This window comes from Gilliamella sp. Choc4-2 (assembly GCF_001690355.1).
Lineage (GTDB): Bacteria > Pseudomonadota > Gammaproteobacteria > Enterobacterales > Orbaceae > Gilliamella > Gilliamella apicola_A.
Genome location: NZ_LZHG01000012.1, coordinates 1 through 42,955 on the forward strand (window position 1 = coordinate 1; position 42,955 = coordinate 42,955).

Consider the following 42,955-nt stretch of genomic DNA (forward strand, 5'->3'; position numbering starts at 1 on the left):
CAAAGGTTTTTTAGTTTATTAAGATTAGTAAAATTAAGATATTTAAAGTAGTTGCTGCATTCTAATTTTCAAAATTATTAAACTTTTTCATTGATTAAAATCTTAACGTCAAGTTTATTTATGATTAATTTTTAAATAGTTATAGGTAAGTTATATGTTTATATCAAATAAATATATAATATTGAGAGTTAGCTCGAAAATTTAAAAATAAAGACCTTATTATAAAGTATAACATGATAGGTTTGCTAAAGTTATTTCTATAAATTGTATTTGAAACAATGAGGCAAATTAATTCACTAGATTTACAAGCAATTATGTTATCTTTAGGTTGTTTACCATTAATGTTTTTGTCTTATTTACCTTCTGATACCCAGTGGTATTTGATTGCAGTAATACTGGTTATCATTTTATTAGTACTACCATCCAAATTTCAAAAGTGTTGGATTTGTGTTGTTATGTTTGGTTTAAGCTTTTTGTGGTCTACAGCTTATTCTAAGCAATATTTATTAAATATCGAGTCTCTTATTGATGAAACATTAGTTGTGAACGCTAAAGTTGAAAGTATCAATACCCGACAGTTTGTCACATTAGTTGAACCTTATTATGTAAAATTTTCCATTTTGAATAATACTTATCATCCTCTTTCCACAAATATGCCAATTTCAATTTATTGGGATATGTCAGAAATTCCAAAATCTGGCCAAATTTGGCAATTAAAATTGAAAACAAAAGTAGTACATAGCTATTTAAATGAGGGCTCATTTGATAGTCAACGTTTTGCAATTGTTAATCGAAATTTATTAACTGCTAAAATAATCCAAGCTAATTTATTAGATGGTAAAATCGATATTCGCCAAAGTATTGTAGATAATGTTTTACCTTATATTAATTTATTTACTTATCGCGGTATATTAATCGCGCTTGCTTTCGGTGATCGATCTCAACTTAATGATGATCATCGTAACATCATGATGAAAACAGGGGTTGCACATTTAATGGCAATATCAGGTATGCACATCTTGATTGTTTTCGGTATTAGTTATTTTTTAGTAAAAGTAAAAATGTTTTTAATACCCCAGCGTTTTATGCATTTTTATATACCAATTATGATAGGTTGGTTATGTGCGGTTTTTTATGCATGGCTTACAGGTTTAAATCCTCCTGCTTTACGTGCAATATTAGCATTAACAATTTGGATTTATCTGCGTTATAAGTATGAGCAAATAAGTAAATGGCAAAAGATTAATAGAATTATTGCATTATTGTTGCTTTTTGATCCATTAATGATTTTATCAGAAAGCTTCTGGTTATCGTGTTATGCCGTAATTAGCTTAATTTTTATTTATGAATGGATACCTTTATCTAAATGCATACAACATAAAAAACGCTGGTATATTATTAGATTATTGCATCTACAATTTAGTTTGACAATTTTGTTGTTACCTATTCAGTTTTTTTTATTTCAAGGTGTAAGTGCAGTTTCATTATTTACTAATCTAATTGCAATTCCTGTAATCTCTCTAATAACGTTTCCTGTTATTTTATTCGCATTAATAACTTGTTTTGTTAACTGTTCTAATCTTACATTCTGGCTTTGGTTGATTGCTGAAAAATCACTAGAATGGTTATTTTATTGTTTAAATTCCTTGAAGTTTTTATGGATAAATACGCCTTCAAACTTTTGTCTACTAAGTTTTGTCGGTATATTTGCAATTATAATTATACGTATTGGATTTTTGTACCGCTTTAATATCACTGTTCTAATTATATTAATGATATTAACCTCTCCGTTACTAAAAAAACAAGATTATTTATGGAGGATTGATATGTTAGATGTAGGTCATGGTTTGGCTATTGTTATTCATAATGGTAAATCAGCAGTTTTGTATGATACTGGAGCCAATTGGCAAAAAAGTTCAGCAGCAGAACGCATTATTATTCCGTTTTTACAGCAGCATGATTTAAATGTTATAGGTATTATCATAAGTCATCAACATAATGATCACATTGGCGGATTAAAAGAGCTTCAACGAATATATCCTAATTCATGGCTAATGAGTTCTTCTACACAGCTAAATAACAATTATCAATGTTTGGCTGGTAATAGCATTATCTGGAATGAAATAACATTTAAAGTGCTTTGGCCAAATAAAATGGTTGATTATGCAGAAAATGAAGATTCATGTATTGTACAAGTAACTGATGGTAAATTTTCAATATTATTAACCGGTGATTTGGAACACAATCAGGAATATCAATTAGTATCTTTATATCATAATCAACTAGAATCAACGATATTACAAATACCTCATCATGGTAGCAATACTTCATCAAGTTATGCATTTTTAAATCATGTCAAACCCAAAAGTTCATTGGCTTCCACATCACGTTATAATCCATGGAAATTGCCTTCAAAAAAGATAGCTAAACGCTATAAAGATTTACAACTAGACTACTATACTACAGCAAGAACAGGTCAGATAATTCTATTTTTTTATAAAAATAAATGGGAATTAAAAACCATGCGAGCTCACAATAGACCGAGATGGTATCATAATTGGTTTGGTTATTTGTCAGACAATTATTAAATATAAAAGACTAGATATTAGTGTAAAGTAATTTATAGTTAAAGCGTAAATTATCAATTTTAAGAAAATCTTATTGAAAAAACGTTATCAAAAAATATTATTAATTTAAAATTAAAATTGTTTTTAATAAGTGATTCTTCGTCTAATTCATTTCATATTAACAATCATTTAAATATTTTTTGATAAAAAAGTTTGATTTTTATTTAATTGATAATAGAATGTACATTTATCAAAATATACAAAAAAAAGTGATTAAATTTAATTTTTTATAAAAAATAGAAAATAGTTATATCAAAACTAAATTATAAATAATTTTCTAGTTTAGATTAAGGATGAATAAAGTGAAGTTGAATTCTGTTAAACGATCACTAAGATTAATTTTAGTGATCCTTTTTGTAATAGTTATAGCTTTTGCATATTTTTATGAAGACGTTTTAGAGGCTATTAGTCATAACGTAATAATTAATACTGCTATCGTTTCAATGCAAATTATTGGTGTGATTTATATCTCTTTTTCTACTATCTCATTAATGATAGGTGTGACTAGTTGGAATAAATTCACAAGAATGGCATCCTCGTCATCCTCAAATGATATTGAAAAACTAGATAGATTCCCTTTTCAAGGGGCTGTAAAAAGTTTAAATGGACGAATTTCTGAACTGGTTTATGAAGGACCTGAAATAAGAAACTCAATTTTAGACAAGTTAAAAGATAGTTTTTCTCATCGAGTATCTGGAGCCGATTACTTATCAGGGTTACTTGTTGGATTAGGCTTATTAGGTACGTTTATTGGTCTTATACTTACTATGGGAAGTATAAGGGAATCAATGGATGTTGTTACCTCTGGATCTTCCGATCTTTCAGCTCTATTAGGAGGAATTGCGGCTCCTTTAGGCGGTATGTCAGCTGCGTTTACGGCATCATTTCTAGGGCTGATGGGGTCATTAATAATGGGGTTATTTGCTCATTTATTAAGTTCAACTGTTGATAACATCTACTTTTCGGTGGAGGATTGGGCTAAAACGCATGCTGATGATTTTATCGGTCAAATTCCAGGAAAAAATGGTTCTGTAAGTTCAATAGTAGGAAGAGAGGCTGCAGCAGGCGTTTCTATACAGAATAATGGTCTTAATGCTGCGTTGTTAGATTTATTTAATCAGTTTCTTTCTAACCAAAAAACCTTTGAAAATAATCAATTAAAACAAATTGAAGGTACAGATAAATTAGCTGATTTTCTTGATAAACTTATTCAGAAACAAGAGCAGAGTGTGGTATCACAAAATCAATCTTTTAATTCTATGCAATCAATTTTAGGTCAGATTCAAAGTGAATTAATTGGTATTAACTCAGTATTGGGTTCTATTGAAGGTCAGCAACCAATATTGCGTAGTATTCAATTTGAATTAGAGACAGCAAATAATGCATTAAATGCAATTGATGATCACGCTGTTAAAATTTCTGAAATTCAGAACCAAACAATTAATGCTATCGATAATGTTCGCAACTCAACGGAACAAAGCCGTGTTGCTTTAATAGAAGCTATTGGGGGCATGAACGCAGATCGCTTACAGATAGTTACTTCTTTCAATGAAGTTGCTAAAACATTAGTAGAGCTACAATCTGAAATTCAAGGTGTTCGCCAACAGCTATTAACTATTGAATCTATTGCTCGTACTAAAACGAGTGATTCCGAAGCGGTTGTTAAAGCTATACGTCAACAAAATGAAGCACTGATTGAATGTGTTGGTCAAATGACATCTATAAGAGCATCTATTCAGTCTTGAGATGATATTTTATCTTAAGTTAGTTAACTCTATTTTGTGGAAATAAAGTAAAACTAAGCTGTGTTTAATCGTTATTCATTATATGGATTTTTGTTGTGAAAAGTAAAATTATCGTATTAAGTGTATTATCTTCTCTTATGATTGGCTGTGTTGTTAAACATGAACAACCTGATATGAACAAAACTTATGATGCTAATGAAAGTCTGCTATTAGCAAGCAAACAACTACCAACTGCTTTATTACATGGTATTGATATTTCATCAAGCGGTTTAAGTTTACAAGAAGCCATAGAGATTGCTCAATTCTATTCCTTACGAACTGTGTCAGCCAATTCTAAATTAACAGAAGCTGATGCACGAATTCAAGAAATTGAAGCTGGCTATTACCCAAAGGTAAACGTATTAGCGAAAACTCGTGATTACTCATTTGATCGAATGAATTCTATTTCTCGCTCAAATGATGAATACGCCCAAGCTCAAGTTTCTCTTCAATATAATTTACTTGACTTTGGGCGTACTCGTTATGGTGTAGACAGTGCAACTCAGCTTCGCGAATCAGCTAAATATATTGCTGAATATGAAGAAAATAAAGTATCTTTCAATGTGATTAAAGCTTACTTTAATATTCGCCGTTATACTCAACAAAAGAGTTATGCACAAGATTATATAAAAGAAATGTCAGATCTCGTTAAAACTATTGGTGTACGTGTAAACGGCGGTCTTTCTCCTCAATCTGAAGCAATAAGAGCTCAACTAGCGTTAACTAATGCTCAAAATGCGGCTAAATCAATTGAACTTCAGTTGAAGAAATCAACCCAAGAATTAAACACTTTGTTAGGGCGTTCTGTTCCCACTAAAAGTTTAAAATTAAAGGAGGCTTTTATTAGTAGCGAAGAGCTTCAAGAAATTTTAGAAAGTGTTTTAGTTAATAACCCTGATATTAAAGCTTCTGAATCTCAATTAAACAGTGCTCGATCAGAAGTTGAAGTTGCCAAAAGTGCGAGATACCCGACAGTTGATGCGGTAGGTTCTTATACTAAACCTTTCCAACATCCAGATGATAAAGACGGTAACTTTATAGGTGGTAAAGTTTCGCTACAAGTTAGCATGCCAATTTTAGATGGTGGAATTAATACATCTAGAATTGGTCAGGCTACTGCACGTCATACTTATAGCATGGCATCTTATAATCAACTTGTTCGTGATGTTAAAGAAATATCAAATAATTTGGTAGAAGATGCACTTAATGCTGCAGATACTTTCAGAATTCAATATAAAGCTGAACAAGATGCAAGCAAAACAAGAAAATTATATATGGATGAATTTCGTTTAGGACAGCGTAATCTAAATGATTTATTAACAGTAGAAACTGACTATTTTAGTGCTAAAGTGAGTAAATTATCTGCATTATATGATTATTATCTTTCAACATTAGGTCTATATCTTCTTGCTGATCAGTTAGAGGTTGGAATGTCTAGACTAAACTTGAATTAACAGAGAAGGTATTGTCTTATGAAATCAAATTCACATTTCTGGCCAGCATATGTAGATATGATGACAGTATTGTTACTTGTTTATCTTTTAATAACATTACTTTTTCAAATACTAATGATAATTGCTCAGCAAAATGTTGGTATTAAATTGCGTGAGCGTAATCAAGTGGCTACACAATTTTTTGTATATAATGAACCTTTTTACCGCGATGAGTTACGTCTTGAATTTCTACGTAACCAAAATTATTTAACTGCTAAAAATAAAGAGGAATTGGTAAATTGGATTAAGCTTCATAAAGATCAAATTGAGGATAAAGGAGCAGTTATATTTGCTACTTCATCAGATGATGCTCAAATGGGAGTTTCTTTATCTCTACAATATGATCGTAGTTTGTCTGTATTTAGTATATTACAGATTGAAGGGGTTTCTATTCAAAAAGTTAAGATAGAAAATTCTTCAGTCAATAAGAGTGATATTGGGTTTGTCTCAATACATATACGGGAAAATAGTACTGATATAAAAACAGAACCGACTACTCAACGTCAAGGACAATCACTAAATCAATCAAGAGTAATAGGACAGTAGTGTAAATTATAAATAACCCTCATAGGAAAATTAGAGAGTAATTGGAAGGAAAATGGAAGATAAATCTTTAGACATTCTAAAAAGGATAACTAACTATATGCCTGATGGTATAGCAGGTAGAACATTAGTTGTTTTCATTTTATTTCTAATCTGGATCTCGCTATTTAAAGTTGATGTGCTTGTAAAAGGAATAGGAGTGATTAGAGTCGAGAGCCGAAACTTGACACTTCAACACCCAGAGGGGGGAGTAATTCAACAACTTTTAGTACATGAAGGGCAACAAGTCACTGAAGGTCAGTTGATTGCTATTGTCGATAATAGTTATGTAAATGAAAGCTATGCTAAAAATGAGGTTGAACGCAAAGCATTGCTTGTAAAAGTTCAGCGATTACATGCAGAACTAAGTGGTGAAAAATTTGAACCACAATTTACTGGAGAAAAATACCTAGATGAAATCATCACTAGTGAATCGAGTTTATTTGAATCGAGATCAGTCGCTTTACAAGCACAAAAACAGGTTAATAGCGCTCAAGTTGAACAGAAAAAAGCTCAAATTTTGGAGTTGGCAACCAAGATTGATGATCTTAGCAAACAAGCAGAATTAGCAAAACAAGAGGTTCAGCTTTATAAAACTATGGTGACTAAAGGTGCAGCGGCTCAAGGAAGTTTACTACAGAAAAAACTTGAATATCAACAAATTCAAACTGCCCTTAATGAAGCTAGACTTAAAATACCAAGACTAAATAGTGAGCTTTCAGAATATGAAGCAAGATATGAACAGATTCAAGCAGATTTTATATCTGATGTACAAAAACAATTAACTCAAGTTAATACTGATTTAAGTCGTGTTGATGCATTAAAAACAGCTAGTGAAGAAAGACGAGAAAACTCTAAAATTGTAAGCCCCGTTGATGGAGTTATTCAGCGCCTTTTTGTTGCTCATAAAGGTGCAGTTATTAGGCAAGGTGGAGAGGTTGTTGAAATCGCACCATCAAAAGTTCCTTTAATTGCTGAAGTAAGAGTAAGACCAGAGGATCGTGATCGCATTTGGGAAAATATGGTCGCAAAATTACATGTAAGTGCTTTTGATGTTTCATATGCTAATACCTTAGAAGGCAAAGTTTCTGTTATCAGCGCTGATGCTTTATCTGATGAAAATATAGGGCGTTATTATCTTGTAAGTATTGAAGTTCCAGCTGAAAAATATAATGTTACAATGTATCCAGGGATGAGCGTTGATGCATACCTGCTTACTGGAAAAAGAACATTACTTGAGTACTTTTTAAAACCTTTATTGTCAAATAGTTCTCTTATTTTTTCTGAACCTTAACTTATTAAATGAATGGATGTAAATAGATGTCATATAATCAATTACCAATACCAGCATCTCCGGAAATAGCCGTCGTTCCTGCAACATATGCAGATAATTATATTCCTGTTAACTATAAAGATGTTGAGTTATTAATTAATGGTACTGACTTAATTGTTCAGTCTGGTGATAAAAAATTAATATTACCTTTAGCAGCTAAATTTGCATCGTTAGATCAAAATATTTTCACGTTCAAGTTTAAAGATGGTGTAACTATAAATTCAGATGAAATAATATCAAAAGCCAGTTTTATCAATACAGCCCCTAAATTTACTGAAAATAATGAATCTCCTATTGATACAAAATCTGAGTTAAAAGGGCAAGATGATATAGAAGTAGTAGAGTCGCTAGCAAATGAAGTTGTTGAATTTATAGAGATTGAAAATCTTGAAAGTAAATTACAACAACAGGAAGATAGTACTGAAGAACTTGAAAAAATGATATCTAAAAAATCTTCTCCATCATTTAAAGAAATTGACGTAAATGTATCAGAGAATAGTTCTTTAGTTTCAGCATCGGATACAGCTGAATCATTACCAGAAAAATTTATTGCAGAAGCGCCGCTTATGATTGAGAACAATGAAGGCCATGTTGATAAAAAACCTGATGCAGTCGAAATTCCGGCAATTAAGCTATTCCAGATTAAATCTGTTGTTGATCAAACAACAAAAACTTGGATGAGTGGAACTGGCAATGATGAAGCAGCATCTTCTGATAATTTTGCATTACAATATAAAAAGGTTCATATTGATCTATCGGAGGAAACGGAAGATTGGTCAATTTATGTAAATAATACTGATATGATTCCTATCGGGAAAATCGGTCGCATTATTGAAGTCGATGATGCTAGAATTGTTACTTCTGTAACAGGTGAACTTAGTAATATGACAATAATTACAGGTGATTCTGTTCTAGGTAAACAGTACGGTTTAAAATCAAATCAATTTCTAATTTTATATCCTGAAGGAGTAAATTTTACCTTCAACCTTTCATTCAGCTATGTTGATAATGATGGGCAAAATATAACAGAAGAAGCAAATTTCGATGTTTCCAATAATCCTAGTGTTATCGTTGATAGTAAAGGACATTTTCAACTAGCTTCATCTAAAAACCATGTTGATATTACTGCAGGTAGTGGAGACGATACCATCTTTGCTGGTTACCAGAATGGGCATTATGATGGAGGTGAGGGAACAAATACAGTAAATTATAGTCAACTAAAAGAATCATTAATTATTGATTTGAATAAAGGTGAAAGTACTTCAAAAAATACCCATCATACCTTAGAAAATATTCAAAATGTGGTTGGTAGTAATAATGGTGATACTTTAATTGGACATTTAACAAATAGTAATAAATTAGTTGGTGGTGATGGCAACGATGTAATTATTAGTAACGGTGGAAACAATATTGTTGATGGTGGAAAAGGTGAAAATACCATCAATTATGAAGCTGCGGCGAGTGGAGTTTCGGTTGATTTATCTAAAGGCATCGCACTTAATAATGGAAATGGTGGTTCAGATTCTTTGTCTAATGTACAAAATATTATAGGAAGTTTATTTAACGATGTACTGATTGGCGATGATCAAGATAATAAGATAAATGGCGGCAAAGGTGATGATGTTTTATCAGGAATGGGGGGGGACAATATTCTTGATGGCGGTGAAGGAAATAATACTGCCAGTTATGCTGACGCAAAGTCAGGAATAAACGTTGACTTAAGAAATTCTGATAAACAAGTTATTAAAAATGGTTTTGGTGGTAAAGACACACTTATCAATATTCAAAATATTCTTGGAAGTAGCCATAATGATATTTTCCATACAGGTGTAGGGACAACTATAATTGATGGTGGTGCAGGAGATGACATTTTCCATATTTCCGGTAATGATGCAAGTATTACATTTTTAAGTGGTAATAGTGGTAATAATATTTATTTTGCTGGTGTGGGATTTAATAATTATTTAGGTGGAATAGGAAACGATATCGTTAATTATTCATCGGCAATTACTGGAGTAATTTTGGATTTTGATCAGGGAGTTGCATTTGAAAATGGTTTTTATGGTATTGATATTTTAAAAAATATTAATAAGGTAGTTGGTTCTAATCATGACGATTATTTTATTTTAGGTAATGGTGATCATTCTATAGATGGTGGTTTAGGAAACAATACTTTTATTGCTGGTTATGGTAATAACGTAATTAATGGTGGAAGTAACGGTGCGGGTTTTACTAATACTGTTAATTATAGTAATGCAATTACTGGTTTAGATATAAATTTGCTAACTGGTAACGTAACGAATAATGGTTTTGGTGGTAAGGACACGTTAACTAATATTCAAAAAATTATTGCATCCGACTATGATGATGTTATTCACGGTGGTATAGACAATGTCACTATCGATGGCGGAGCAGGTGATAATACATTAAGTTATGATAATTTAACTAATGGTGTGAAAGTTAATATCGGTACTGGTGAAGTTAGTAAAAATTCAGGTGTAGATAGCTTCTTAAATTTTAACAATTTTGTTGGCTCAAGTGGTAATGATACTTTTTTTGCATCAACTGGTTTTCAAAAAATAGATGGTGGTGCAGGCCATGATACCATTGATTACAGTAACATTTCAGGAAAAGTTTTAGCATCTCTTAATAAAAAAGAGATTGATTATTGGAATAAAGATACACTATATCAACATAAAATAAATAATATTGATGAAGTGAGATTTTCAAATATTAACGGCAATGTAGGTTACACTAAAACAACTGGAGTAACCAAGTTTGTTGGAGGGGCTTCAAACGACACTTTCTATATTATGGGGGGAAGTAATTACATAATTGGTGGGGGTGGTTCCGATCTCATATCTTATATGGAATCAAAAACAGGTCAAGGTCTAGTAATTTCGCTTGATGAAACAGGGACGGGTATGGCAACACAAAATAGCTATGGTGGTGTTGATACAATCGAGAATATCAACAGAATTATAGGGACTAATTATGATGATTACATCAAAGCGAGTGGAAAAATTGAAACGTTATCTGGCAATGATACAATCGACGGTATAGGTAATGCGATAGTTGATTATTATCATGCGGAATTTGTTGATATCAATTTAACAACTGGGACAGCTATCAAAAAAGGTAATAGAGCAAAAGGAATCGATACGCTGATTAACATTAATAATGTTACCGCTAGTTCAAATCATAGTGTTATTCGTGGTAACGCAAATGATAATATCATAACAGGACGTTTTGGAAATGATATGTTTTATGGTAGCGAAGGTAACGACAAATATGACGGTAGTAATGGCAATGACACTTTAAATTATAGTGAATTAAGTAATACGAAAATTGAAGTGGATATTCAAGCTGGTACAGTTTTTAAAGGTAATAATGGTAGCAATGGTAAAGATACTTTTAAAAATATCGAAAATATTATTGGTACTAATGAAAACGATGTATTTAAAATATCTTCATCAAAAGACTTAAATAATTACAAAATAATTGATGGTGGATTAGGTCAAGACATAGTTAAAAAATCAGGCGAATCAAGCAATTTCTCTTTTGGATCGCATGCTCAAACTATTTTCAAAAACATTGAACGTTTTGAATTTAATGATAGTAAAACGGATAATATTTCTATTGATTTATCAATCCTGTTCAATAATATGGATCAGAACAAAGTAGAATTTGTCTTAGATAGTAATGATAATTTAGCCGTAATTAATTCCTCCTCTTGGAGTCATACAACAAGTGGTTCTACAGAAACGTGGACTGACGGCACAAATGAATTAGTAGTTAATCGCGTTTAAATCACAATAAAGTAAGAAATGAGATAAGTTTATGAGTAATACAAATACAGCATTGACACCGTCAGACTCAGCTTTTTCAGTGATCCCATTTACATTTAAAGATAATAATATTAACGCATCATGGGAAAAGGATAATATAGTTTTATCAATTAATGGTCCTGATTTAATTATTACAACAGGTGATGGGCGTAAATTAATCTTAACAATGGGGGCAGAATTAGCCTCTTTTCATGGTGGAGTTCTTTCTCTTGCATTTAATGATGGGAAAAAGCTAACTTCTTATGATATTTTAAGCTTAGCACATGTGGAAGAAACTTCTCCAAATATTATTGAGACAAATGTTCCCGATCATAATGTTACTAAAGATGATGAACAAAACGCACATAGCACCGAGGATAAAACTGTCGATGTCACAACTAATATGACTGATAATTTTGTGGTTATTGATAGTAGTGGTGGTGCTGACATGTCGACTGCTGATGTTGAGTCATCGCTGGATGAAATGATGAATATTGATATGGAGATAACACTTAACAAACTCAAATCGCCGAATTCTACAATAATGCTTAAGAAAAGTTCAACATCATCTTCGAGTTCCGATTCATCAAATTACGAATCTAATATCGATGGTGTAGCACCAATAGTAAAACCACAGTCAAGTGAGAATTTGGCACCAGAACCCCCAAAAGTCAAACTTTATCAATGGGAAGGGCTAATTGATGGTGCTCAACATGTTGTAAAGGTAGGTAGTGGTAATTTAGCTGCTAGAACAACCGATGGTGCTAGTGAACAATATTCAAATACTGTTGTTGATCTTTCGACAGAAAATGCTAACTGGACTATCGATGTTACAAATAGAAACTATATTCAAGAGGGTAAAATTCTTCGTATTATTTCTTTTGATGATGCGCAAACTATTGATAGCATAACTGGGCTTCCTCAGGGATATGAAATTATCAAAGGAGGTACTCCTCAAGGTGATAAGTATGGCTTATTACCAAATGAAGCTATCCTTTTATATCCTGAAAATCAGATTAATAAATTTGGTGTGAATGTTACCTATACCGATAAAAATGGTGTAACAAAAACAGAAAATTTTAATTTTTCTATTGTCGAATCTCCTTCATCGATTGTTGATATGGATGGAAACCTTCTCTTATCAAGTAAGCCTAATAATGTACATGTCATTGGTGGTGCGGGTGATGATGTAATTATTGCCAGTAATTCCAAGGATATTTATGATGGTGGTGCAGGTGTAAATACTGTTGATTACTCTAAAGTAAAAGGGGATTTAATTTTTGATTTAAATGCTAATATGGTTTCAGGTGCTGCGAATCAAGAACTCAAGAATATTCAAAATATTGTTGGTAATGATGGTAATAATACTTTCATTGGAGATTTAAATACTGATAATAAACTCATTGGCGGCGCTGGCAACGATGTTTTCATCGTTGGAGGTGGGAATGCTAATTATATTGATGGTAAAGAGGGTATTAACACCTTAAGTTATGAAACAACAGCCAAGGGTATTAATGTTGATTTAACTAAAGGATCTGTTACTGATAGTATGGGACGTAATGATACCGTTAAAAATATTAATAATATTACTGGTACGCATTTTGATGACATATTAAAAGGTGATGATAAAGATAACATTATTATTGGTAATGGTGGAAATGACACTTTAATTGGAATGGGTGGAAATAATACCTTAATTGGTGGTAATGGGGGTAATGTAACAGCAAGCTATGAATATGCAACCAATGGAATTGTCGTTAATTTAGCGAATAGTGTAGAGCAAGTCGAAGCTAATGGCTTCGGTGGAAAAGATACTCTTAAAAATATTCAAACAATTATAGGAAGTAATTACGATGATTTATTTGTAACAGCAAATGGTAGTATGACTATTTATGGCGGAGCAGGTAATGATATATTCAAAATTAATGGTGATACAACAAGCCGTGCTGTAATTCATGGCGAATCAGGAAATAATATTTATATTGCAGGTAAAGGTTATAACACTTATATAGGTGGGATGGATAATGATACCGTTGATTATAGTTTGGCAACTTCTGCAATTAATATAAATTTAAAAACACAGAGAGCTTACTCAAATGGCTTTGGTGGTACAGACCAATTGGTCGGTATTAATGGCATTATTGCTACAAATTTTGATGATCATCTTACCTTAAACGATAATACTGACTATAAGATAAGCACTGGTAATGGTAATGATTATATTATAGTGGGTAAAGGTAGTATGAATAATCATTACGATGGTGGCGTAGGTATAGATACATTAGATTATAGTAACGTTAATAGTAATATTGATGTTAGCTTACAAAATAATATCGCTAATAAAAATGGCTCAGAACAGAATGGTAAATATGGACAAGACATTATAGAAAATATCGAAAATATTGTTGGTTCAGCATTTGATGATGTTATTGAAGGTAATGCAGAAAATAACAAAATAACACTAGGTGGTGGTTTTAATAATATCATTTATGGATCATTAGGTAATGATGAGATTATTGCAAAAGCAGGTGGAACAAACACATTAGATTATAGTCGTTATTCAAATAACGTTGGCCAAGGTGATGGAATAAAAGTAGATGCTGTCAACGGTAAAGTAATCAAAGTTATAAATGGTCAACAGTATGAGGATACTTTCACCAATAATGCCTTTACAAAGTTTGTTGGTACGGCTAACAATGATATATTTTTATTGGATAAAAGTACAACTTTAATAAATGGGAATGGTGGAAAGGATACTATCATATTGTCAAATACCATGACTGGTCGTTATATGATAGATCTTGAAAACCAAATCATTACAGGCAGTAGTAAGGTAAGCATGAACAGTATTACTAACGTTATGTTAATGACAAGTGGTAGTGCAGAAATTAACGGTAATAAATCAATAGGTAATAGAATTATTGGTGGCTCTCAACATGATCATATTCGTGCAAATGGCGGCGATAATATTATTGATGGTGGTGGTGGTGATGATTGGATTTTTTATGATTCAGGTAACCAAGGTGTTATAGTTACTTTAGATGAAAATGGTAATGGTACTGCAACTAATGGTTTTGGTGGACATGATAAAATCTCTAGAATCAACCACATTAGAGGCTCACAATACGATGATGCTCTAACTGGAAAGGGACTTTTAGTTGGAGGTGCAGGAAATAATAAATTAACTGGTGTAGGTTCAGATGCTGTTGTAGATTACTCTTCGGTCAGAACAGGGCAAGGTGTCGTAGCTAACCTAGAAACAGGTAAGGTTTCTAACAATGGATATAATGGAGTAGATTCGCTTAACAATATTTATTCAATAATTGGTACTGATAACAGCGATATCATTTATGGAAGTCATTTAGATGACCAAATTTATACTCGAGATGGTAATGATATTGTTTATGGAAGTGCAGGTAATGATAAAATCGTTAATGGTCATAATGCAGCTTCTGGTACGACAACTTTGGATTATCACTTAATAAGTGAAGCTATTAAAGTTGATATGTCAGCAGGTAAAGTTCATAAAGGTAATTTGGGCGATGATCAAATTTATTTTATCGCTAATATTATAGGAACTAACCAAAATGATGATTTCCAATTCAAATCACTTTCTGATTTAACTAAATACAAATTGATTGATGGTGGCTTAGGCAATGATGCAGTATCAAAAGCAAAGGGTGTAGGTTCAGGAATCTTTGATTTTACCACATTTGATAATAGCTTATTTAGACATATAGATGTGTTCAATTTTAAAGATAATGTTAATGGTGATTTTATTATTGTTAATATTGATGATCTGTTTAAAAATATGGATAATAATAATATCCAATTTGATACAGATAGCGCTGATTCGCTTCAAATCCTTGATAGCATGGGGACATGGGTTCATACTGAAGTTGCTGCAGGAATTGATCAGTGGACTGACGGTACCCATACATTAACTTGGAATCATGTATAGGTATTAAATATCTTTATGAATAGTGAATTATCTTCAAATACTTTAAATAATTCGAGTATTTCACAATTAAAGTCGGTCTTATCTGGGGCTGCAAAAAAACTATCCTTACCTATTGGTCAATGGGAGTGGCAGGAGCAAGTCGATAAGCTAGATGAAAATATAACTCAAGAAACATTGTTTGAATTAGCTAAAAAATACCTTGGTATTGAGTTGTTTCCTTGTTCAAAAGATCATAATGCAGTTAATAAAGGTTTATATGTCGCTTTTGAAGAAAATACAGGATGGCTTTTACTTTCCGTTCGATTTAATAAAATTAAAAATGAAAAGAATGTAAAGTTAAAGCAATTGCCAGAAAATACTTGGCGTGTTTTACCAACAGAAAGGCAAAATAGGTTAACTTGGCGTTCTTTATTAGTGCTTGGCCAAAAAGAAAATAAAATTATTTCACGTCTTTTTTGGACAACATTAATTATAAATTTATTTATTATGATTATTCCTTTGTATCTAAATGCTATTTATGATCGTGTTATTCCTGGGCAGGCAGATGCATCACTTTGGACACTTTCTTTAGGTGTAATACTTGCAATTTTTGTAGAGTATTATTTCCGAATGGATCGAATAAAATTAGGTTGCGAATATTCATCGCTTGTTCAATATCGACTAGAACCAAAAATTATTTTAGAACTTATTCAAGTCATGCCTAGCGTTACAACTCAATGGGGACGTAAAGTTATTGAAGCAATGAATAGCTGGAATCAATTTAGAATGCAATTTTTGGCATTTTTTTCTAGTACAGTCTTAGACTTAGTATTTAGTATTCTATATTTTATTGTTATTGCGATAGTTGCTGGTTGGTTGATTATTGTACCTATTGTTATATTTATCTGTGCAATAGTTCGTATTACACTTTTTTATTACGAAAATAAAGCTATACAAACTATTAATGCGCAGGTTCCTTTCTCTTCAACAACTCTTGAATATTATCAATCTTCAGTTGCTTACAAAGAAGCAGCATACACATTTTTAGCTGGTAACGAAAAAGCACAACAAAATGAACAAAAAAGATTTATTATTCATAATCGTTGTAGCTCATTTTTAATGGGACTAATGAGCTTACAGACTGTGCTAGCTGTTATTGTTGCCTTTTATCTTATTCAAACAGGCAATATGTCACCAGCGGGTTTATTTGCAACAATTATCATTGGTGGGCGTTTAAGTCAACCTCTCTTCTCGTTAATGCATATGTTACCAAACCTCCAACGTATGACTAGCTCAATGAATCAAATAAATGTTCTTCTAGATAAGGAACAAAGTGAAAATGGATTATTAAGTGGATTTAATGGTCCAGAAAATGGTTGGAGTGCATCAAAAGTTAGTTTTAAATATCATCCCTCATTACCATGTTTAAATGATATTAGTTTGCAAATTAAGCAAGGCGAGCGTATTGCTATAGTTGGTGGTCCTGGGGCTGGCAAAAGTACATTACTAAAACTATTACTAGGTATTTTAGGTGCAAATGAAGGTAATATAACTTGGAATGGCTTTATGTTAACCAAATCAATTGCAGATTCGTTACGTAGTGAAACCCACTATCTATGGCAATATAGTGGTATTATCGGTGAAACAGTTTATGAATATCTTACTTTAAATAATGAGCCTAACCAAATTACGCATGAGCGAGCTCTTGAAGTATTAAAACAAGTTAATTTACACAGTTTACTCCCGTTTTTAAACAATGGGCTTGATACTCATTGGCGTCAATTGCCTGTTCCTTTAACAATATTACAGCGTCAAAAGTTAGCTTTAGCACGATTTATATTATCTCCGCATACAATATCACTCCTTGATAATCCAACAGCTGAGTTAGATCCCAATTCCGAAAAATTGCTATTAGCTCAGTTAGAATTACGTGCAAAAGAAGGACAAACAATGATTATCGCAACAGATAGAACTAATCTACTTAATTTTGTCGATCGTGTAATCATGTTAAATAGCGGTAATATCGTTTTTGATGGTAATAAACAAGATTTCCAAGCTTACTTACAAAAAGCACAATCTAAATAGATTGAAAATTCTTTAACATAATTACGAATCTATATATCATTTATCAATGATATATAGATTTTTGAATGTTGAAAAATATCATATAAAATAAATGGTTATATTTGTTTTCTCTTTTATATTATTATGTTCAAATTTTCCAAATTTATAGATTAATTATTTTGAGTTTATCATTTAGTAAACCTCAATAATTGTTTTATCAAATCACTATTGCATCAATTTCTATTAATAGAAAGAATTTTTTAAATATAATATTAAAAAATTTCAGTAAAATACTATTAAACTATTCATAAATTGATTTAGTATTTTTTTTAATTATAAGATAAGATAATTCCCTTTTAAGGCTTTACTTAAAATATCCAGTTATTAATAAGTTTTATAAAATTAATAGATTAAAAATAGAATAATGGGATATATTAAAAATATATCAACTAATTGAATTTTATTAAGAAACAAAATTAAATGGTGATTAAATAATGATTGAAAAACTGTGGTATGGTAAAAATCGTTTATTTTGGTTACTAATACCATTTTCTTTATTATATGGTTTGATTGCTCTTGTTCGTCGCTTTTTATATCGATTAGGTATTTTAAAACCTTGGCGTTCACCCGTACCTATTATTATTATTGGCAATTTATCTGTTGGTGGTAATGGCAAAACTCCACTAGTTGTTGGTTTAATTGAATCGCTAAAACAAAAAGGATTACAAGTTGGAGTAGTTTCACGAGGCTATGGTGGTAAGTCTGATTGTTATCCTCTTATTTTAAATAAAACAACAACAACCGAACAAGCAGGTGATGAACCTGTACTTATTTATCAACGTACTAATGTGCCTATTGCTGTATCTCCACACCGTTCTGACGCTGTTCAAGCACTATTAAAGCGGTATCAATTAGACGTTATTTTGACTGACGATGGTTTGCAACATTATGCGCTATCGCGTGATATTGAAGTTGTAGTTGTTGATGGAAAACGTTTATTTGGTAATGGTTGGTGGATGCCTGCAGGACCAATGCGAGAACGAGAAAGTCGATTAAAGTCGGTTGATTTAATCATTATAAATGGTGATAGTGTAAATAACCTAGCTCAAAAGTACCCTAATAAAGTCTACACAATGCAATTAGCACCACGATACGCGGTAAATTTGCTTACTCAAGAAAAAAAACCATTATCTTCATTACAAAATATTTGTGCTATTGCAGGTATTAGCCATCCTAACCGTTTTTTTGATATGTTGATTAAAATGCAAATGAATGTAATTAAAACCATTCCTTTTGCAGATCATCAACAATTTACGTTGTTATTGTTAAACGATATTGCAAATTTTGACCAAACTCTTTTAATGACTGAAAAAGATGCGGTTAAATGCAGACAATTTGCTCAAGCAAATTGGTGGTATTTACCAGTTGATGCGGTAATCCCCGTGCAAGTAATTGAGCAGATCTGTTCCTTATTAGATAAAATAAATTCCAAAAGAGAATAAAATATGAAAGAAATACTTTTAAGCGCACTTGCTTGTCCAAAATGCCATGAGCAACTACAGTATGATGCGAATAATCAACAGCTAATTTGTTTAGCTGATAATTTAGTCTATACTGTAAAAGATAATATTCCTGTTTTACTTGAATGTGAAGCAAAGTCACTTAATAAGCCATTATCTACTCAAGAATAAAAAGGCAGGATATTAGTTATGAATTTTTCAGTTATTATTCCTGCTAGATATGGCTCAAGCCGTTTACCTGCTAAGCCATTAGCGGATATTCATGGAAAACCTATGATTGTGCGTGTAATGGAACAAGCGCAAAAATCCTTAGCCAGTCGAGTGATTATTGCAACCGATCATCAACAAGTTTTTGATGTAGTCAAAACGCATGGAGGAGAAGTCATTCTGACAAGTGATAAGCATAATTCAGGTACCGAAAGGTTAGCAGAGGTCATTAATGCTTATCAATTTTCAGATGATGAAATTATTGTTAATGTACAAGGGGATGAACCTTTAATACCACCTATGATTATTAATCAAGTGGCAGAAAATTTGGTGCAATATAAAACAGGAATGGCAACGTTAGCCGTACCAATTAATTCTGTTGACGAAGCATTTAATACTGATACGGTTAAGGTTGTGACTGACAAAGAAGGCTATGCACTTTATTTTTCTCGTGCTACGATTCCTTGGGAACGAGATCGTTTTGCTAAATCGACTGATCTATTAAAACTGCCTAGCATTGGTGATTTTTATCTTCGTCATATTGGTATTTATGCCTATCGTGCAGGTTTTATTCGTCAGTATATTAATTGGGCTCCATCTTTACTTGAGCAAATTGAAATGTTAGAGCAACTCAGAGTACTTTGGTATGGTCAAAAAATTCATGTCGCTGTGGCAAAACAGCCTCCAGCAATTGGTGTTGATACTTTAGAAGATTTAGAAAAAGTAAGAGCGTTATTTAAGGAGTAAGCAATGGCAAACTTTACTGGGTTTACGCAAGATGGGCTTAATTTTTTACAAGATGCTTGGATAAATAACAGCAAACCATGGTTTGAAGAACATCGTGCTATTTATGATAACGATTTAGTTAAACCATTTAGGCTTTTGGTTGAACAATTAGCTCCGGAAATGCTTAAAATTGACGAATGGTTTGAAACTCGCCCAGCTATTGGTAAAACAATTTCACGTATACATCGAGATACCCGTTTTTCAAATGATAAATCACTTTATCGTAGCCGATTATGGTTGACATTTAAGCGCCCCAATAAAGATTGAAAAGAGGCTCCCGCTTACTTTTTTGAAATTAGTCCAAATAGTTATCAATATGGACTTGGCTATTATTGTTCATCAAAACAAACGATGGATATTTTTCGAGATGAGATTCTTAATGATACTAAGAAGTTTTTAGCTATGGCACGTTGTGTCAAAAAACCATTTGAGCTTGTTGGGGAAAGTTATAAACGTCCATTGATCAAAGAACAAGAAGAAAAAGTTGCAACCTGGTATAACCGAAAAAATCTTGCGGTTATGGTGACAAGTAATCATATTGAAGACGTGTTAAATAGTGATTTACCCAAAAAATTAGTTAAAGGGTTTAAACAACTAATTCCACTCTATGATTATTTAATGCGAGTAGAAATGATTAAAAGCATAACAACGCTTTAGTTTTATTAAGTTTATTTTTATATTAGATGTTGGTAAAATTTAATACTAATTCTTTTACACCATTGATTATAAACTGTATTCCAACACAAGCTAATAAAGAGTCCATAATTTTTGAAATAGCTTCAATGCCACTTTTTCTACACAGCGCATTATACTGCTAGCACTTCGTATACAAAGCTAAAGAATAATACATAACAATAAAAGCACTAAAATTAAAGCGGTGTAAACAACTCAAGTTGAAACATCATAGTGACCATTTTTTTCAATTGATTGACTGCAGATAAATAATTATAAATAAAAGAAATATGGGCGTACTTTGACACCCAGTTATTGCGAAAATTAAAATGGAATATCATCATCAAAATCCATTGGGGGTTCAGGGGCTTTAGTATGAGAAGTTGGTATGCTTTGTGTTGAAGAGCGCGCCGCAGTAGGTGCAGAAGAAACATTATTAGCACTTTGTCCCCATTTTTGTGATCCATCTTCAAATGCTTCATTACTATTTCGAGAACCCAAAATTTGCAATGTACCTCCAATTGGATTCACAACAACTTCAGTAGTGTAACGATCATTGCCGGTTTGATCTTGCCATTTGCGAGTTTGTAATTGTCCCTCAAGATAAACCTGAGTTCCTTTTTTAATATATTCTCCTGCAATTTCGGCTAATTTACCAAAGACGACTACTCTATGCCATTCTGTACGATCACGTGTTTCACCAGTTTGCTTATCTTTCCATGATTCTGACGTTGCAATACTAAAATTAGCGACAGCATTACCATTTGGCATATAGCGAACTTCTGGATCTTGACCTAAATTACCCACTAAAATGACTTTATTTATTCCTCGATTTGCCATTATAAACTCCTAAAAAGTGCACATATATTTAAGTGTATTATTGTAGCATGAGACAGCTGTAACATCACCGAATTTAATTCAATAATGGAATGAAATTCACAATTTCCTGTAATACAGAAAAATCAGCTTAACCATAGGAATTTATAGATAGAACGAGTATAATGCCCCACATTTGTTAATAGCGTGTTCTAAAACATTTCCCCTAAAGGAGGAGGCCTTATGATTAATGCGTTTGGACTAAAAAACAAACAATTAGTGAAGATTAATGAAGGCGACATAAATAATGCGACCTGGATTGATTTAATTGAACCAGAAGAAGTCGATCGCGAATTTGTTTTAGCAAATTTAGGACAAAACTTAGCAACAAGTATAGAATTAGATGATATTGAAGCATCAGCTCGTTTTTTTGAAGACAACGAAGGCCTGCATGTTCACTCTTTCTTTTTTTATGAAGATGCTGAAGATCGAGCTGGTAACTCGACAGTTGCCTTCACAGTTCATAACGGGCGTTTATTTACATTACGTGAGCGAGACTTACCCGCATTCCGTTTATATCGAATGCGCTCACGTTATCAAACTATGGGTGATGGAAATCCATATGAAGTTTTACTTGATTTATTTGAAGTTAAAGTTGAACAATTAGCAGATCAGATTGAAAATATTTACAGTGAGCTTGAAGAGCTAAGTTTAATTATTATGGATCGTTCTGCACAAGAACACTATGATGAAGCTATTACCTCATTAGCAGAACTTGAAGATACTGCTTGGAAAGTGCGCCTCTGTTTAATGGATAGCCAACGTGCAGTTAATTATTTAGTTCGTCGTGCTAAAATGCCAGCGGAGCAGTTAGAACAAGCTCGTGAAGTTATTCGAGATATTGAATCGCTTGTGCCGCATAATGAATCATTATTTCAAAAAGTAAACTTTTTAATGCAGGCAGCAACAAGTTTTATTAATATTGAACAAAGTCGAATCATTAAAATATTTTCAGTTGTTTCAGTAGTATTTTTACCACCTACAGTGGTTGCCTCAGCATATGGTATGAATTTTGAAAATATGCCTGAGCTTAAATGGGAATATGGATATCCGTTTTCATTACTCTTAATGTTACTAGCTGGCGTAGCACCTTATATATATTTTAAACTTAAAAAGTGGCTATAGGCTTTGGTTATTTTAAATATTTAAGACTTTATCTGCTAAACTTTATTTAGCGGGGTCCAATATAAGTAATACCAATAAAGTTAACCTAGTTAAATTGTTATAAATAATTGATGATATTACTTTCTACAACTGACAAATAAAGTAGCTTGTTATTTAAATTAAAAAATTAATTTATTATAAAAGGGAACTAAATGAGTCAATATGCACTAGTCACCGATATTGGTGGAACTAATGCCCGTTTTGCGCTATACAATTTAGCAACCAACGAGCTATCAGCCATTAAAAAAATTCTTATTTCAAAAAATGATATATTGTTAACGTTAATTAAGAATTATCTGCAAGCACAATCAGTCAATATTGAGATGGCTTGTATTGCTATTGCTTGTCCGATTGATGATGAAGATCTAGTAAATATGACCAATAATAATTTGTCATTTTCTCGTTATGAATTAATGCAAGAATTGAAACTAACAAAGCTTGAAGTAATTAATGATTTTATAGCAATATCAACGTCGATTCCCAAATTACTTAAACATGATCTAGTTAAAATAGGTGGAAATGAACCGGATTTAGATTACCCAATTGCAATTTATGGCGCCGGCACTGGGCTTGGGGTATCACACTTAATTAAAGTGAATCAAAACTGGATGAGCTTGCCAGGGGAAGGTGGGCATACTGAATTACCTATGATAAATGACGATGAGGATCGAATCTTAGCAAAATTACGCAAAAGATTTGGACGTGTATCAACAGAGCGTTTTTTATCAGGTAATGGGATTGTGAATATCTATCAAGCATTATTACAAATTAATAACCAACCAATTGAAGATGTAACACCTGAAATTATAGTTAAGAAAGCTTTAGCTAAAAGTTGCTCATTAAGCTTGCAGACACTAACCTATTTCTGCACATTTATGGGACGTTTTGGCGGTAATTTAGCATTAACGCTTAATACACAAGGTGGAGTTTATATTGCTGGTGGTATTGTGCCTCGTTTCATTGAGTTTTTTAAAGCATCCCCATTCCGAGAAGCATTCGAAAACAAAGGAAGAATGTCATACTTAGTAAAAAAAATTCCTGTTTATGTCATAATACATGATAACCCAGGGTTATTTGGTGCAGGCGTTTATTTAAAAAATAGCCTCAAAAAAAATTATTAAGGATTACCTTATGATGTGGTGTTATATCTATCGAAGTTCTAAAAAAGAAAACTGTTATCTATATATTGAAAAAGAAAATAATTTTTCCACTATCCCTGATAAAATATTGTCTATTTTTGGTAAACCAGTGTTTGTAATGAAAGTTTTACTTGATGGTAAACGACGTTTTGTGGTAGGTACTTCAGATGAGATTGAGAAAAAAATTAAAATGGATGGTTTTTTTTTACAAATGCTAAAAGAAGATGATTTTAAAGTATGATAGAGCCATTTTGGGAATCTAAAACATTAGCTCAAATGAGCGATGAAGAATGGGAACAACTTTGTGATGGTTGTGGTCAATGCTGTTTAAATAAATTAATGGACGAAGATACAAACGAAATCTTATATACTAATGTTGCTTGTAACCTGCTTGATTCTCATACTTGTCAGTGTAGACATTATCATAAACGATTTGATTATGAGCCGGATTGTATTAAGTTGACTCGTGAAAATCTTTTAACTATTGAATGGTTACCATTGACCTGTTCATATCGCTACTTTTCTAAAAATGGAAGATTACCAGAATGGCATCCGCTTATTATTGGTAATAAAAAACTTATGCATAAACTAAAAATATCAGTTAGAAACCGTATTGTTTATGAAAAAGATGTAATTTGTTGGGAAGATCATATAATCTAAAAAATAAAAAAGGAGCAGTTGCTCCATTTTTACCTAATGCTTTCATAAACCGCTTTACAGAATAATCCACAAATAACCAAAAAGATCGAATGCAAACATATTTAATAGCATAAGAATAAAAACAATGATCATAAAAGAAATGTCAATCATACCTATCGGCGGAACTATTCGGCGAATTGGGGCTATTAAAGGTTCTGTTAGTTGAGAAAGTAGATCATCAGCATCTGAATGCCCTCGACTAACCCAACTTAGGATTGCTCGAAATAGTAACAGCCAAAATAAAAGGTGTCCAACTGCATGTAATATTGCCGGAAAAGCAAATAGCAAATAACTTATATCCCAAAATGGAAAACTTATTAAACTATAGCTGCAAACAAATATTACTTTTAATAATGCAAATAGATACAAAAGTCCCCATGTTGCAGTATCTAATCGTCCAATTGATGGAATAATTTTTCGTAGTGGACCTAAAATAGGTTGAGTAATTTTAACAATAAATTGAGTAAAAGGATTGTAAAAGTTGACTCTAGTTTGCTGCATCCATAAACGCAAAATTAAAATATAAAGGCAAACGGTTAAAACTGTTTTTCCCAGAAAGAAAAGCGATGTCATTTAAAATTCCTCAAAATAAGATATTTAAGTAATATATTATAAATATTGCCTTTCGCCAAATATAGCCCTACCAATGCGAACCATCGTACTACCAGCAACAATAGCTGCTTTAATGTCATTGCTCATTCCCATTGACAAGGTATCCATAAATGGATAATTAACCTGTAATACTTTTAAAAGCTGTTTCATTTGAGTAAAAACACTTAATTGTTTCTTAAAATCATTTTCAATTTCCGGAATAGCCATTAAGCCGCGTAATTTTAGATTTGGAAGGGTAATTATTTGATTTACTAAATCAGCAGCTTCTTCAGGTGTAACTCCTGATTTGCTTGATTCTTGACTGATATTGATTTGAATCAATACATTTAATTTAGGAATATCTGGTGGGCGTTGCTCGCTTAAGCGCTGAGCGATTTTAAAACGATCAATTGTATGCATCCAATCAAAGTATTGAGCAACTAATTTACTCTTATTCGATTGTAATGGACCAATAAAATGCCAAGTTAATGGTATTTCAGGCATGTTCTGCTTAAAATGCTTAATTTTTTCAATGCCTTCTTGAACATAATTTTCACCAAATGAAACTTGCCCCGCTTTTATTGCTTCTGTAATTTGTGCTACTGATTTAGTTTTACTGACTGCAATAAGCTCAATATCCTTGGGATCTCTATCACATAGCGAGGCAATTTTTTTTATTTCATTTTTAATGGCAAGTAAATTGTCATATACGGTATTCATATTAATTTCCAAATGATGATTAATAGGTAAAATATAATGCTAAACTCATTATTAGCACTTAGTGTAACTCAAAATGCTTCAGATTTGCATCTTTCAAGTGGCGAAAAGCCATGTATTCGCATTAATGGACAATTGCACTTTTTATCTCATGAAAAATTAGTATCCTCGGTATTAAAAAATGAGTTGCTTAGTTTACTTGACGAGTCTCAAAAAAAAGGATTACAACAGCATGGGCAAATTGATATAGCTTATCAAACTAACGAAATAGGGCGGTTCAGAGCAAATATTTTTTATCAGCAGCGTGGTATTTCTGCTGTATTCCGTATTATTAATCAGCGGATACCCAGTTTATCTGAGCTTGCTGCACCTGATATTTTACCTAAATTAACAAAAACAAAAAATGGTATTATTTTGATAACAGGTGCAACAGGAAGTGGTAAATCCACTACATTGGCAGCATTAGTTCAACATATTAACGCAACCGATTCTAAACATATTATTACACTAGAAGATCCTATAGAATTTATTTATCAAAATGATAAATCACTAATTCAACAACGAGAACTTACTCATTTCAATGTTGTAATAGAAAGTATTTTAAGACAAGATCCAGATATTATATTGCTTGGTGAACTACGCAATAGACAAGCAATACATACAGCTCTAACGCTAGCAGAAACAGGCCATTTAGTTTTTGCTACCTTACATACACAATCAGCCATAAAAAGTATTAATCGTATTATTGGTGTGTTTGATAAAGACTCACGTGATTTTATTCGAGCAAGGTTATCCAATAGTTTAAAAGCGATTATCAGTCAAAAATTAGTTTTAGAGAATAGTAATCGTAAAGCATTGTTTGAAATACTAATTAATACACCTGCTGTAAGTCATCTTATTTACGAAGGAAAGATTAATCAGATATTCTCGTTGATGCAGACTGGTCAACAATATGGGATGCAAATCATGAAAGAGAATTGAGAATGACGATTAACATAATAAAGTAAAAAATTAAGACAGATAAAGAAAACAATAAAGAATTAACACCAAAATCATTAGCAAAATAACTTTTAAAGTTCTTATAAAAAATACGTTATACTATTATACAGGTACATATAAAACTTAAAGAGGCCATAAAAATGGAACAACGCATTGGGTTTATTGGATTAGGTAATATGGGAAATGCAATATTACAAGGTATTTTAGCTAGTGGTATTGTACATGGAAAACAACTTTACGTTTATGATACACATCCAGAAAAAGGGAATAACCTTAATCGCTCTTATATGATTAATAATTTAGATTCTGCTAAAAATGTAGCAAGGGAGTCCGATATTGTTATTGTTGCGGTGAAGCCGAATGTCATAATGGATGTATTAAATGATATCCAAAAAGAATTGAAAAAAAATACGATTATTATTTCTGTGGCTGCTGGCGTTAGTATTAAAGCTATCGCTAAAAGTGTTGGCTATGAACAAAAAATCATCCGAGTGATGCCAAATACACCAGCATTAGTCAATGCCGCAATGTGTTCTATTACACCTAATACTGAAGTATCAGAAGATGAATTAGCCATTGTTCAAAATTTATTTAACTGTATTGGAGAAACAGAGATCGTACCTGAATATTTAATTGACGCCATTGTAGGAGCAAGTGGGTCATCTCCAGCTTTTGTATTTATGTTTATTGAAGCGTTGGCCGATGGTGCTGTAAAGGGCGGACTGTCTAGAAAACAAGCATACAAATTTGCGGCTCAAACTGTTATGGGATCAGCAAAAATGTTACTTGAAACAAAAAAACATCCCGGTGAGCTAAAAGATATGGTATGTTCGCCTGCTGGTACAACTATTGAAGGTGTGCAAATGCTTGAAAAAAAAGGATTTCGTTCTGCTGTGATCGATGCAGTAGAAATAACTATTAATAAATCCAAATTTCTTAGTAAAGAATAAAAATTCTAAACTTTATATTGTTCTCTTACTATGGAAAATCTTATACCGGAAAATGATATAAGTTTTGCCTATTATACTGATAAAGAAAAACTATATAAACATTTCTTGCATTAACCTGCAATATATGAGTTAATAGTCAACAGCATATAACGTGCAGATTTATTTAGTAACATCTTGATATAAGCAGTTTGTAGTTTACTTTCTATTTACATTAGTAACATTAGTATTAGTTCTCTTCAGTTTCGCTTTTCAGTGTTTATAAGCAGTCCGAGTTTTATGTTTTTTTAAGTTAGCCTTAATCGGCTTAAATTTTATTTTTAATAGGAAGATTATTATGTCTAAGAAAACTGGTCAAGTAAAATGGTTCAATGAAAGTAAAGGTTATGGTTTTATTTCCCCAGCAGACGGCAGTAAAGATGTGTTTGTGCACTTTTCTGCAATCGCAGGTGAAGGATTTAAAACTTTAGGTGAAGGCCAACAAGTTGAATTCTCTATCCAAGATAGTGAACGAGGTCCATCTGCAGCAGACGTTAGAGTAATGTAATTACTTGCCCCCTCTTTTATCTTATCAGCATGTGAATATGCTGATAAGATGCCTCCTAAAATTGTTTTTGAATTGTATTATTTCCATCTTTTAATTCGTTTATTTTGCCAATATTGTTGTATTTGAAAAATTGCTATTATAATTTCAATATTTAACTAATTCTTAATATTATCAAAATAATAATCTAAATTCCTGTAATGAAAAATAACGTAAGAAAAAATTATTATTATCAGTCATTTTATTAGATTTATCTTCAGTTGCTATGGCTGAATTATCATAAGCAGTAAAGTATCTTTCGATAAAGTGGATAAAATTGCTAAAGCTATTCCAGTGAAGTGAGGCAGCTACAAAACAGAAAACAGAAAACAGAAAACAGATATGATGAAAAAGGCTTAAAAGATACAAAAAGTAACTTTCTCAAATGCCAAAAGATAATCAAGAGTTTGGTTGCAAACAAGGTTTAGATGCTCTAAAACAGCTTGAAGTAATGTCTCCTCGATTAAAAAATATATGTTATTACAACACTTAAATCAATATTAATTTAGGCTTCTAAAATTCCATGGGGCTATAGGATTTTTATCTTTCCAAAGTCCTATCTTGTTTTTTCTAGCTTTATATTCTAATTCGACCATTTTTTTGTTATTAGCAATACCTTTATATCGGTAAGCCCATGCATACCCGTTTTTAACCATTTTCATATTAATGTTAGTGCCATTATAAAAAATAGTTCCTAACGTTCTTTTATAGATATCTTTTTTATTTTCTTTAACAAAAACAGTTTTGCCAGAAATAAGCGAAGCTAGATATTTTTTCGAAATATTTCCATAAGCTTGTTGACGTTCTGGAGCGTCAATATCAAGTAATCGCACTCGAACTGTTCTTTTTTTGGGGACTAAAATCTCAATGGTATCACCATCAATAACTTTGATGACTCTACCTTTAAAATCTGCAAATGCTAAAGAAGTTAATGAGCTGACGAGAATTAAAAAAATAAGAAATTGTTTTAATAAAAACATTATTATCACATATTGGATCAATAATTAAAGAATTTAGTTATCATATTGTCTTAACTATAACTAAAAATGAAAACACAGAAATCATTAAAAATTAACACGATAAAAATAATTATAAATTGAAAGATTGTTATCAACAATAAAATTTATTTTCATAACTATTTAGAAAAGCACCTAATTTCAGTCTCACTATAAACAAATAGTAAGACTGATTATAAAACACAAAGTTAAATTAAAATTCACTCGTATCTTTGAAAAGACCAACTTTAAGATCGGTTGCTTCGTAAATCAATTTATCATCAACATAAACTTCGCCGTCACCGATCCCCATAATTAATTTACGATTAATAACACGTTTGAAATGAATTTTATAGATTACTTTTTTATTTTTTGGAAGAATTTGACCTTTTAATTTCAATTCTCCAACGCCAAGCGCACGGCCTTTACCTTTTCCACCTAACCATCCTAAATAAAACCCGACTAATTGCCACAAAGCATCAAGTCCTAGACAACCTGGCATAACAGGATCATTCTTAAAATGGCACTTAAAAAACCATAAGTCGGGGTTAATATCAAATTCTGCTTCAATATAGCCTTTGCCAAAATTACCACCTTCTTCATTCATTTCAATAATACGATCCATCATAAGCATTAAATCAGATGGCAATGGTGGACCATCATGGCCAAATAATTCACTATTTCCTGATTTAATCAAGTCTGATTTATCATATGAAGATTTACGTTCAAATATCATAAAAAAACCTTTTATCTGTTGTTATTACTACATGATTATCAAATTAATAATCATCAAGAGTCGGTAAAAACTCTAAGGCTAAATAAATTTTCCCATTAGACAATTAACAAAATACGGCTAAAGTTTATTGGGTATTAAGATTTTTTGCAATATCTTTGCCATTTACTTAGCCAACCATCCTTTTTTTTATCCTGCATTAGCATAGATTGCATACGAGCATGAATAAGTTTATACAGATTAATATTATTATCATCTTTATAAGCAATACCTGTAATTAATTGGAGAGTTTCGGCGACATGATCAACGGTATGAATTGAAAATTTATTTTGCTCAATAGCCTCAACTATTTCATCACTTAAGCATAAGTGACGTTGATTATTTGCAGGTATAATGACTCCTTGCTGCCCGTTTAAACCTTGATGTTTACAAACTGTAAAAAAACCTTCTATTTTTTCATTAACGCCACCAACCGATTGTACATTACCGAATTGATCAACTGAACCTGTAACGGCTAATTGTTGATCGATAGGCATACCAGATAATGCGCTCATAATTGCACAGAGTGCTGCAAGTGATGCGCTATCTCCATCAACCTCACCATAAGACTGCTCAAACACTAACGATATTGAAAAAGGTAATTGATGATTAATTGCAAATTCAGACATAATAAATGCTTGTATAATCATCATGCCTTTTGTATGAATATTCCCAGCAAGATCAGTTTTACGCTCAATATCAATTAATTCACCATCTCCATAATGAATCAAACAACTTAATCGATTTGGTTCACCAATTGCTATTGGATATCCAGGATATTCAATAACCGATAAGCCATTTGTTTGCCCTACTACATACCCTTTAGTTTTAATCATTATTTGATTGCTAAAGATTTCTTCATAGATTCGCTCCTTTAAATAATCCTCACGCCAAGATTTTTCTTTAACTGATTGATTAATAGAATATTCATTAATCATGTTATCTTGACCAAAATACGAGGCATTAACTAGCATTGAATGAATCCAATCGACAGAAAATGGTAAATAATATTGATCTCCCGTATGTCGTATAGCCTCTCGATAAATTTTACTAAAAGCAGATGAATCAATTATTGGTAAATTTTGTTTATTGGCGATGAATTTTACATAATCCAACCACGATTCAACTTGTGTTGATGATTTTATATGTAGTTCATTTTCAAATTCAGTATAAATTACAGAAGTATAAAACTCAGGTTCAAACTCCTGCAATTCAGCCATACTTAACCTATCGCCAACTAAAATAATACGTAAATCAAGTGGCATTGGCGGAATAGATAATGGTAACGGATGAGCTTCATCTGTTGAAACCCATTCAAACTTTTGTTTTATAACCATTTGCTTTAATTGTGACCATAGATTGGGTTGGCTAAGTAGGGAACGCATACCTAAAATTAAAACCCCGCCATTGGCTTGATGAACAAGTCCTGATTGTAATCTCATTGTGCTATTTTCAGGTTGTCTAACACAGCCAAACAGCTTTTCTACATCAGCATAAATTGCTGATAAACAGCTATCTTGGGAGGCAAAATTATCTTGCTTATTTTTAGCTTTTGACAATGTAATTTTATTGTCACCAAAAAAATAACTATAACCAAGAGTAGTAGGTGATAAATTTAGCTTAACTGCTTGCTTGAGCAAGTCAAAAAACAGCTCGCTTTCAGGAGCTTTAAGCAGCATAAATCTTGGAGTATAATTGGTTTTCTTATTTGGACATAACATTGATAATGCAGATGCAACACGTGGTTGCCAAGCCAGCAAATTATTTAATTCAACTATTGCTGATTCTTCTGTTACATTGTTTTTATTAGTAAGCTCAATAACATGAGCTAAATCAGGTTGGGTCTGATGCGCTTTAAGTTGTGTAATGGCCAAAATTATAGCCTTATTAGTTAGCTAAATTAATCGGCAAATTATAGCAAGTATCACTATTAACGCCAACAAATTACCCCAACATTTATGCTAACAAATAAAAAAATTACAGAAAGATTTTCCAAAATCAGGTAAACTATAGAACAAAATATAGTATTTATTTCTTTATTATCAACGATTAAATATGCTTAAACTCAAAAATAATCATCTTAAAGATGACCATTCCTCACAAATTGTTAGTTGGGGGCACTGGTTCACATTGTTTAATGTTTTTGTTGCTATTGCTCTGGGAAGTCAATATTTAATCATCGCAGATTGGCCACGAACTTTTATGGGGAGGCTATATGCCATTATTAGCGCAATTGGGCATTTTAGTTTTTTAACATTTATTACTTATTTAATTGTGCTTTTCCCATTAAGTTTTTTTATACATTCTTCTCGCTGGCAACGAATAATAGCAACTACCATAGCGACATTAGGCATCTCATTATTATTAATTGATATTGAGATCTTTTCACACTTTAGAATGCATCTTAATTTATCAATTTGGCAATTATTTACCTCACAAAAAGCGACCTTTTTAAGTTCTGCTTTTATCATTATTCCATTTATTTTATTGGTTGAAATATTATTTGCGTTATGGAGTTGGAAAAAACTAAGAAGCCTAAGTAAACGCAAACGTTATGCCAAACCAGTGGTAATTATATTTATTCTCTGTTTTGTTTCCTCACATTTTATTCACATTTGGGCAGATGCAAATTTTTATCGACCAATAACCATGCAACGATCAAGTTTACCATTATCATATCCATTGACGGCTCGCCATTTTCTTGAACGCTATGGTTTTATGGAAGAAAATGACTACCGTACGCGTGTTAGTCAAGTTGGCAATCCTTTCGCCATCGCAATAGAATATCCACTTGAACGTATAACGTATGATGACAAACAAAACAAAAAAAATATATTGATGATTATTATTGATGGTTGGAATAATTACTTACTTACTCATAATATGCCATGGTTAAAACAATTTGCTAGTGAGAATATCGAGTTTGTAAATCATTATGATGCAAGTAACCAATCTAATATTAATAAGTTCTCGCTTTTTTATGGCTTAGATCCAAACTATTATAATAGTATTTTAGCAAGCCATAGAACTTCAATTTTATTTGATACAGTAATCAATCAACATTATAGTTTAGGATTATTTTCGTATGATGGGTTTGCTGAACCTTTATATCGTTCGGCTTTACTATCTAATTTTTCGATACCTGAACCGAAAAAACAATCCAATAAACAAATCACCGATCATTGGCTGGTATGGTATGATGAGCAAAACAGAATTCATAATCATGCACCATTATTTTCGGTTATACAGTACTCTCTTGGTGTAAAAAACAAAAATTTATCTGTTAGTATGCTAGAATCAGAAGCGAAAAAATTGGATCAATATCTAGAATCACTCATTGTTTACCTAAAATCGACTAATACCTTTGACAATACGGTGATTATTATTACTGGTACAAACGATATTAAAATAGATACCGCTCAGAAATTAGTATTGCGTAATGACGATAAAGACTACAGCCGAGCATCTTTAAAAGTGCCATTAATCATGTCATGGCCAAATAAAAACAGTACAAACATAAGCAATATTACATCACAAACAGATATAATGCGTACATTAATGCAAGATGCTCTTCATGTTACCACATCACCACCACAATATAGCCAAGGTAACAATTTATTTAATAACAAGAAACGAGAATGGATTATTGCCGGTAATGATAATGAAATTGCTGCACTTTATAGTGATAAAACCATTATTCTTGATGCATTTGGTCGCTCTAAAATTTATAACCTTAATGGAAAAGTACAAAAAGGCGAAAAAATTAGCTTACCTATATTTTTACAAATTGTGACTGAAAATCGTCGATTCATGGTGGTTGATAACTAAATAATTAATTGAAAAAATAAATGATGATTTTTTCATAGTTTTTAATTTTCATCAGTGCTATTAGTGACATTAGGCTGTATTTAGTTATATAAGGAAAAATAATTAAAAGTTACCTAAAATAATGCATAAAAAATTTATTATATTTAGTGCACTGTTTTAATTATATACTATTTTAAAAAGATAAAGCATAGATAACATTAAAAGCTAATATTATCTATGCCAATGGTTTAAAGCTATTATTATGGTAAATGATAATAGCTAATGTTTGTTGTAAATAAATGCTACTTTACCTCTTTACCCATTGCTTGTAAGTCCGCATGATAAGAGGAGCGAACAAAAGGTCCACAAGCAGCATGTGTAAATCCCATCTCTAATGCTATCTGTTTTAATTCATCAAATTCTTGCGGTGAAACATAACGTTCAACAGGTAAATGATATTTACTTGGTTGTAGATACTGCCCAAGGGTAAGCATAGTAACACCATGGCTACGTAAATCTTTTAAAACCTGAATTAATTCTTCATTGGTTTCGCCAAGTCCAACCATTAATCCTGATTTTGTAGGAATTTCAGGATGTCGTTCTTTAAATGCTGCCAGTAATTTAAGTGATCCTTCATAGTTAGCGCCAGGGCGGATTCTCTTATATAATCGAGGTATATTTTCTAAATTATGATTAAATACATCAGGTGGATTATCACTTAAGACATCAATTGCTTCATCAATACAACCACGGAAATCAGGTGTTAACGTTTCGACTTTGATACTAGGGTTTAAAGCACGGATTTTTTGTGTACAAGAAGAAAAATGACTAGCGCCACCATCTTTTAAATCATCCCTATCTACAGAAGTAATAACAACATAGCGCAACTTCATTTCTTGGATAGTTTTAGCTAGTTTTATTGGCTCATCTTGATCTGGTGGTAATGGACGACCATGTGCAACATCACAAAATGGACAACGGCGAGTACAGATATCTCCCAAAATCATAAAAGTGGCTGTACCATGGTTAAAGCATTCTGCTAAATTAGGGCAAGAGGCTTCTTCGCAAACTGAATGCAACCCATGTTTACGCATGGTATTTTTGATATGTGCAATATTATCAGAGTGAGCAGATAATTTAATTCGCATCCATTCAGGTTTTTTTAGAGGTGCAGAATCTTCTAATGTTATTGTTGGAATTAAGCGTGTTTTATCAGCATCGCGATATTTCGAGCTTCTGATTATTGTTTCATTATTTTGCATAATTGGTATCTTAATACTTAGGTAGATAATTAATAAAATTATCGGTTAATAGTTGTTTTATTTCATTATAATCAATGTTTGAAACATAGTCTTTTAATTGTGTCATTTGCAACCCAGCATAACCACAAGGATTAATGTTATTAAAGGGAGCAAGATCCATATCAATATTTAATGCCAGCCCGTGTAGAGTACAACCCCGGTTTATATGCAAACCAAGGGAACAAATTTTTTTATGATTAATGTACACACCAGGGGCATCTGTTTTGGTGTAAGCTATAATACCATAATGCGCTAAAGTTTGAATGACACTATTTTCTAAAAAGCTTACCATATTGCGAATGCCAATCTTACGCCTTTTTAAATCAATTAGAGTATACATGATCTGTTGACCGGGTGCATGATAAGTAATTTGACCACCGCGATCAGTTTGAATAACTGGAATATTTGTATGATTTAGTAAATGTTCAGCTTTACCCACTTTACCTTGGGTAAATACAGGCTTATGTTCTACTAACCAAATTTCATCAAGTGTTTTTTCATTACGATTTTGTGTAAATTCATGCATAGCTTGATAAGTTTGCATATAAGGAACAATATGTAAATCTTTAATGATAACATTATTAATGCTCATGGTATTGCTTATTGATATTAACAAAAAATTTATAAATATATATCAGATTTTACTACAATTTGACAACTTGTAGATGATTTCGATATAGACATTGTATCTTTTTTTTTGTATTTATTCATTAGTAAAATTTGGTTATTTATCAAATAACTAACACTGTATTAAATATTATCATTGAAATGGTTGATTAATTTGATAGGAATTAACATTCTTTTCTAAACCTTGGTTTGCTTTACTTTTTTCTTGAAAATGGCAGACTGATATTAATAAAGTTCCGTAATGCAGGCTTCTAGCTTATAAAGTTTCATAGCTTTAGTCATAGCTAAGGATAGCAAATACTGCATTTTTATAAACAAAAAAGAGGTTTTTATATGTCGGACATGCAAATGAATGATATCGATCCCGTCGAAACACGAGATTGGCTACAAAGTGTTGAGTCAATTATCCGTGAAGAAGGAATCGAACGTGCGCAGTATATTATTGAACAAATAGTCAATAAGGCGAGAGATGGAGGTGTACCGTTACTTTTTGGTTCTTCAACAAGTAATTATATAAATACTATTCCAGTAGAAGAACAACCTGCTTATCCTGGCGATTGGGAAATAGAAAGACGCATTCGTTCAATTGTTCGTTGGAATGCCATTATGATGGTACTAAGGGCATCAAAGAAAGATCTGGAACTTGGTGGTCATATGGCATCATTCCAATCAGCGGCTACATTTTATGAAGTTTGTTTTAATCATTTTTTCCGAGCACGCAATGAAAAAGATGGCGGCGATTTAATTTATTTCCAAGGGCATATTTCACCTGGGGTTTATTCGAGAGCATTTATTGAAGGTCGTTTAACTGAAGAACAATTAGATAATTTCCGCCAAGAAGTACATGGTAAAGGGTTACCTTCTTACCCACATCCTAAACTACTCCCAGAATTCTGGCAATTCCCAACAGTATCAATGGGGCTTGGTCCTATTAGTGCAATTTACCAAGCACGTTTTTTAAAATATTTAGAAAATCGTGGACTAAAAGATACTTCTGAACAAACTGTTTATGCTTTCTTAGGTGATGGTGAAATGGATGAACCAGAATCAAAAGGGGCAATCACCGTTGCAACGCGTGAAAAACTCGATAATTTAGTGTTTGTTATCAACTGTAATTTACAACGTTTAGATGGTCCAGTAACGGGTAATGGTAAAATCATCAATGAATTAGAAGGTGTTTTTGGTGGTGCCGGTTGGAATGTTATTAAAGTTCTTTGGGGTGATCGTTGGGATAAATTATTACAAAAGGATAAATCAGGTAAATTAATTCGCTTAATGAATGAAACGCTAGATGGTGATTATCAAACATTAAAATCTAAAGATGGCGCTTATGTTCGTGAGCATTTCTTCGGCAAATATCCTGAAACTGCAGAATTAGTTAAAGATATGTCTGATGAAGAAATCTTTAGATTAAACCGTGGTGGTCAAGATCCAGCTAAAATGTTCGCTGCATTCCAACGAGCAAAAGAAACGAAAGATCGCCCAACAGTTATTCTTGCTCACACCATTAAAGGTTATGGAATGGGAGCTGCAGCTGAAGCAAAAAATATTGCACACCAAGTGAAAAAAATGAATATGGATGGCGTGCGTCATGTTCGTGATTTCTTCAATATTCCAGTAACAGATGAAGCACTTGAAAAATTACCATACATCAAATTTGAAGAACATACTCCAGAATACAAGTATATCCATGAGCGTCGTAATGCATTACATGGTTACGTTCCATCGCGATTAACTAAGTTCTCTGGTACTGTTTCTATTCCACCACTAAGTGAATTCTCTTCATTACTTGAAGCACAATCAAAAGAAATATCAACCACAATTGCGTTTGTCCGAGCACTTAACATTATGCTGAAGGATAAAGAATTAGCACCACGATTAGTACCAATTCTAGCTGACGAAGCTCGTACTTTTGGTATGGAAGGCTTATTCCGTCAAATTGGTATTTATAATCCACATGGTCAAAAATACACGCCACAAGATAGAGAGCAAGTAGCTTATTATCGTGAAGATGAAAAAGGGCAAATCCTACAGGAAGGAATTAACGAATGTGGTGCAACGGCATCATGGTTAGCTGCTGCAACATCATATAGCACTAATGATTTCCCAATGATTCCTTTCTACATTTACTATTCAATGTTTGGATTCCAACGTATTGGCGATTTAATGTGGGCAGCAGGTGATCAACAAGCACGTGGATTTATGATTGGTGGCACATCAGGTCGTACAACATTAAATGGTGAAGGCTTACAACATCAAGATGGTCATAGCCATATTCAATCATTAACCATCCCTAATTGTATCTCATATGATCCAGCTTATGCTTATGAAGTTGCGGTAATCATGCAAGATGGTTTACGTCGTATGTATGGTGAACAAGAAAATGTTTATTACTACATTACAACACTTAATGAAAATTATGCACAACCTGCAATGCCCGAAGGTGCAGAAGAAGGCATTCGTCGTGGTATTTATAAACTAGATACCGTTGAAGGTCAAAAAGGCAAACCAACAGTACAGTTATTAGGTTCTGGTTCAATTTTACGTCATGTACGTGAAGCAGCTGATATTTTAGCGAAAAACTATGGTATTAGCTCTGAAGTTTATAGTGTAACATCCTTTACAGAGCTTGCTCGTGATGGACAAGATTGTGAACGTTACAATATGTTACACCCAAGCGAAGCACCTAAAGTTCCTTATGTTGCTCAAATTATGAATAATAATCCAGCAGTGGTTTCAACTGATTACATGAAAATCTTTGCTGAGCAAATTCGTGGATTTGTTCCTGCTGAAAGTTACCGAGTACTTGGCACAGATGGTTTTGGTCGAAGTGACAGCCGTGAAAATTTACGTCATCATTTTGAAGTTGATGCATCTTATGTCGTTGTTGCTGCATTGGGTGAACTTGCTAAACGCGGTGATATTGACGCAAGTGTTGTTGAAGACGCGATCAAAAAGTTCGAGATCAATGCTGATAAACTTAACCCACGAATTGCATAAGAGGTTGTCATAATGAGTATTCAAATTAAATTACCTGATATCGGCGGTGATGAAGTCGAAGTAACCGAAATTCTGGTTAACGTTGGTGATAAAGTTGAGGCAGAACAGTCAATTATGACTGTTGAAGGCGACAAAGCCTCAATGGAAATCCCTGCTCCACAAGCGGGTATTGTCAAATCCATTTCAGTAAAAATTGGTGATAAAGTCAAAACTGGCGTGGATATTATGGTTTTTGATGAACAGGGTAGCGCTGCATCGGCAGCGCCTGCTCCAGTACAAGAAGCGCCAAAAGCTGAAGTAGCAGCAGTGACAGCTGCAGCTAGTCAAATTGTTGATGTTAATGTACCTGATATCGGCGGCGACGAGGTTGAAGTGACCGAAATCTTGGTAAAAGTGGGTGACACAATATCTGTTGACGATTCATTAATTACTGTTGAGGGTGATAAAGCGTCAATGGAAGTACCAGCAACCATTGCAGGTACAGTTAAAAGTATCACGATAAAAGTGGGTGATAAAGTAAAAACAGGTTCCAAAATCATGGAATTTGAAACCACATCTAGTGCAGCTCCAGTTACTCAAGCAGCTCCAGCTGCCGCAGCTCCTGTTGCTGAAAAAGCAGCACCTGAGCCAACGCCAGCACCAGTTGCTGCAAAATCAGCGCCTGCTTCATCAAGCAATGAGTTTGTTGAAAACGATGCTTATGCTCATGCAACACCATCTGTACGTCGTTTAGCACGTGAATTTGGGGTAAATCTAGCAAAAGTTACCGCTACAGGTCCTAAAAACCGTATTTTACGTGAAGACATTCAAACTTACGTAAAAAATGCTGTTAAACAAATTGAAAGTGGCGCTACAGGTGGTGCATTACCTGGTCTATTACCATGGCCTAAAGTTGATTTTAGCAAATTTGGTGAAGTTGAAAGTTTACCATTAACTAAAATTCAAAAAGTATCAGGTGCAAATTTACACCGTAACTGGGTAATGATTCCGCATGTGACAGAATTTGATGAAACAGATATTACTGATTTAGAAGCATTTCGTAAGCAACAAAATGCAGAAGCAGATAAGAAAAAACTTGATCTTAAGATCACTCCACTTGTGTTTATCATGAAAGCGGTAGCAAGTGCATTAACAGCGTATCCACGCTTTAATAGCTCATTATCTGAAGATGCCCAAACCTTAATTATCAAAAAATACATTAATATTGGCGTTGCTGTCGATACACCAAATGGTCTTGTAGTACCAGTATTTAAAGATGTTGATAAAAAGGGTATTGTTGAACTTTCTCGTGAGCTTGCAGCAATTTCTAAAAAAGCGCGAGAAGGTAAATTGACAGGTAGCGATATGCAAGGTGGGTGTTTCACTATTTCTAGCCTTGGCGGTATCGGTACGACCTCGTTTACACCAATTGTTAATGCACCAGAAGTGGGTATTTTAGGTGTATCTCGCTCTAGCATGAAACCAGTTTGGAATGGCAAAGAGTTTACACCGCGTCTAATGTTACCTTTATCATTATCATTCGATCACCGAGTGATTGATGGGGCGGATGGTGCCCGTTTCTTAAGTCATATTGTTAACGTCTTATCCGACTTACGTCGTTTAGTGATGTAATTAAGGAGATCAAATTATGAGTCAAGATGTTAAAACACAAGTTGTCGTTTTAGGGGCTGGACCAGCGGGTTATTCCGCTGCGTTCCGTGCAGCCGACCTTGGACTAGAAGTTACCCTTGTTGAACGTTATTCAACACTTGGTGGTGTTTGTTTAAATGTAGGCTGTATTCCATCAAAAGCATTACTTCATGTTGCTAAAGTAATGGATGAAGCAAAATCATTAACCGAACATGGTATCCATTTTGGTACACCTAGACTTGAATTAGACAAAGTGCGCGGTTGGAAAGAAAAAGTCATTAGTCAACTGACTAATGGACTAGCAGGTATGGCCAAAATGCGCAAAGTTAATGTTATTCAAGGTGAAGCACAGTTTACCGGTAGTCATACAATGGAGGTGACTTCATCAAAAGGGATCACTAAGATCACCTTTGATAATGCGATTATTGCAGCGGGCTCTCGTCCAATCAAGTTGCCTTTTATTCCACATGATGATCCGCGTATTTGGGATTCTACAGATGCCTTAGCGCTAACCACCATTCCTAAAAAATTATTATTAATGGGTGGCGGAATTATAGGTCTTGAAATGGGAACTGTATACCATGCACTTGGTTCAGAAGTTGATGTTGTTGAAATGTTTGACCAAGTGATCCCGGCTGCAGATAAAGATGTAATTAAAGTCTTTACTAAACAGATCCAAAAGAAATTCACGTTACGATTGGAAACTAAAGTTACTACCGTTGAAGCAAAACATGATGCAATTTATGTCACCATGGAAAAGAAAGACGGAACTACCGAAACCCATACTTATGATGCGGTATTAGTTGCAATTGGCCGTACACCAAATGGTAAATTAATTAGTGCCGAAAAAGCAGGCGTTAATGTTACTGACCGTGGATTTATCGAAGTGGATAAACAAATGCGCACCAACGTACCACACATTTATGCCATTGGTGATATTGTGGGGCAACCAATGCTTGCGCACAAAGGCGTACATGAAGGGCATGTAGCAGCAGAAGTGATTGCTGGTAAAAAACACTTCTTTGATCCAAAAACCATTCCTTCTATCGCTTACACAGAACCGGAAGTTGCCTGGGTAGGTTTAACTGAAAAAGAAGCGAAAGAAAAAGGTATTGATTATGAAGTATCAATTTTCCCATGGGCAGCCTCAGGACGAGCCATCGCTTCTGATTGTTCTGAAGGAATGACAAAACTGATCTTCAATAAAGCAGATAATCGCTTATTAGGTGGTGCAGTTGTTGGGGTCAATGGTGGTGAATTGCTTGGCGAAATCACTTTAGCCGTTGAAATGGGCTGTGATGCAGAAGATATTGCCTTAACCATTCATGCTCACCCAACTTTGCATGAATCGATCGGCTTAGCTTCTGAAATTTATGAAGGTTCAGTTACCGATTTACCTAATGCTAAAGCGATAAAGAAATAAAAAATTAATATTAGTTATTCTTTTTTTATTCATGTTTAAATACCGTTAGTTATACTAACGGTATTTTTATTTTTAAAATTCTATTTAGTCATTATAGTTTTATTATTAATAATTCTACATACAGAATATATAGTGTTTTTTTAAAATATAATTTATTGCATTAAAAGGCGTTAATAAAAATTAACCGATTAAAAATAGACTTCTTTGTGAATTTCATAATTAATTTTGTAAATTTTGTTAATAAAATTTTGTTTTTTTGACCATTAATCTATATCATTTCAGAGCATAATTATAATGTAATAACAATTAATTGATTTATCTAAGTAATGATAGTTTATGAACAGACTGCCGTTTTAAAAAAATCAGAATGGTAAAATATGGACTTATTTTATGTGTGATGGTAAATCACAATTGAAATAGACATTAAAAGCAGTTCGACTAATGCAATAATTAGATAGAATGGAATAAAAAGGATAAAAAATGGCAAAAGATTTAAATCCAATCATCCATCAAGTGGGTAAAACGTTAATCAGCGGATTATCAAACACCGAAAACCACAACCGTTACACACTAACCATTGATGAACTCAGCACTCCTATATCGGTGTTAAACGTCAAAGGCGAAGAGGCCTTAAACCAGCTGTGGCATTACACCATTACTTTTACCAGCGCCAATAAAACCCTATCTACCGATGCTTTTTTAAACCAACCGGCTACTTTCTCATTTAATTCTGTTGTAAGCGATGCGCTCAGTTCTGCAATCCGTGCCTTGGGTGATTTTACCAATGATAAAAGCACCCGCAAGGTTTATGGCATTATCACCGAGTTTAGCCAATTATCGGTGAATAAAGA

Annotated in this window: 30 protein-coding genes and 3 pseudogenes; 24 read left to right on the top strand and 9 right to left on the bottom strand. The window is 32.8% G+C overall.

Features of this window, described 5'->3' with window-relative positions:
* The first annotated feature begins 278 nt into the window (after positions 1–278).
* The 12 genes and pseudogenes from A9G34_RS01890 (at position 279) to A9G34_RS10945 (ending at position 20,820) form a co-directional block, all read left to right on the top strand.
* Positions 279–2,588 (top strand): DNA internalization-related competence protein ComEC/Rec2, encoded by a 2,310-nt coding sequence (locus A9G34_RS01890; protein ID WP_065573969.1) that lies wholly within the window; start codon positions 279–281, stop codon positions 2,586–2,588.
* A gap of 341 nt (positions 2,589–2,929) precedes the next feature.
* On the top strand, positions 2,930–4,372 hold the full coding sequence (locus A9G34_RS01895) for a MotA/TolQ/ExbB proton channel family protein (protein ID WP_065568718.1): 1,443 nt from the start codon (positions 2,930–2,932) through the stop codon (positions 4,370–4,372).
* A gap of 95 nt (positions 4,373–4,467) precedes the next feature.
* Entirely contained in the window at positions 4,468–5,865 is a 1,398-nt protein-coding gene (locus A9G34_RS01900; RefSeq protein WP_034943158.1) for a TolC family protein, read from the top strand.
* A gap of 18 nt (positions 5,866–5,883) precedes the next feature.
* Positions 5,884–6,450: a hypothetical protein gene (locus tag A9G34_RS01905; RefSeq protein WP_034943157.1), complete on the top strand. Its 567-nt coding sequence runs from the start codon at positions 5,884–5,886 to the stop codon at positions 6,448–6,450.
* A 52-nt stretch (positions 6,451–6,502) separates the two neighbouring features.
* Positions 6,503–7,780, top strand: coding sequence for an HlyD family type I secretion periplasmic adaptor subunit (locus tag A9G34_RS01910; protein ID WP_080715837.1), 1,278 nt, complete (start codon positions 6,503–6,505; stop codon positions 7,778–7,780).
* Positions 7,781–7,806: 26 nt separating this feature from the next.
* Positions 7,807–11,628, top strand: a complete 3,822-nt coding sequence (locus A9G34_RS01915) for a beta strand repeat-containing protein (protein ID WP_065568719.1) — start codon at positions 7,807–7,809, stop codon at positions 11,626–11,628.
* A 31-nt stretch (positions 11,629–11,659) separates the two neighbouring features.
* Positions 11,660–15,607, top strand: coding sequence for a calcium-binding protein (locus A9G34_RS01920; protein ID WP_065568720.1), 3,948 nt, complete (start codon positions 11,660–11,662; stop codon positions 15,605–15,607).
* 15 nt (positions 15,608–15,622) lie between these two features.
* A complete protein-coding gene (locus tag A9G34_RS01925; RefSeq protein ID WP_034943149.1) occupies positions 15,623–17,671 on the top strand; it encodes an ATP-binding cassette domain-containing protein in 2,049 nt (682 codons plus the stop codon).
* Positions 17,672–18,144: 473 nt separating this feature from the next.
* Positions 18,145–19,152 carry a tetraacyldisaccharide 4'-kinase gene (lpxK, locus tag A9G34_RS01930; RefSeq protein WP_034943147.1) on the top strand — a complete coding sequence of 336 codons (1,008 nt, stop codon included), beginning with the start codon at positions 18,145–18,147 and terminating at the stop codon, positions 19,150–19,152.
* Positions 19,153–19,155: 3 nt separating this feature from the next.
* Entirely contained in the window at positions 19,156–19,341 is a 186-nt protein-coding gene (locus tag A9G34_RS01935) for a Trm112 family protein (protein ID WP_034943144.1), read from the top strand.
* A gap of 18 nt (positions 19,342–19,359) precedes the next feature.
* Positions 19,360–20,124: a 3-deoxy-manno-octulosonate cytidylyltransferase gene (kdsB, locus tag A9G34_RS01940; RefSeq protein ID WP_034943141.1), complete on the top strand. Its 765-nt coding sequence runs from the start codon at positions 19,360–19,362 to the stop codon at positions 20,122–20,124.
* 3 nt (positions 20,125–20,127) lie between these two features.
* Positions 20,128–20,820 (top strand): annotated as a pseudogene (locus A9G34_RS10945) (DUF2461 domain-containing protein).
* A 22-nt stretch (positions 20,821–20,842) separates the two neighbouring features.
* On the opposite strand, the pseudogene A9G34_RS11040 reads toward A9G34_RS10945, so the two are convergent.
* Together A9G34_RS11040 and A9G34_RS01950 are read right to left on the bottom strand one after the other, a co-directional pair.
* Positions 20,843–20,956: pseudogene (locus A9G34_RS11040) on the bottom strand (MarC family protein); the annotation flags it as partial.
* Positions 20,957–21,159: 203 nt separating this feature from the next.
* Positions 21,160–21,675 carry a single-stranded DNA-binding protein gene (locus tag A9G34_RS01950; RefSeq protein ID WP_034943137.1) on the bottom strand — a complete coding sequence of 172 codons (516 nt, stop codon included), beginning with the start codon at positions 21,673–21,675 and terminating at the stop codon, positions 21,160–21,162.
* 219 nt (positions 21,676–21,894) lie between these two features.
* Here A9G34_RS01950 and corA point away from each other — a divergent pair, with 219 nt between their 5' ends.
* From corA to A9G34_RS01970, 4 genes are all read left to right on the top strand, one after another.
* Positions 21,895–22,836 (top strand): magnesium/cobalt transporter CorA, encoded by a 942-nt coding sequence (corA, locus tag A9G34_RS01955; protein WP_034943135.1) that lies wholly within the window; start codon positions 21,895–21,897, stop codon positions 22,834–22,836.
* A gap of 191 nt (positions 22,837–23,027) precedes the next feature.
* Positions 23,028–23,996, top strand: coding sequence for a glucokinase (gene glk / locus A9G34_RS01960; protein WP_065568721.1), 969 nt, complete (start codon positions 23,028–23,030; stop codon positions 23,994–23,996).
* A 10-nt stretch (positions 23,997–24,006) separates the two neighbouring features.
* A complete protein-coding gene (locus tag A9G34_RS01965) occupies positions 24,007–24,255 on the top strand; it encodes a YcgL domain-containing protein (RefSeq protein ID WP_081295236.1) in 249 nt (82 codons plus the stop codon).
* The gene (locus A9G34_RS01970; RefSeq protein WP_034943131.1) at positions 24,252–24,674 is read left to right on the top strand and encodes a YcgN family cysteine cluster protein; all 423 of its coding nucleotides are present in this window, start codon (positions 24,252–24,254) and stop codon (positions 24,672–24,674) included. Before A9G34_RS01965 ends, A9G34_RS01970 begins: the two co-directional genes overlap by 4 nt.
* A gap of 54 nt (positions 24,675–24,728) precedes the next feature.
* Here the strand turns inward: A9G34_RS01970 and A9G34_RS01975 are convergent, their stop codons facing one another.
* Positions 24,729–25,286, bottom strand: coding sequence for a YggT family protein (locus A9G34_RS01975; RefSeq protein WP_034943130.1), 558 nt, complete (start codon positions 25,284–25,286; stop codon positions 24,729–24,731).
* Positions 25,287–25,322: 36 nt separating this feature from the next.
* Positions 25,323–26,024, bottom strand: a complete 702-nt coding sequence (locus A9G34_RS01980; RefSeq protein ID WP_065568722.1) for a YggS family pyridoxal phosphate-dependent enzyme — start codon at positions 26,022–26,024, stop codon at positions 25,323–25,325.
* A gap of 36 nt (positions 26,025–26,060) precedes the next feature.
* Here A9G34_RS01980 and A9G34_RS01985 point away from each other — a divergent pair, with 36 nt between their 5' ends.
* The 3 genes from A9G34_RS01985 (at position 26,061) to cspE (ending at position 28,514) form a co-directional block, all read left to right on the top strand.
* Positions 26,061–27,002, top strand: coding sequence for a type IV pilus twitching motility protein PilT (locus A9G34_RS01985; protein WP_081295237.1), 942 nt, complete (start codon positions 26,061–26,063; stop codon positions 27,000–27,002).
* A gap of 158 nt (positions 27,003–27,160) precedes the next feature.
* Complete coding sequence (proC, locus tag A9G34_RS01990) at positions 27,161–27,970, top strand: pyrroline-5-carboxylate reductase (protein ID WP_065568723.1); 810 nt, start codon at positions 27,161–27,163, stop codon at positions 27,968–27,970.
* A gap of 334 nt (positions 27,971–28,304) precedes the next feature.
* Positions 28,305–28,514 (top strand): transcription antiterminator/RNA stability regulator CspE, encoded by a 210-nt coding sequence (gene cspE, locus A9G34_RS01995; protein ID WP_034943126.1) that lies wholly within the window; start codon positions 28,305–28,307, stop codon positions 28,512–28,514.
* A 536-nt stretch (positions 28,515–29,050) separates the two neighbouring features.
* Here cspE and A9G34_RS02000 read toward each other — a convergent pair.
* The 3 genes from A9G34_RS02000 to A9G34_RS02010 form a co-directional block, all read right to left on the bottom strand.
* Positions 29,051–29,530 carry a thermonuclease family protein gene (locus tag A9G34_RS02000; RefSeq protein ID WP_034943125.1) on the bottom strand — a complete coding sequence of 160 codons (480 nt, stop codon included), beginning with the start codon at positions 29,528–29,530 and terminating at the stop codon, positions 29,051–29,053.
* Between the two features lie 229 nt (positions 29,531–29,759).
* The gene (gene fabA, locus A9G34_RS02005; RefSeq protein ID WP_218055655.1) at positions 29,760–30,281 is read right to left on the bottom strand and encodes a bifunctional 3-hydroxydecanoyl-ACP dehydratase/trans-2-decenoyl-ACP isomerase; all 522 of its coding nucleotides are present in this window, start codon (positions 30,279–30,281) and stop codon (positions 29,760–29,762) included.
* Between the two features lie 134 nt (positions 30,282–30,415).
* Positions 30,416–32,191, bottom strand: coding sequence for an AAA family ATPase (locus tag A9G34_RS02010; protein WP_081295238.1), 1,776 nt, complete (start codon positions 32,189–32,191; stop codon positions 30,416–30,418).
* Between the two features lie 181 nt (positions 32,192–32,372).
* On the opposite strand from A9G34_RS02010, the gene A9G34_RS02015 reads away from it, so the two are divergent.
* Positions 32,373–34,145, top strand: coding sequence for a DUF3413 domain-containing protein (locus tag A9G34_RS02015; RefSeq protein ID WP_065568724.1), 1,773 nt, complete (start codon positions 32,373–32,375; stop codon positions 34,143–34,145).
* Positions 34,146–34,426: 281 nt separating this feature from the next.
* Here the strand turns inward: A9G34_RS02015 and lipA are convergent, their stop codons facing one another.
* Both lipA and lipB read right to left on the bottom strand, forming a co-directional pair.
* Positions 34,427–35,386, bottom strand: a complete 960-nt coding sequence (lipA, locus tag A9G34_RS02020; protein ID WP_034943124.1) for a lipoyl synthase — start codon at positions 35,384–35,386, stop codon at positions 34,427–34,429.
* A gap of 10 nt (positions 35,387–35,396) precedes the next feature.
* Positions 35,397–36,017, bottom strand: a complete 621-nt coding sequence (gene lipB, locus A9G34_RS02025) for a lipoyl(octanoyl) transferase LipB (protein WP_034943123.1) — start codon at positions 36,015–36,017, stop codon at positions 35,397–35,399.
* 368 nt (positions 36,018–36,385) lie between these two features.
* Between lipB and aceE the strand changes: the two genes are divergently transcribed.
* The 4 genes and pseudogenes from aceE to A9G34_RS02045 all read left to right on the top strand — a co-directional run.
* Positions 36,386–39,052: a pyruvate dehydrogenase (acetyl-transferring), homodimeric type gene (gene aceE, locus A9G34_RS02030; protein WP_034943122.1), complete on the top strand. Its 2,667-nt coding sequence runs from the start codon at positions 36,386–36,388 to the stop codon at positions 39,050–39,052.
* A gap of 12 nt (positions 39,053–39,064) precedes the next feature.
* Complete coding sequence (aceF, locus tag A9G34_RS02035; protein WP_081295239.1) at positions 39,065–40,663, top strand: pyruvate dehydrogenase complex dihydrolipoyllysine-residue acetyltransferase; 1,599 nt, start codon at positions 39,065–39,067, stop codon at positions 40,661–40,663.
* A gap of 16 nt (positions 40,664–40,679) precedes the next feature.
* Positions 40,680–42,104, top strand: coding sequence for a dihydrolipoyl dehydrogenase (gene lpdA, locus A9G34_RS02040; RefSeq protein WP_065568725.1), 1,425 nt, complete (start codon positions 40,680–40,682; stop codon positions 42,102–42,104).
* Positions 42,105–42,584: 480 nt separating this feature from the next.
* A pseudogene (locus tag A9G34_RS02045) lies at positions 42,585–42,955 on the top strand (hypothetical protein); the annotation flags it as partial.

What these genes read in the sequence shown, in the direction of transcription:
- aceE (WP_034943122.1), top strand. Translation starts at nt 36,386, where the DNA reads ATGTCGGACATGCAAATGAATGATATCGATCCCGTCGAAACACGAGAT.
- A9G34_RS01910 (WP_080715837.1), top strand. Translation starts at nt 6,503, where the DNA reads ATGGAAGATAAATCTTTAGACATTCTAAAAAGGATAACTAACTATATG.
- fabA (WP_218055655.1), bottom strand. Translation starts at nt 30,281, where the DNA reads ATGATATTTGAACGTAAATCTTCATATGATAAATCAGACTTGATTAAA.
- A9G34_RS01970 (WP_034943131.1), top strand. Translation starts at nt 24,252, where the DNA reads ATGATAGAGCCATTTTGGGAATCTAAAACATTAGCTCAAATGAGCGAT.
- A9G34_RS01965 (WP_081295236.1), top strand. Translation starts at nt 24,007, where the DNA reads ATGATGTGGTGTTATATCTATCGAAGTTCTAAAAAAGAAAACTGTTAT.
- lipA (WP_034943124.1), bottom strand. Translation starts at nt 35,386, where the DNA reads ATGCAAAATAATGAAACAATAATCAGAAGCTCGAAATATCGCGATGCT.
- aceF (WP_081295239.1), top strand. Translation starts at nt 39,065, where the DNA reads ATGAGTATTCAAATTAAATTACCTGATATCGGCGGTGATGAAGTCGAA.
- cspE (WP_034943126.1), top strand. Translation starts at nt 28,305, where the DNA reads ATGTCTAAGAAAACTGGTCAAGTAAAATGGTTCAATGAAAGTAAAGGT.
- A9G34_RS01950 (WP_034943137.1), bottom strand. Translation starts at nt 21,675, where the DNA reads ATGGCAAATCGAGGAATAAATAAAGTCATTTTAGTGGGTAATTTAGGT.
- A9G34_RS01980 (WP_065568722.1), bottom strand. Translation starts at nt 26,024, where the DNA reads ATGAATACCGTATATGACAATTTACTTGCCATTAAAAATGAAATAAAA.
- A9G34_RS01905 (WP_034943157.1), top strand. Translation starts at nt 5,884, where the DNA reads ATGAAATCAAATTCACATTTCTGGCCAGCATATGTAGATATGATGACA.
- A9G34_RS01920 (WP_065568720.1), top strand. Translation starts at nt 11,660, where the DNA reads ATGAGTAATACAAATACAGCATTGACACCGTCAGACTCAGCTTTTTCA.
- A9G34_RS01985 (WP_081295237.1), top strand. Translation starts at nt 26,061, where the DNA reads ATGCTAAACTCATTATTAGCACTTAGTGTAACTCAAAATGCTTCAGAT.
- kdsB (WP_034943141.1), top strand. Translation starts at nt 19,360, where the DNA reads ATGAATTTTTCAGTTATTATTCCTGCTAGATATGGCTCAAGCCGTTTA.
- A9G34_RS02000 (WP_034943125.1), bottom strand. Translation starts at nt 29,530, where the DNA reads ATGTTTTTATTAAAACAATTTCTTATTTTTTTAATTCTCGTCAGCTCA.
- glk (WP_065568721.1), top strand. Translation starts at nt 23,028, where the DNA reads ATGAGTCAATATGCACTAGTCACCGATATTGGTGGAACTAATGCCCGT.
- lpdA (WP_065568725.1), top strand. Translation starts at nt 40,680, where the DNA reads ATGAGTCAAGATGTTAAAACACAAGTTGTCGTTTTAGGGGCTGGACCA.
- lpxK (WP_034943147.1), top strand. Translation starts at nt 18,145, where the DNA reads ATGATTGAAAAACTGTGGTATGGTAAAAATCGTTTATTTTGGTTACTA.
- corA (WP_034943135.1), top strand. Translation starts at nt 21,895, where the DNA reads ATGATTAATGCGTTTGGACTAAAAAACAAACAATTAGTGAAGATTAAT.
- lipB (WP_034943123.1), bottom strand. Translation starts at nt 36,017, where the DNA reads ATGAGCATTAATAATGTTATCATTAAAGATTTACATATTGTTCCTTAT.
- A9G34_RS02015 (WP_065568724.1), top strand. Translation starts at nt 32,373, where the DNA reads ATGCTTAAACTCAAAAATAATCATCTTAAAGATGACCATTCCTCACAA.
- A9G34_RS01915 (WP_065568719.1), top strand. Translation starts at nt 7,807, where the DNA reads ATGTCATATAATCAATTACCAATACCAGCATCTCCGGAAATAGCCGTC.
- A9G34_RS01975 (WP_034943130.1), bottom strand. Translation starts at nt 25,286, where the DNA reads ATGACATCGCTTTTCTTTCTGGGAAAAACAGTTTTAACCGTTTGCCTT.
- proC (WP_065568723.1), top strand. Translation starts at nt 27,161, where the DNA reads ATGGAACAACGCATTGGGTTTATTGGATTAGGTAATATGGGAAATGCA.
- A9G34_RS01925 (WP_034943149.1), top strand. Translation starts at nt 15,623, where the DNA reads ATGAATAGTGAATTATCTTCAAATACTTTAAATAATTCGAGTATTTCA.
- A9G34_RS01890 (WP_065573969.1), top strand. Translation starts at nt 279, where the DNA reads ATGAGGCAAATTAATTCACTAGATTTACAAGCAATTATGTTATCTTTA.
- A9G34_RS01935 (WP_034943144.1), top strand. Translation starts at nt 19,156, where the DNA reads ATGAAAGAAATACTTTTAAGCGCACTTGCTTGTCCAAAATGCCATGAG.